The sequence below is a fragment of the Streptomyces sp. S3(2020) genome, from assembly GCF_013044505.1.
Taxonomy (GTDB): domain Bacteria; phylum Actinomycetota; class Actinomycetes; order Streptomycetales; family Streptomycetaceae; genus Streptomyces.
Genome location: NZ_JABERD010000074.1, coordinates 1 through 44,732 on the forward strand (window position 1 = coordinate 1; position 44,732 = coordinate 44,732).

At 70.1% G+C, this 44,732-nt stretch carries 33 protein-coding genes and 2 pseudogenes; 25 read left to right on the forward strand and 10 right to left on the reverse strand.

Annotated elements, in window-relative coordinates:
• From HLK59_RS23460 to HLK59_RS23470, 3 genes and pseudogenes are all read right to left on the reverse strand, one after another.
• Positions 1-868, reverse strand: a pseudogene (locus tag HLK59_RS23460) (hypothetical protein); the annotation flags it as partial.
• Between the two features lie 70 nt (positions 869-938).
• Positions 939-1,625, reverse strand: coding sequence for a response regulator transcription factor (locus HLK59_RS23465; protein ID WP_171143475.1), 687 nt, complete (start codon positions 1,623-1,625; stop codon positions 939-941).
• Positions 1,622-2,899 carry a histidine kinase gene (locus HLK59_RS23470; RefSeq protein ID WP_240982605.1) on the reverse strand — a complete coding sequence of 426 codons (1,278 nt, stop codon included), beginning with the start codon at positions 2,897-2,899 and terminating at the stop codon, positions 1,622-1,624. The genes HLK59_RS23465 and HLK59_RS23470 overlap by 4 nt, the downstream gene beginning before the upstream one ends.
• 241 nt (positions 2,900-3,140) lie before the next feature.
• Here HLK59_RS23470 and HLK59_RS23475 point away from each other — a divergent pair, with 241 nt between their 5' ends.
• Positions 3,141-3,848: an ABC transporter ATP-binding protein gene (locus tag HLK59_RS23475; protein WP_171143477.1), complete on the forward strand. Its 708-nt coding sequence runs from the start codon at positions 3,141-3,143 to the stop codon at positions 3,846-3,848.
• Entirely contained in the window at positions 3,845-6,214 is a 2,370-nt protein-coding gene (locus HLK59_RS23480) for an ABC transporter permease (RefSeq protein ID WP_171143478.1), read from the forward strand. Before HLK59_RS23475 ends, HLK59_RS23480 begins: the two co-directional genes overlap by 4 nt.
• Before the next feature lie 110 nt (positions 6,215-6,324).
• On the opposite strand, the gene HLK59_RS23485 is transcribed toward HLK59_RS23480, so the two are convergent.
• A complete protein-coding gene (locus HLK59_RS23485) occupies positions 6,325-7,542 on the reverse strand; it encodes a GNAT family N-acetyltransferase (protein ID WP_171143479.1) in 1,218 nt (405 codons plus the stop codon).
• A gap of 178 nt (positions 7,543-7,720) precedes the next feature.
• Between HLK59_RS23485 and HLK59_RS23490 the strand changes: the two genes are divergently transcribed.
• Complete coding sequence (locus tag HLK59_RS23490; protein ID WP_171143480.1) at positions 7,721-10,633, forward strand: LuxR family transcriptional regulator; 2,913 nt, start codon at positions 7,721-7,723, stop codon at positions 10,631-10,633.
• 12 nt (positions 10,634-10,645) lie between these two features.
• Here the strand turns inward: HLK59_RS23490 and HLK59_RS23495 are convergent, their stop codons facing one another.
• Both HLK59_RS23495 and HLK59_RS23500 read right to left on the reverse strand, forming a co-directional pair.
• Positions 10,646-12,130, reverse strand: coding sequence for an ankyrin repeat domain-containing protein (locus tag HLK59_RS23495; protein WP_171143481.1), 1,485 nt, complete (start codon positions 12,128-12,130; stop codon positions 10,646-10,648).
• A gap of 178 nt (positions 12,131-12,308) precedes the next feature.
• Complete coding sequence (locus HLK59_RS23500; RefSeq protein WP_171143482.1) at positions 12,309-13,190, reverse strand: phage holin family protein; 882 nt, start codon at positions 13,188-13,190, stop codon at positions 12,309-12,311.
• Positions 13,191-13,652: 462 nt separating this feature from the next.
• On the opposite strand from HLK59_RS23500, the gene HLK59_RS23505 reads away from it, so the two are divergent.
• A complete protein-coding gene (locus HLK59_RS23505; protein ID WP_171143483.1) occupies positions 13,653-14,984 on the forward strand; it encodes a cytochrome P450 in 1,332 nt (443 codons plus the stop codon).
• Positions 14,985-15,450: 466 nt separating this feature from the next.
• On the forward strand, positions 15,451-15,927 hold the full coding sequence (locus tag HLK59_RS23510) for a hypothetical protein (RefSeq protein ID WP_171143484.1): 477 nt from the start codon (positions 15,451-15,453) through the stop codon (positions 15,925-15,927).
• Here the strand turns inward: HLK59_RS23510 and HLK59_RS23515 are convergent.
• The gene (locus tag HLK59_RS23515; protein WP_171143485.1) at positions 15,894-16,583 is read right to left on the reverse strand and encodes a hypothetical protein; all 690 of its coding nucleotides are present in this window, start codon (positions 16,581-16,583) and stop codon (positions 15,894-15,896) included. The two genes, HLK59_RS23510 and HLK59_RS23515, sit on opposite strands and share 34 nt — an antisense overlap.
• 575 nt (positions 16,584-17,158) lie before the next feature.
• Here HLK59_RS23515 and HLK59_RS23520 point away from each other — a divergent pair.
• The 7 genes from HLK59_RS23520 to HLK59_RS23550 all read left to right on the forward strand — a co-directional run bounded on the left by HLK59_RS23520 (position 17,159) and on the right by HLK59_RS23550 (position 28,634).
• Positions 17,159-18,571 (forward strand): extracellular solute-binding protein, encoded by a 1,413-nt coding sequence (locus tag HLK59_RS23520; RefSeq protein WP_171143486.1) that lies wholly within the window; start codon positions 17,159-17,161, stop codon positions 18,569-18,571.
• 101 nt (positions 18,572-18,672) lie between these two features.
• Positions 18,673-19,632 carry a sugar ABC transporter permease gene (locus HLK59_RS23525; protein WP_171143487.1) on the forward strand — a complete coding sequence of 320 codons (960 nt, stop codon included), beginning with the start codon at positions 18,673-18,675 and terminating at the stop codon, positions 19,630-19,632.
• A gap of 16 nt (positions 19,633-19,648) precedes the next feature.
• Positions 19,649-20,524, forward strand: coding sequence for a carbohydrate ABC transporter permease (locus tag HLK59_RS23530; RefSeq protein WP_171143488.1), 876 nt, complete (start codon positions 19,649-19,651; stop codon positions 20,522-20,524).
• Between the two features lie 72 nt (positions 20,525-20,596).
• On the forward strand, positions 20,597-22,204 hold the full coding sequence (locus HLK59_RS23535) for a glycoside hydrolase family 13 protein (protein ID WP_171143489.1): 1,608 nt from the start codon (positions 20,597-20,599) through the stop codon (positions 22,202-22,204).
• A 100-nt stretch (positions 22,205-22,304) separates the two neighbouring features.
• Positions 22,305-23,315 carry a LacI family DNA-binding transcriptional regulator gene (locus HLK59_RS23540; RefSeq protein ID WP_171143490.1) on the forward strand — a complete coding sequence of 337 codons (1,011 nt, stop codon included), beginning with the start codon at positions 22,305-22,307 and terminating at the stop codon, positions 23,313-23,315.
• Positions 23,316-23,734: 419 nt separating this feature from the next.
• The gene (locus HLK59_RS23545; RefSeq protein ID WP_346779807.1) at positions 23,735-27,982 is read left to right on the forward strand and encodes a discoidin domain-containing protein; all 4,248 of its coding nucleotides are present in this window, start codon (positions 23,735-23,737) and stop codon (positions 27,980-27,982) included.
• Between the two features lie 28 nt (positions 27,983-28,010).
• Positions 28,011-28,634, forward strand: coding sequence for a hypothetical protein (locus tag HLK59_RS23550; RefSeq protein ID WP_171143492.1), 624 nt, complete (start codon positions 28,011-28,013; stop codon positions 28,632-28,634).
• Here the strand turns inward: HLK59_RS23550 and HLK59_RS23555 are convergent.
• Positions 28,629-29,576, reverse strand: a complete 948-nt coding sequence (locus HLK59_RS23555) for a LysR family transcriptional regulator (RefSeq protein ID WP_171143493.1) — start codon at positions 29,574-29,576, stop codon at positions 28,629-28,631. The two genes, HLK59_RS23550 and HLK59_RS23555, sit on opposite strands and share 6 nt — an antisense overlap.
• A 72-nt stretch (positions 29,577-29,648) precedes the next feature.
• On the opposite strand from HLK59_RS23555, the gene HLK59_RS23560 reads away from it, so the two are divergent.
• On the forward strand, positions 29,649-30,038 hold the full coding sequence (locus tag HLK59_RS23560) for a RidA family protein (RefSeq protein ID WP_171143494.1): 390 nt from the start codon (positions 29,649-29,651) through the stop codon (positions 30,036-30,038).
• 78 nt (positions 30,039-30,116) lie between these two features.
• A complete protein-coding gene (locus HLK59_RS23565) occupies positions 30,117-30,470 on the forward strand; it encodes an antibiotic biosynthesis monooxygenase (RefSeq protein ID WP_171143495.1) in 354 nt (117 codons plus the stop codon).
• Positions 30,471-30,486: 16 nt separating this feature from the next.
• Here the strand turns inward: HLK59_RS23565 and HLK59_RS23570 are convergent, their stop codons facing one another.
• Complete coding sequence (locus HLK59_RS23570; protein ID WP_171143496.1) at positions 30,487-31,413, reverse strand: DUF1353 domain-containing protein; 927 nt, start codon at positions 31,411-31,413, stop codon at positions 30,487-30,489.
• Positions 31,414-31,875: 462 nt separating this feature from the next.
• On the opposite strand from HLK59_RS23570, the gene HLK59_RS23575 reads away from it, so the two are divergent.
• Positions 31,876-33,126: an MFS transporter gene (locus HLK59_RS23575; protein ID WP_171143497.1), complete on the forward strand. Its 1,251-nt coding sequence runs from the start codon at positions 31,876-31,878 to the stop codon at positions 33,124-33,126.
• A 322-nt stretch (positions 33,127-33,448) separates the two neighbouring features.
• Here HLK59_RS23575 and HLK59_RS23580 read toward each other — a convergent pair whose 3' ends face one another.
• On the reverse strand, positions 33,449-33,919 hold the full coding sequence (locus tag HLK59_RS23580) for a hypothetical protein (RefSeq protein WP_171143498.1): 471 nt from the start codon (positions 33,917-33,919) through the stop codon (positions 33,449-33,451).
• Between the two features lie 396 nt (positions 33,920-34,315).
• On the opposite strand from HLK59_RS23580, the gene HLK59_RS23585 reads away from it, so the two are divergent.
• From HLK59_RS23585 to HLK59_RS23630, 10 genes and pseudogenes are all read left to right on the forward strand, one after another.
• Positions 34,316-35,497, forward strand: a complete 1,182-nt coding sequence (locus HLK59_RS23585) for an ROK family transcriptional regulator (protein ID WP_171143499.1) — start codon at positions 34,316-34,318, stop codon at positions 35,495-35,497.
• Positions 35,498-35,706: 209 nt separating this feature from the next.
• Entirely contained in the window at positions 35,707-37,224 is a 1,518-nt protein-coding gene (locus tag HLK59_RS23590; protein WP_171143500.1) for a sugar ABC transporter ATP-binding protein, read from the forward strand.
• The gene (locus tag HLK59_RS23595) at positions 37,221-38,240 is read left to right on the forward strand and encodes an ABC transporter permease (protein WP_171143501.1); all 1,020 of its coding nucleotides are present in this window, start codon (positions 37,221-37,223) and stop codon (positions 38,238-38,240) included. Before HLK59_RS23590 ends, HLK59_RS23595 begins: the two co-directional genes overlap by 4 nt.
• A 17-nt stretch (positions 38,241-38,257) precedes the next feature.
• A complete protein-coding gene (locus HLK59_RS23600; protein WP_171143502.1) occupies positions 38,258-39,295 on the forward strand; it encodes a substrate-binding domain-containing protein in 1,038 nt (345 codons plus the stop codon).
• 83 nt (positions 39,296-39,378) lie between these two features.
• Positions 39,379-40,581, forward strand: coding sequence for a Gfo/Idh/MocA family oxidoreductase (locus HLK59_RS23605; protein WP_171143503.1), 1,203 nt, complete (start codon positions 39,379-39,381; stop codon positions 40,579-40,581).
• 15 nt (positions 40,582-40,596) lie between these two features.
• On the forward strand, positions 40,597-41,595 hold the full coding sequence (locus tag HLK59_RS23610) for a sugar phosphate isomerase/epimerase family protein (RefSeq protein WP_171143504.1): 999 nt from the start codon (positions 40,597-40,599) through the stop codon (positions 41,593-41,595).
• Positions 41,596-41,645: 50 nt separating this feature from the next.
• Positions 41,646-41,813, forward strand: coding sequence for a hypothetical protein (locus tag HLK59_RS51205; protein WP_240982604.1), 168 nt, complete (start codon positions 41,646-41,648; stop codon positions 41,811-41,813).
• Between the two features lie 13 nt (positions 41,814-41,826).
• Positions 41,827-43,164, forward strand: a complete 1,338-nt coding sequence (locus HLK59_RS23620; protein ID WP_171143506.1) for a ThuA domain-containing protein — start codon at positions 41,827-41,829, stop codon at positions 43,162-43,164.
• A 109-nt stretch (positions 43,165-43,273) separates the two neighbouring features.
• A pseudogene (locus tag HLK59_RS23625) lies at positions 43,274-43,480 on the forward strand (myo-inositol-1-phosphate synthase); the annotation flags it as partial.
• 248 nt (positions 43,481-43,728) lie between these two features.
• Positions 43,729-44,730 (forward strand): sugar phosphate isomerase/epimerase family protein, encoded by a 1,002-nt coding sequence (locus HLK59_RS23630; RefSeq protein ID WP_171143507.1) that lies wholly within the window; start codon positions 43,729-43,731, stop codon positions 44,728-44,730.
• Positions 44,731-44,732 lie beyond the last annotated feature (2 nt).

Here is a 44,732-nt window from a genome sequence, read left to right on the forward strand (position 1 = left end):
GGGGTGGGGGTGGCGTGGGTGCGAGGGAGGTGTGGCGGGCGGGCGGGTCGTCGGAGGGCGGGGAGATCTCCTCCGCAGAGTCGTCCTCCGCTGCCCCTCCGACAGTCATCGTCAGTTGGGGAACGTTGTTGGAACTCGAACCACTGACCGTCACCGGATTCTGTGCCGTCGGTGGCGAACCACCCCAGTCCGACACCTCGTTGCACGGGGAGTTCTCGGTGTTGTCGCACACGTAGGTGAAGTGGACTACCGCGGTGACCGTGTACACACCCGCTGGGGCGTCCGCGGGGAGGACGGCTCCCGTCACGCACTGGTAACCCTCGGTCAGTTTGACCCCGCGGCACGCGGGGTCACCGGTCGGCGAACAATGGGCGGCGTCGTCGGAACGGACCGCCGGGGTGGCCGGGCCGGCGGTCACGGTGAAGGAGACACTGGTGACGGTCCCGGCGGTGGCCGTCTTGTTGATGATGGTCAGGCAGCCGGGTCCGTTGCGGTTGCCGTCGAGATGCACACCGTTGACGTGAATGGATCGTCGACCGCTGTTGCCGGTCTCGCCGCCCGGCGTGCTGTTTCCCCCGGTCGATGTGCCCTGCGAGGTGGACGGGGAGCTGGAGCCTCCGTCAGTCGGGCGACTGGTGCCGGCATCGGGGTCGGTGCTGGTGCCGGCGCCTGTGCCGCGGTCGGCGTTCGGGTCGGCGTTGGGGTCGGTATCGGTGCCGTTCGAGCCGGCCACCGAGCTGACCGGTCCTTCGTCAGCGGCGTTCTGTCCGTCAATGGTGGCGGATCTGACCAGCCAGACGATCCCGAGCACTGCCACGAGGCCGAGGATGATCGCCAAGGCGATGGGCCGGGCACGCGTAGGGTGCATATAAGAAGAATATTCTCATTTCCGGCACTCTTCCTCCTGGGGTGGCAAGGGACGATGTGGCCCCGTCGGCCTACGGCTGCTCGGCGACCCCGCCCGCACCGACGCTGACCAGACCTGTCTCGTAGGCGACGATGACGGCCTGGACGCGGTCACGGAGTCCGAGTTTGGCGAGGATGCGGGCGACGTGTGTCTTGACGGTCGCCTCGGCCAGATGGAGGCGGGTGGCGAGTTCGGCGTTGCTCAGGCCGCGGGCCAGCAGGCCCAGGACTTCGAGTTCGCGTGGGGTGAGCGAGGCCAGGTCGCGGTGGAGGGTGGTGGTGTCGCTGCCCTGATGCGCGAACCGCTGGACGAGACGGCGGGTGATGGTGGGCGCGAGGAGGGCGTCGCCGGTACGGACCGTGCGGACGGCCGCGGTCAACTGCTCGGGGGTGACGTCCTTGAGGAGGAAGCCGCTGGCCCCGGCGGACAGGGCCGCGTAGACGTACCGGTCGAGGTCGAACGTGGTGAGGATGATGACGCGGGGCGTGTCGGCGGCCCCGGTGAGGATGCGGCGGGTGGCCTCCAGGCCGTCCATCTCGGGCATCCGGATGTCCATCAGGACCACGTCGGGCCGGGTACGGCGGACGGCGTCGACGGCTTCGCTCCCGTTGGTGGCCTCGGCGACCACGTCGATGCCGTCGGCGCGGAGGATCAACCGGAAGCCGGTGCGGACCAGGGTCTGGTCGTCGGCGAGGAGGACGCGCAGCGGCTCGGTCACGGTCCCTCCAGGGGGATCAGGGCTTCCACACGGTACCCGCCGGTCAGACGGCGGCCGGTGGTGAGGGTTCCGTCGTGGACGGCGAGGCGCTCGCGCAGCCCGATCAGCCCGCGGCCGCTTCCGACGGCCCCGCTGGAACGCCCACCGGTGTCGGTGACTTCCACCCGGAGCCGGTCCGGGCCGTAGTCGACGGTCACGGCGGCGCTGGCGCCGGACGCGTGCTTCACCGTGTTGGTCAGGGCTTCCTGGACCACGCGATAGGCGGCGAGTTCGAGGCCGGGCGGGAGCGGACGGGACGGCCCTGTCACGGTCAGGTCGACGGGCAGTCCGGTGTCCCGTACCCGCCCCACCAGCGATTCCAGCTGGTCCAGGCCGGGTTGAGGGGTCAGCTCCGCCGCCGCGTCGGCCGGGTCCGCTCCGCTGGACGTCCCCTCGTCCTCGTCGTTCATGGTGAGCAGTCCCATGACGTGGCGCAGTTCGGTCATGGCCGCCCGCCCACCCGCCTCGACGGCGAGCAGCGCCTCACCGGCCTCCTCGGGCGAGATCTTCATGATCTTGCGGGCCGCACCCGCCTGGATGATCATCACGCTCACGTTGTGCGTGACGACGTCGTGCAGTTCGCGGGCGATCCTGGCCCGCTCGTGCTCGACGGCCCGGCGCAACTCCTCGGCCCGTTCGCGTTCCAGGGCGGAGATCCGGGTACGGCCCTCGCCGGTCCGGAGTTTCCATGTACGCAGGCCGATCGCGGCCACGGCCATCGGGACCAGGATCAGCAGGGCGATGTAGTCGTTGGGGACGATCGGCGTCACCGAGTTCCCCGAGGTGCCGACCAGGACGACCGACACCGGCAGCGTCACCAGGGTCGCCACCCGGTACGGGCTGTACACGGCTGCGCTGTAGACGGCGACGATGAACGCGTAGAAGGTCAGCCGCAGCACGCTCTGCGGTGTCGCCAGTGTCGCCGCCGTCACGACACACAGCACGGCCAGCGGACAACGGCGGCGCAGCGCGAGGGCACCCGAGGCGACGACCGCGAGGGTCACCATGAAGGCCAGCCCGCCGGGCCCGGACGGACGCTCCATGGTGTACCCCACGCCGGGTGCGATCTCCCGCACCACCACGACGTCGACGTTGTCGATGGCGTAGTAGACGGTGGAGATTCCGAACACGAGCGCGACCAGCATGTCGAACTGCCAGGCCCGCCACGTGGGCCGCAGCGGCGGACCGCTGGGAACCCAGGCGTCGCGGACCGTACGGCGGGCGGCTCCCCGCATCCGCTCCAGCGTCGTACGTCCGTCCGTCACCGGATCATTTTCGCCGCCGCGCGGACCCGCGGAGTCCGCCCCCGTGGTCATTTCCGCCGTACCGGATACATCACCCGCCTACATCGCAGGGATGACGTTTCCGGGGCTCATCCCAGCTCGGTACGGCAAGGGGTTCGAGCGGGCGACGCGTGCCTGCGGGGCCCGCTCCTAGCGTTCACGCAGCCAACTTCCGTTACCCGAGGAGCCCTTCATGACCATGCCGGTGATCGAACTGCGCGAGGTGAGCCGCCGATACGACGACGGTCCGCCCGCTCTGCACGAGGCATCGCTGACCGTGCGACCCGGCGAGGCCGTCGCGATCCTTGGCCCCTCCGGCAGCGGCAAGTCCACGCTGCTGAACCTGATCGCGGGCCTGGACCGGCCCGACGAGGGGACCGTCACCGTGGACGGAGTGCGGGTGGACCGGCTCGGCGAAGCCGGTGCGGCGCTGTATCGGCGGTCGAAGATCGGCATGGTCTTCCAGTTCTTCAACCTGCTCGACGATCTGACCGTCACCGACAACGTCGTGCTGCCCGCCCGCCTGACCGGTATGTCACGGGGCGAGGCGGGCCGCAGGGCGGCGGAACTCCTGGAACTGCTGGGCATCGACCGGCAGGCCCGCGCCTACCCGGCACGTCTGTCCGGTGGCGAACGGCAACGCGTCGCGGTCGCCCGGGCGTTGATGAACCGGCCCGCGCTGCTCCTGGCCGACGAGCCGACCGGGGCCCTGGACACGGCCGCCGGACAGGACGTCAGCGAACTGCTCACCGGTCTCAACGCCGAGGGCCAGACCCTCGTCGTCGTCACCCACGACCTGGCACTGGCCCGGTCCTGCACCGACCGCACGGTCCGCATCGCCGATGGCCGGATCACGCAGGACACCGGGTCGCGGGCCGTCACCCCGGAGGCCGTCCGATGAGCGCGCTCGCCAAGGTGGTGCGCACGGGGGTCGCACGACGCCGGGTGCAGACGCTGGTGATCGGGCTCGCCACGATGATGGCGGTGGCCGCCTCCGTCCTCGGCGGAACCCTGCTCGCGGTCTCCGGCGCGCCTTTCGAGGACGCGTTCGCGGCACAGCGCGGCGCGCATCTGTCCATGCAGTTCGACGCGGACGGGGTCAGCGCCGGACAGCTGTCGACGTCCAAGGACACCGAAGGGGTGAGCGCCGCCGCCGGGCCGTTCCCCACGGCGACGCTCACCCCGCGGTCGGACGGGTTCGGGGGCCCCGGCTGGCCGATGACCGTGGTCGGCCGGGACGGTCCCGGCGAGGACGTGGACGAACTGACACTGCTCCACGGACGGTGGCCCACGCGCTCCGGCGAGATCGTGCTGTCCGCCGGCTCCGCGCTCTTCGCGACCCTGGGCACGAAGGTCACCTTCCCCGACCTGCCCGGTGACCCGACGCTGACGGTGGTGGGCGAGGCCCGCTCGGTCACGCAGACCGCCGACGCATGGGTACTGCCCTCCCAGATGCCCGCGCTCACCGCGCCCGGCAGCGGCGGCCGGCAGATGCTCTACCGCTTCACCGACGCCGGCACCGCCGCGCAGATCACCGCGGGCGGCAAGGCCGTGACCCGGTCCCTGCCGCCGGGAGCGGCCGTCGGCGAACAGTCCTGGCTCACCGTCAAGAAGACCGTCGAACGCGACACCGCCCTCTACGTTCCCTTCCTCATGGCCTTCGGCGCCCTGGGGCTGGTCATGTCGGTGCTCATCGTCGGCAACGTCGTCGCGTCGGCCGTCGGCACGGGAACGCGCCGTATCGGAGTCCTCAAAGCCGTCGGCTTCACCCCGGCCCAGGTCGTACGGGCTTATGTCGGCCAGGCGCTGATCCCGGCCGCCGTCGGCGCGGTCCTCGGAGTCCTCGCCGGGCACCTGCTCGCCGTGCCCGTGCTGGCCGAGGCCCAGGAGGTGTACAGCAGTTCCTCCCTGACCGTCGCTCCCTGGGTCGACCTGACGGTGATCGCGGGAGTGCTCGGCCTGGTGGCGGCGACCGCGTGGGCAAGTGCCCTGCGGGCCGGGCGCATGAGGACTGTCGACGCGCTCGCCGTAGGGCGTACGGCGTCGGCGGGGCGCGGACGGTGGGCGGCCCGGCTCGCCGGACGGCTGCCGCTGCCGCAACCCGTGGCGCTGGGCCTGGCGCGGCCTTTCGCACGGCCCGCCCGCGCGGTGGCCATGGGTACCGCCGTCCTGTTCGGCGCCATCGCCGTCACGTTCACCGTGGGGATGGGCGCCTCGCTCGGTCAAGTGATGACAGCAAGGGCCCACGACGCGGCTGATGTCGTCATCCCCGCGCCCATGCCGGACTTCGGGCCCCAGGGCCCAGGCTCCGAGAAGCAGCCCGAGGCCGATCCCACCGCGGTCTCCTCGGTCGCCTCGGTCGCCGCGGCCGTCAAGGCCGCCTCCGGAACCGGGAAGTACTACAGGGCTGCCACGGTACGGGCGACCGTGTCCGGCCTGACCGGCACCATCGAAGTGAACACCTTCACCGGCGACGCCTCCTGGGGCGGCTACACCATGGTCTCCGGCCGCTGGATCGAGCGCACCGGCGAGGCCGTGGTCCCCACCCCCCTCCTGGCCGCCACCAGCACCCGCGTCGGCGACACCATCACCCTCAACGGCCTGGCCGAACCGGTCACGGTCCGGATCGTCGGGGAGGTCTTCGACACCCGCAACGACGGCATGCAGGTCTTCACCGACGCCTCGACCCTCACCCCCGCACACCCCGACCTGACACAGACGAGCCATCACATCGCGGTCACCCCGGGCACCGACGTCACCGCCTACGTCGACACGTTGAACAAGAACCTGGCGCCCCTCGGGGTCACCGCCCGGGCCGGCGGGCTCAACTCCGGCAGCGACATGGTCGTCACCCTCAACGCGCTGTCCGCGATCCTCACCCTGATGCTCGTCGCCGTCGCCGCGCTGGGCGTACTGAACGGAGTGCTCCTCGACACCCGCGAGCGCGTCCGGGAGATCGGCGTCCACAAGGCGCTCGGCATGACTCCCCGACAGACCGTCGCCATGGTCCTCACCTCGGTCGTCGTGACCGGACTGGTCGCGGGCGCGCTGGGCGTACCGCTCGGCGTGGCCCTGCACGGCTGGGTCATCCCCGCGATGGGCGACAGCGTGGGGCTTCGCCTCCCCGGATCCGTCACCGCCGTCTACCACGCGGCCGAACTGCTCCCACTCACCCTCGGCGGCCTGCTCATCGCCACGCTGGGTGCGCTCCTGCCCGCCGGCTGGGCCGCACGAGCCCGGACCGCCACGGCGCTGCGTACCGAATAGGAGGGTGAGGTACGGAGGTTGTGGCTCCACCTCCAGATCTCAGACGCGGAGGTTGTGCCTCCGGGCCCCACGGCAGGTCGCGTGGGGCCCGGGCTCGGCGAGCGTGCGGTTCAGAACCAGTGCAGGCAGTGCGGGGAGCGGTCGCCGCGGAAGAGAGCGTCGGCGAGAGCGGCCGCGCCCGGGTGGTGGGCTCGGATGTGTCCGGCACGGACGAGCGTGCTCGGGGCGGTCCCGCCGAGATAGACCGAGCCCAGGTCGCGCACGTCCAGGGACAGGTCGGGCTCGCGGTCCGTGGGGACGCAGTCGGCCTTGCCGTCCCGGACGGTCAGCAGGTAGCGGCCGTGTTCGGCGAGGAACGGGTCGGCGACGTCGAGGACGAGTTCGCCGTCCATGAACCAGCCGCGCGCGGTCAGGGCACCGGGGATGTCCAGGATCCGCACCCAGAGCCAGTCCATCTGGCCGCTCACCTGGCCGGCGCGGAGGTCCGCGAGCTGCCAGCGCAGCGGGTGCTCGGGCGGGACGTGCTTGAACACCACCTCCGAGACCAGGTCATGTCCGAGGACGAACCGGGCCAGGGCCGTGAAGACGGCGTCGTCGGTGGCGATGGTCTCGTCGACCGTCAGGGTGCCGGAGTCGACCGAGTAGCTGGCGTACCCGTCCGGGACGCCGTCGGCGTCCCGGTGAACGGCGATGTGACGCTGCGCCGGCGAGATCGGCGGCTGCCCCGCGCGCAACGCCCACCAGCGGTGCGGCCGGGACAGCGCGCCGGGCTGGGCGCGGCGGTACCGGTCGTAGACCTCTTCCAGGATCTCGCCGCACTCGGCGCGCCGCAGCACCTCCACCGAGCCGGTCGTCTGGGCGTCGGCCGTTCCGGGTGCCCGGGGGAGGGTGAGCGCGGCCCGGTGGCGCTCCACCTTCAGCTGCGCCGTGCCGGTCGCAGGCCCGTAGCCGAACCGGCCGTAGATCGTGGCCTCGGAGGACAGCAGCACGGACAGGAACTCCCCACCGGCCCGCGTCCCGGAGAGCTGATGCCGCATCATCGCGCTGAGTGCGCCCTGGCGTCGGTGCGAAGGCAGGACGCCGACGGCGGTCAGCCCGGACACCGGGACGAGGGTCCCACCGGGCAGCGTGAGTTCGAAGGGGTACGTGCCGGCGGTGCCGACAGGCCGCCCGTCCGGCGTCAGGGCGAGCAGACAGCGGTCCGTCTCCAGCGCCGACCACCAGAGTCCGCCGCCGTCGACCGGGGTTTCCGGGAACATCCCGAACGCGGTATGGAGCGTGTCGACGAAGACGTCGAAGTCGTCGTCAGTCGTGGAACGAATCTCCATCGGCGGCGCTGCCTCCTCGAATACCGGCACCACAACGTGCGGTGTCCGGCGACAGTGCAGCGTCGACTCGTCGCCGGCGCAAGCGAATTACGACCTGTCGCGACGGCGGCCTGCTCGATCCCGCCGGGTACGGCTTACGTAAGATCGTCACAGGAATGTCCCCGAGGGCCGTGGGGCCATGGGGAGGTTAGGTGGCGATGTGACTCCGCTGGTGAGCCGGGCGACAGAGCTGGAACTTCTGGACGCGGTGCTCGACCGGACACTGGAGGGGGACGGCGGTTGTTCCGTCGTGGACCTCGCCGGGACCGCGGGCATCGGCAAGAGCCGGTTGATGACCGAGTTTTGCCGACGGGCGCAGGCCCGGGGGATGACGGTACTGCGCGGCCGGGCCAGCGAGTACGAACAGCACATCCCCTACCAGCCGTTCAGCGACGCACTCGCCGACCACGACATGGAGTTGACGGATCCGGGTGCCGAGAACGCGCGCGGCGACCGGTTCGGGCTGCAACGCTCCATCGCGAAGCTGCTCGTACGGATCGCCCGGAGCGGCACCGGCCCTGGCCCGGGCACCGACCCCGGCCTCGGTTACGGTCGCGGGCTGGTCGTGGCGTTGGACGACCTGCACTGGGCGGACCCCGCGTCCCTGGAACTCCTCGACCACGTCGTCCGCCATCCCCCGAACGCCCCCGTCGTGATCGTCGTGGCCCGCCGCAACCGTCAGACCACGGCCTCCCTGGACGCCGCGCTCACCCGGGGCATCGACATGGGTACGGTGCTGCGGTTGAACCTCGGCCCCCTCGCCGAACAGGCGTGCGTCGAAGTCCTCGCCCCCGGACTGGCACCCGGCATGGAACCCGGCCGGGCCGCCGAACTGTACGCCGCCAGCGACGGCAACCCCCTGTACTTCCTCGCCCTCCTCCAGGCCGGACAGACAGGACGGAACGCCGGGCAGGACACACCGCCGCACTCGACCGGGCTCGGCTCCGTCCTCCTGGACGAACTGACCCCGCTGACCACTGCGCAGCGCCGTACCGCCGAGGCGGTGGCCGTTCTCGGCGACCGTGGCAGCGCTTCCCTGCTGGCCGTGGTGAGCGGCCGGGACGAGGCCGACGTCGACGCGGACCTGGGAGCACTGGCCGAACGTGATCTGCTGCGGCCCGGGGCGGGAGGACGCTGGGCACTGCGCCACCCAGTGCTACGGGCTGTCGTACACGAAAGCATCCAGCCCCTGGAACGCGTGCGTATGCACCGTCTCGCCGCCGCCGCGCTGGCCGCCGCAGGTGCTCCCGCCAGCGAACGCGCCCACCACGTCGAACAGTCACTGACCGGCTGGGACCCGCAGGCCGTCGCCTTACTGTCCGAAGCTGCCGAGCGCTCCGCCGCCACCGCACCCGCGAGCAGCGCCCATTGGCTGGGCGTCGCCCTCTCCCACCTGCCCGACCAGCCGCAGCACGACACGCTGCGCCGCGATCTGATGCTGCGCCGGGCCCGTGCCCTGGGCGTGTGCGGAGGGCTGCGGGAGAGCCGGGACCTGCTGCACGAGGTGATCGCCATGTCACCGCCCGACGAGGCGGGGGCGTCAGGAAGCGTGCGGGCCTCCGCCGTGACACTGTGCGCGGTGATGGAGCGTCACCTGGGGCGGTACGCCGAGGCGGTCGCCCTGCTGCGCCGCGAGCTCTCCCGGTCACCGGGCCCGTCCGACGCCGACACGGTGGAACTCGGCCTCGAACTGAGCTCGTCCGCGCCGCACGACACCGCCTACCCCCAGCTGCGCGCCGACGTGGCCGCCACCCTCGACCTGGCCCGGTCCCTGGGCGACGAGGTCGCCCAGGCGGGCGCCCTCTCGATCGCGGCCCTCGGGGAGACGTACGAAGGCAACATGGGTGCCGCGCGGGAGGCCACCGACCGGGGCGCCGCGCTGGTCGACGCCCTGACCGACCACGACCTCGCGGGTCTGTGCGAGCCCCTGGCCCGGCTCGGCTGGGCCGAGGCCTTCCTGGAGCGGTACGCCGACGCCGAACGGCACGCCGACCGCGGCCTGGCCATCGCCCGGCGCGGCGGCCAGCTCTACGTCCTGCCGCACCTGCTGCTGTGCAAGGCGTACGTCCATATCCAGACCCTGCGCCTGGACTCGGCCATGGAACTCGCGGACGAGGCCGAGACGATCGCCCGTGGCGTCGGCAGCGACGAACTGCTGGCCTTCGTCCTCACCAACAAGGCGTACACGCAGTTGTTCGCCCTCCCGCTCGGCGACCGGGCCGCACTGGTGGTGGCCGAGGAAGCCGTCGCCGCGGCAGGGACGCGTACCAACTGGTGGGCGTCCATCGCCTGGTGCGTGCTCGCCCAGGCGGCGATGCACGCGGGTGATCCGCAGCGCGCCAGGGCCGCGATCCTTCGTGGTGGCGGAGGCGACGATCTGGACGCGCTCCATCCGTCCATGCGCCCGCTCATCCTGGAGATCCTCGTCACCTCCGCCATCCTGACCGGCGACACGGACGCCGCCGCGATCTGGGCGGAGCGGGCCCGTAAGGAGGCCGAACTGCTGGACCTCCCCTCGCAGCAGGCCTCGGCGCTGCGCAGCACCGCCCACTGTCTGTCCGCCGGCGGCGACACGGCAGCGGCCGTCGCACTGTTCGATGAGGCTGTGGACAAGACGGTCCGCGGGGGAGCGGTGCTGTGGGAGGCGTTCAGCCTGCTGCTCGGCGCACCCCTGGCCGCCGCCGGTGATCCGGACCGCGCCCGCGCCATGTGGACCCGTGCACGGCGGCTCGCCGTGACCGGCGGCGCGCGGCAACTGACGGGCCTGGCCGACATGATCCACCCCCTCGTGCACACCGTGCCCCCGGCCCAGCCTCCGCTCCCGGGCCTCTCCGCCCGCGAACGCGAGATCGCCGCGCTGGTCGCCGCGGGCCTGACCACCCCCGCCATCGCCGCCCAGCTCTTCCTCAGCCCCCGCACGGTCGAGTCCCACCTCGGCCGCATCTACCGCAAGACCGGCGTCACTTCGCGGGCCGCCCTCGCCGTCCTCCAGACCAGATCGGAGCTGGGCGACACGACGACCGGGACGACGGGGACCACCGAGGTCACCTGAGCCCATCTGAGCTCACCGATCGTTCGCCGACCCCGTCTCGACGGCCGGTCGGTCCGTGGGACGGAAGACGGCTTCGCCTTCCCACAGGCGGGAGAAGAGTGCGCCCGGGTTCAACTGGGCTTCGTCGTCGCCGTCGCTCTTGGTGAACACCTCGTCCACGAGGAGGGTGCGCAGGTACTCCTGGACACCCTCGCCGTACCCCTGTCGGTAGTCGTCGATGTCGAAGTGGTGCTCGGCTTCCACAGGGGCCTGTACATCGTGGTCGTCCGCGATGACGAGGCGTCCCCGGATGGTGCGTGCCTCAAGGGTGTGGTCGTTGTAGTAGCCGTAGACGATGTCCGCCTCGATGTCGCCGCTGACGTGCATGTCGCCTTCGGTGTACAGCGCCTTGGCCGTCAGGTCCCCGCCGATGACGATGCCCGAGGCCGGGCGCGAGTCCGCCAGGCAGCCCTCGACGGTCAGGGAGCCGGTGACGACGAAGGAGCGCATCACCTGAAGGTTTCCCTCTACGACGAGGTCGCCGTGGTGGAAGAAGGGAGCGCGGAGCTCCTGCTCGCTCACCAGGGTCCTGGTTGTGCCCGTGTCGCCCAGGACTCTCCGGCAGAGCTCCAGGAGCCATACGAAACCGTCAGGGCCGCAGTCGCGCTTCAGCGTGTCGATGAAGTGCTGGTAGCTGTCGTACGTCTCGTCGACGTGCCGCCGCAGGCTGGGGTTGTCCTCGTCGTCGGTACGGAGTTCCGCTGCGGCCCGGCGTACGGCCTGCATGTCGATGGGCCGTGGTCCGCCCTCGGTGAAGGGGTAGCGGACGTGTGCGGGTGCCCCTGCTTTCTCCAGCATGGGCACGATCTGTGATCGGGCGCGTCGTTGATGGTCGTTGCGCTGGTCCAGGCGCAGCGCGATGCCCAGGGGTGTCTGTCCGAGTTGGTTGACGGCGGCGGTGTCGGCGCCGTGCTGGAGCAGGAGTTCCACCAATGGGGGCTGGGCCGAGCTCACGGTGGCGTGCAGGGGTGTGTTGCCGAGGCTGTCGGTGTCGGTCGTCGGAGCGCCATGGTCGAGCAGGAAGGCGTAGACCGGGGTGGCGGTGGTGCTGTGGTGCGCGAACGACCCGCCCATGACATCCCCGCGGGGTCCGTCGAGGCGGGCGCCGTGCTCGACGAGGAGCTCCAGTATCGCGACCGAGCGGTCGACGGCGGCTTGCGGTGCGGTGTTGTTGAGGAGGACGGCCCGGGCGGCGGGCGTGACGCCGGTCCGGTCGCGGGCGTGCACGTCCGCCCCCGACTCCAGCAGAGCGCGCACCATTTCCAGTGAGGGCAGCGGGTCCCTGTCCCGGTAGGGGGCCTGGACCGCCCGGTGCAAGGGGGTGGCGCCCTGCTCGTCGGGCGCCGACACCTCGGCGCCCTCGGCCAGCAGGGCGCGTATCCTCGCGACCTGCTCCAGAGGCCGAGCACCGTGCGCAGGGCTGACCGCGTGAAAGAGGTCGTCGACTGTTCCCGTCATGGCCCGGACCGTAGCCGACGTCCACGGCGATCAGGGGTCCTGATGGCGCCGGGGACGAAGGTTAGGTAGCCGGTTGCGTGGTTTCACGGCATGGCGCGCTTCCCGTCTCGGCGGCTCTTCAGGTATTGGCGGCCGGTACGGGGATCGGCGGGCCTGTCGCGGCCCCGGCCCGTTCACCTCAAGGCGTTGAGCCGGAGCGTACGTGCCGGCGGGTCAGCTTCCTCCATCCCGTCAGCGGCTCCGGAACCGTGGCCGGGGCCGGATGGTCCGGCCGGCGCGCCAACTGCGTGGGGTGCGCTGCCTGGATCTGCCCCCACGTCGTCGCGGGGCACCGGCCCTGGGGACTGACCGTCAGGAACTTCTCGTACGGCACCTCTCGCAGGGGGACGTCGATTTCCATCCAGTGGTCCTTGCCGGAGACCTCGTCCCAGCCGTCGTTGGGGATCCGGATGTGGTCGCGTCGCGCGTCCTTGTTCTGGCTGGTGATCTGGAGGACGCCGGCATGGTCCTCGTGGCAGCTCACCACGACGCAGTAGTGCTGGGACTCCTCCCCGGTCCCTTCACGGTAGGGGACCATGGCCAGCCATATCTCGCCCGGCTCCGGCAGGGTCGGCCGGCTCGGCGGCCGCGGCCGCCTCGGCCTGCCGGGACTGTCTGCGGCCTGCCGGCCCCACCACCGCACGACGAGGAAGAACACCATGGCCGTGAGCCCCGCGGCCGGGATCTCCAGCATCGAGGTGACCATCCACTTCGCATACGGGTCCGCGGGCTCCTCCATCGTGGCGCGCAGCGCCCCCGGCTCCAGCTGGGACCGGGTCAACGCCACCGCCGCCGCGCAGAGACCGAGGAGCACGGCAGCACGGGCGAGCGGCAGCCACCATCGGAAGGACTGGCCGCGGCCGGCCGCCCAGGCCACGACGACCGCGGTCAGCAGGGATATCCCCGCCAGCACCGGTCGCGCAGCTCCGTCGACGTGCTGCGGAGGCGACTGCGCCGCCATGAACCCGGGAACGACGACCGGAACCAGGAGGAGATATCCGACCACGTACCACTTCAACAAGAGCGCAACTGTCAGCAGACATGACTGCTCACGACGGCGCCTCATAGACCCCCCCAACCACACATGACGGCGCGACGGCCTGACACCCGCCGTTCTCGTACTCCGCACACTTCCTCGCCGCTGTTCTCAAGCGCCTTCGGAAGCAGGCATACCTGCCGTCTCCTCGGACATCTGAAGCTCGCTGAGACCCGCATCGACGGGGACGGCGGACTGGGACCGGGCGTCGCTCAGAGCCTTGGCCGTCATCCGGGGCACCCACACAGCCGCCGCAGCGCACCGTACTCGCACCGTTCACCCGCGTTCTCTCCGCTCGGTCACCCCGGAGGCATCCAGGGTCCGGTGGTCACGCTTCCGCATGCTCGGTGCGAGGGCTTCGGTGAAAGTACGCAATCGCCTACCCAACTCCTGAGCTGGGGACTTCTTGGCCAGGCCCCGCATCCACGGACCGTCTAGCCTGGGCCGATGAGCACTCCCACCTCGCTGTTGCGGGCCTTTCGGCCTCAAGTCCAAGAGCGTCTCTACGACTTCTACGATGAGCTGCGGAGCGCCGACGACCTGTTCTGGGACCGCAGTCTGCGCGCGTGGGTCGCGACCGGGCATGCCGTGGTCAGCAAGGCGGCGGGTGACCCGGGGCTGTCCTCGGTGCGCTATCCCGACATCGAGGACGTCTCCGAGGAACTGCGGCCGCTGGCCACGGTCCTGAGTCGGCAGATGCTCTACAACGACGCCCCCGACCACCCCAGGCTGCGGAGCCTGATCAGCAAGGCCTTCACTCCCCGGGCGGTGGAGACGCTCCGCGGCCGGATCGTCGAGGCCGTCGACCGGATCATCGCCGAGGCGGCGCCGACCGGGCGGATGGACATCGTCGCGGACCTCGCCAGGCCCCTGCCCCTCACCATCATCTGCGACCTCCTCGACGTACCGGAGCAGAACCGCCCCGCTCTCGCCGCCTGGTCCGAGCCGGTCGCCGAAGCCATCGGCAACTCCCGGCTGGACGCCGACCGCAACCGCGAGGCCTCACAGAGCATGACCGACATGCTCGCCTACTTCCGCGCACTCCTCACCCACCACGACGCCCCGCCGGCCTCTCACCCCCTGCGCGCCCTGGTGAGCACACAGGCCGAGAACACCGACCAGGACCTCGACGAACTCCTCGCCAACTGCGCCCTGCTCCTGATCGCCGGCCACGAGACCACCACCCACTTCATCGGCAACGCCACCCTCGCCCTGCTCCGCCACCCGCACGCGGCCGATCAACTGCGCGGCCGGCCCGAACTGATGCCCGCCGCGGTCGAGGAACTCCTGCGCTACGACGCCCCGGTACAGCTGATGCTGCGCCGCGCACGCCACGAACTGGACCTGGCGGGGCGCACCATCGCCGAAGGACAGACGGTGCTCCTGGTGGGCGGCGCCGCGAACCGGGATCCGGCCGCGTTTCCCGATCCCCATGTGCTGGACTTCGAACGGCCCGGCGGACGGCACATGGCATTCGGGCACGGTCCGCACTTCTGCCTCGGCGCGGCCCTGGCCCGGCTGGAAGGCGCGATCGTCCTGGAAGCACTCCTGACCCGGCTCCCCGGCCTACGGCTCGACGGCCCCGCCCCGCAGTGGCAGCGCAGCCTCAACTTCCGGGGGCTCACCCGCCTGGACGTCACCTTCACCCCGTCGTCGGGCGATCCCGACAGCGACAACCAGGCCGTGCCGACCACCAGTTACCCGTACGGCGTCGACTCCGCGACACACGTCGGCGCGTGCCCTGTCCGCTCCGTGCCCGACCACATCACCGGCGCCTGACCACGGGTCCGGCGCCCCCGAACCCGAATCTGCCGGCGACAAGTCGGCCGCGTTCCGAGTGAGGAAGAACCGACAAGTACGCCAGCCCGACGCCCGGTTGGAGGACCTCCGAGGGGACCGCCTCACGAGCCGAGCGGAGCTGTCGGGGGTCGCCGGGCGGGGAACGGGGCGGCCGACATGAGCGAGGGGTGTGGATCGTCGTCGGCCGGCTGCTGCGGACCCTGACGAGACAGCCTGGTGGCTCGGTGCCTCCTGGGAGAACGCGCCGGCACAACAGGGGCGGTACGCCGCCGAGATGGCCGTACGCGCGAGGATCGGGCGCCACGGCGAGTCAGCGCCCTGCCTGACCAGAACCCGGCGGCCTGGCGCGGGGGGTGGACATGCACGGCGGCGATTCCGGAGGCGGTTTCGGGGGGGCGGCGCCTGACCCGGCCTGCCTTGTCGGGGTGGATGCGAGGATGCGGGTGTGTACAGGTATCTGGTCGTCCGCTCGGACTGTCTTCACGGCGAGAGCGTTCCGTCATGCGTGCTGCGCGAGTACCTGGACTCCGTGCCCGGCCTGCGGAGGACCGACCTGGCCTTCTACACGGCCGCCGAAGGCTTCGACTGGCTCCACGTGACCATCGCCGCGTGTGACGGCGCCGGCAACTACGCCGCCCATACAGGGCGGGTGCCGCGGCGAGTCAACATGGTGGAGCTGATCTGCTCCTCGGCCGGCGGCCGCTCGGCCTATGACGCCCTCCGGGAACTCGCAGTGAGGATCGCCGACTTGCTCGGCTGGGAGGTGGCCGACTCCGAGAGCGACGAGGTCCTGTACGCCAGGCCGACTGTGACCGCTCCGTCAAGGTGCGTCGCCGAATGTCGGACGTGCGCGACGCCGGAGGGCACGTGCAGGGCTCGAATCGGCGATCAGCAGGACACCAGGCTGATGGGCGGGACGTAGAGCGCGGACAGCACCCCGTCCCCGGGAACGTCGACGGGGACGGGGGCGGTCGTGTCGGTCAGCTCCAAGTCGGACGGCAGGTATCGCAGCGAGATGTCTTCGCTGACGTAGAGCACCGAGAGGGAGCCCTGGCAGTCGGAGCCCCCGGGCGGGGCGGTGTCGGGGACTCTGCCGTCCTTCGGGCCGGCCTTGAGGGAGGTGACGCTGATCGGCGTGTACCGGTACTCGTAGGAGGCAGGGCTGACGGCGGTCTCCTCCCTCGTCTTCTCGAACTCGACCCAGTAGCGGGCGAGCTTCACCTTGACTGCCTTGCACGGCCGTTGGATCGCCTCCGGGGTGAAGTTGATGCCGGAGGAGTCCAGGGTCAAGCCCTGGGACTGGTACGCGCCGCTGCTGTTGGGCAGTTCCTTGAGATAGGTCGTCAGCTCTTCGACGCTCATGCCGGTGGTCTTCACGCACTCCGTGGGCGCGGCCGTCGTCGGGCTCTGCGTCGGTGTGGTCGGGTCGGGGGCAGCGGTGTAGTGAGCGAGCTCGGACGGGGAAGCCTTCTCGGACGGGGAGGACCGGGCGGTCGGCTCGTCCTCGGAACACCCTGAGACGGTGAGCAGCGCTGCCACGGCAGCGGCCGGAATGAAGAACGTACGTGCACTTCCCATGACTTCCCCCGCCTGCTTCGAGACCGCTCACCGGCAATCGACCTTGCTGCCCGCCACAGAGTCACACAGGCCACCGACACTCCGCGCGCACCGCGGGCCCCTGCGGCGAAAGTCCGTAGCGGATTGCGTAGTTCTACGGAAACGCCTCGTCTGAGGTGCGGACGGGCCTCACCACTACCGTCTTCCGCTTCCTCGTCGGATCCTTGCGGAGACTCTCACGGAGTTTGCGGTAGCGGATCGGTCTCCCGGCGTCGTGAAGGCAACGTGACGGGCCCCCTCCCCGCACTCAAAGTGACCCAGCCGTCCCACCTCCGGTTTGCCCCCGCTATCGATGGCGTACCGGTCAAGCTCGGACTCCTCTTGCCGTCCGCTGTCGCGGCCACGCTCCTGGCGCCTCCGCAGCTGGTCCTCTACGTATCTCTGACGCTCAGACGACACTCGATTGTCGAGCAATTACAATATCGACGCATAATCTTGCGTTCAGATATCGGTGGTGGTTGAGTGTGGCCCGCCCCACAGCGCACCCGCACAGTCGGTGGGGCCTCCTGCACGTCATGCCTGGAGGGGACCCACCCATGAGAGTTGCCCGGTTCCGTCGTTCGTGCCGCGCCGGCGCGGTCGCCGTTGTCTCCGCGCTCACCCTGACCGCCCTGGCCGCCTGCGGCACCAGCAGCAGCGACAACGGCGACGGTTCCGAGGGGAGCGGATCGAGCGACCCCTCCGCCCCGCTGGATCCCAAGACGAAGGTGACCATCACCATCGACTGCATGCCCCCGAAGGCGAAGGCGGCCGAGCTGAAGGAGTGGAAGGAGGACGTCGCCGAGTTCAACAAGACGTACCCGAACGTCACCATCGAGGGCCGCTCCACGCCGGGGCAGTGTCTGGAGCCGGCGCGGTTCACGGCCATGCTCAAGGCCAAGTCGCAACCGGACGTCTTCTACACCTACTTCACCGACCTGGACCAGGTGCTCTCCGAGGACGGCGGCGCCGACATCAGCGCGTACGTCAATGACAAGACGGTTCCGGCGCTCAAGGACATCGACCCCAACGTGCTCGGCCAGCTCAAGAAGGACGGCAAGCTCTACGGTCTGCCCACCAGCAACTACACGATGGGCCTGCTCATCAACCGCAAGCTGTTCGAGCAGGCCGGGCTCGACCCCGACAGCCCGCCGCGCACCTGGGACGAGGTCCGCGCCGCCGCCAAGAAGATCGCCGAGCTCGGTGAGGGCATCGCCGGCTTCGGCGAGTACAGCGCCGGCAACACCGGCGGCTGGCACTTCACCGCCCAGCTGTACAGCCGGGGCGGGAACATGGTCGACGCGAGCGGCGAGAAGGCCGCCTTCAACGACGACCTCGGCAAGCAGGTCGCCGAGAACCTCCACGCCATGCGCTGGGCGGACGACAGCATGGGCAGGACCCAGCTGCTGAAGTGGGGCGACCTCCAGAAGCAGATCGCCACCGACAAGCTCGGCATGTACCTCGCCGCCCCGGACGACATCGCGTACATGGTCCAGCAACTCGGCGCCCAGTACGAGAACTTCGGAATGGGCCCGATCCCGGGCGAGCAGAGCACCCTCGCCGGCGGCAACAACTACATGATCAAGAAGGGCATCTCCGGCGACAAGATCAAGGCCGCGATCGCCTGGCTCGACTTCAAGAACCTCAGCGTCGGCAAGGGCCAGTTCGACTGGGAGCGGAGCAAGGCCGACAAGCTCCCCGTCGGTGTGCCGCAGCCCAACTTCTGGCTGAACGAGTCCAAGACCAAGGACGACGCCGCGCGCCAGGCCAACGCGACCATGCCGGTCGCCAACTTCAAGGCGTTCATGGACAACCCGGTTCCGGGCAAGGCCGAGCCGCCGAAGGCCCAGGAGATCTACAAGGTCCTCGACAACGTGATGTCCGGCATCCTCACCAACAAGAACGCCGACATCGACAAGCTGCTGTCCACCGCTGAGTCGCAGGTCAACCAGGTCCTGGCCAACCAGTGACCGGCCCGGGCGGGGCGGCCCACCCCGGGCGGCCCCGCCCGACAGCGGATACGGCAGCGGATACGCCAGCACATACGGCAGCCCAGTACCGAGGAGCGACGATGTCGGCCCCGAGCCTGACCCCGAGCAAGGCGGGACCTCCCCGCCCTCCCGAGCCGCGCGCGCCGGGTCCGTCGGCCCCCGGCGCCTCCTTCGCCACCAGCCTCAGGCGCAACCTGACAGCCCACGGCTTCCTCATCGGAGCCGTGCTCTGCTTCCTGGTGTTCTCCTGGTACCCGATGATCCGGGAGTTCTTCCTCGCCTTCCAGAAGACCGAGAGCGGACAGACGACCTGGGTCGGCTTCGACAACCTCGTCACCGTCTTCAACGACCCGGCCTTCTGGCAGGCTTGGCGCAACACGCTCCTGTTCACCGTCCTCGCCCTGGTCTTCGGCTTCGCGGTGCCGTTCGTCGTCGCCGTCGTCATCAACGAGTTCCGGCACGGACAGGGCTATCTGCGGCTGCTCGTCTACCTGCCCGTCATGCTCCCGCCCGTCGCCTCGGTCCTGCTCTTCAAGTACCTCTACGACCCCGGATACGGACTCCTCAACGAGGTGTTCGGCTTCTTCGGCCTGCCCGAACAGCAGTGGCTCCAGGACCCCGATCTGTCCATGCTCTCCGTCGTCATCGCCGCGACCTGGATGAACATGGGCGGCGCCACCCTGATCTACCTCGCCGCGCTCCAGGGTGTCCCCGGCGAACTGTACGAGGCGGCGGAACTCGACGGGGCGGGCCTGCTCCGCAAGATCTGGCACGTCACCATCCCGCAGACCCGGCTCGTCCTGTCGCTGATGCTGCTCATGCAGATCATCGCGACGATGCAGGTCTTCGTCGAACCCTTCCTCCTCACCGGCGGCGCCGGCCCCGAAGGCTCCACGACCACCGTCGTCCACCTGATCTACCAGTACGCCTTCAACTTCAACAACTACGGTGCCGCGGCGGCGCTCGGCCTGTTGCTCCTCGTACTCCTCGCCGGATTCTCGGCGCTGTACGTCAAGCTCAGCCGCGCCGAGGACAAGTAGGCCAGGGGAGTCCACCATGTCGACACGCACACTCGTCTCGCCGGCCGCCCTCGCCAGGCCGAAAGGCAAGGCGCTGTACTGGACCGTCTTCGCCGTGGTCGTCGCAGGCTTCACCCTGACGTTCCTCGGACCGCTCTACTGGCTGGTCTCCAGCGGGTTCAAGGACACCCAGGAGGTGATCCGAACCCCGCCCACCCTGGTGCCCGAAAGCTTCACGCCGGACAACTACAGCCGGGCCTGGGACGTCATGGATCTCTCCTCGCTCCTCTTCAACACCCTGTACTACGCGTTCGGCGCCCTCGCCTTCCAACTCGTCCTGGACGTGGCGGCCGCGTACTCGCTGTCCAAGCTGCGCCCCGTGCTGGGCAAGGCGATCCTGGGCATGATGCTCGCCACCCTGATGATCCCGGCGACCGTGCTCGTCGTCCCGCAGTACCTGACGGTGCTCGACGTACCGCTCGTGGAGCGCAATCTGCTGAACTCGCCCTGGGTGATCTGGCTGCCGTCCGTCACCAACGCCTTCAACATCTTCCTGCTGAAGCGCTTCTTCGACTCCATTCCGCAAGAACTGCTCGACGCCGCCTCCATGGACGGCGCCGGCCCACTGCGGACCCTGCGGTCCATCGTGCTGCCGATCTCCCGCCCCATCCTCGGCGTGGTGTCGATCTTCGCGGTCGTCGGAGTCTGGAAGGACTTCCTGTGGCCGATGCTCACCCTGCCCGACCCCACCAAGCAGACCCTCAACGTCGGTATCTACTCACTGTCCAACGGCGTCCCCGTCAACGTACTGATCGCGGCGCTCACCGTCGCCTCGATACCGACCCTGCTCATCTTCCTGGTCTTCCAGCGCAACATCATGAGCGGCCTGACCGCCGGAGGCCTCAAGGGCTGACGACCACGACGCGAACGCGGCTCCGCCCATCCCCTCGAAGCAGCACCTCTTCCTGCCCGAAAGGAACACTCTGTGGCAGCCCCTCGTACGCCCCGCACCGACCACTGGTGGCGCGACGCCGTCATCTACCAGGTGTACCCACGCAGCTTCGCCGACGGCGACGGCGACGGCACCGGTGACCTCGCGGGCGTCCGGGCGAGACTGCCCTACCTCGCCGAACTCGGCGTCGACGCCGTGTGGTTCACCCCGTGGTACGCCTCACCCCTCGTCGACGGCGGCTACGACGTCGCCGACTACCGCACCATCGACCCCGCCTTCGGCACCCTCGCCGAGGCCGAGAAGCTGATCGCCGAGGCCGCCGCACTCGACATCCGCGTCATCGTCGACATCGTCCCCAACCATGTCTCCGACCAGCACGCCTGGTTCCAGGCAGCCCTGGCCGCCGGGCCCGGCAGCCCCGAGCGAGAGCGCTTCCACTTCCGCCCCGGACGCGGCGTTCAAGGCGAACTGCCCCCGAACAACTGGCCCTCCCAGTTCTCCGGGCGCACCTGGACCCGCGTCCCGGACGGCGAGTGGTACCTGCACCTCTTCACCCCCGAGCAGCCCGACCTCAACTGGTCCCACCCCGAGGTCCGCCAGGAACACGAGGACGTCCTGCGCTTCTGGTTCGAGCGCGGTGTCGCCGGCGTCCGCGTCGACTCCGCGGCGCTGCTCGCCAAGCACCCCGCACTCGCCGACTTCGAGGAGGGCGTGGACCCCCACCCCTACATCGACCAGGACGAACTCCACGACATCTACCGGTCCTGGCGTGCCGTCGCCGACGCATACGGCGGCGTCTTCGTCGGCGAGGTGTGGCTGCCCGACACCGAGCGCTTCGCGCGCTACCTGCGCCCCGACGAACTCCACACCGCGTTCAACTTCACCTTCCTCGCCTGCCCCTGGGAGCCCGGCCGCCTGCGCCGCGCCATCGACGACACCCTCGCCGAGCACGCCCCGGTCGGCGCCCCCGCCACCTGGGTGCTGTGCAATCACGACGTGACCCGCACGGTCACCCGCTACGGCCGCGAGGACACCGGGTTCGACTTCGCGGCCAAACGCTTCGGCACCCCCACCGACCTCGCCCTGGGCACCCGCCGGGCCCGGGCCGCCGCACTGCTGACCCTCGCCCTGCCCGGATCCGTCTACCTCTACCAGGGTGAGGAACTGGGTCTGCCCGAGGCCGACATCCCCGTCGACCGCATCCAGGACCCCATGCACTTCCGCTCCGGCGGCACCGACCCCGGCCGCGACGGCTGCCGAGTGCCCCTGCCGTGGGAGGCACAGGCCCCCGCCTACGGCTTCGGCGCGGGGGCCGCACCCTGGCTGCCCCAGCCCGAGGACTGGGCTCAGCACGCGGTCGACCGCCAGAGCGCCGACCCGCACTCGATGCTCACGCTCTACCGCGAGGCGCTGCGCATCCGCCGGTCCGAGCCCGCCTTCGGCGACGGGCCGATGCGGTGGCTGCCCGCCGAAGAGGGGGTGCTGGCCTTCGCCCGCCCCGGAGGACCGATCTGCGTGGCCAACCTGTCAGCGACCCCCGTGGACCTGCCGGCGCACGGCGAAGTCCTGCTGGCCAGCGGGCCGTTGGGTGCCGACGGGAGACTGCCGTCGGACGCGGCGGTGTGGCTGCGGGCCGACTGACGCGCCGATCTCCGCGTGCCCGGCCGGTCGAACGTCGGCCGGGCAGGCGGGCACCCTCTAGCCGCAATTCGCTTGCGTGTTTTGCGTTAGGCTTGCGTTCATGACACGACGACTTGCTCAGGTGGCTAAGAAGGTTGGGGTCAGCGAGGCAACGGTCAGCCGTGTCCTCAACGGAAAGCCCGGCGTCTCCGATGCGACCCGGCAGTCGGTTCTCACCGCCCTGGACGTCCTCGGGTACGAGCGGCCGACCCAGTTGCGCGGGGAGCGGGCCCGGCTCGTCGGTCTGGTGCTCCCCGAGTTGCAGAACCCGATCTTTCCCGCGTTCGCCGAGGTCATCGGGGGAGGGCTGGCCCAGCAGGGGCTGACTCCGGTGCTGTGTACGCAGACCCGGGGCGGGGTGTCGGAAGCCGACTACGTGGACCTGCTGCTCCAGCAGCAGGTCTCCGGCGTCATCTTCGCCGGCGGGCTGTTCGCGCAGGCCGACGCTCCGCACGAGCACTACCACCAGTTGGCGGAGCGGAAGATCCCTGTCGTGCTGGTCAACGCCGCCATCGAGGGGCTCGACTTTCCTTGCGTGGCGTGCGACGACGCGGTCGCGGTCGAGCAGGCGTGGCGCCACCTCGCCTCGCTGGGGCACGAGAGGATCGGGCTGGTCCTCGGCCCCCCGGACCACATGCCGTCGCGCCGCAAACTGGCGGCCGCCCGGGTGGCCGCCGAGGTGGCGGGCACGGTCTGGGAGGACGCTCTCGTGCAGCGGTCGATCTTCTCCCTGGAGGGCGGCCAGGCGGCGACCGCACGGCTGCTGGACGCGGGGGTCACCGGCATCGTGTGCGCGAGCGACCCGCTCGCGCTCGGCGCCATCAGGGCCGCGCGCCGGCGGGGGCTGTCCGTTCCCTCGCAGGTGTCGGTCGTCGGCTTCGACGACTCGGCGTTCATGACGTGCACGGAACCGCCGTTGACCACGGTGCGCCAGCCCATCGAGGCCATGGGCCGCGCCGCCGTCGATCTGCTCTGCACCCAGATCCAGGGCACCGCCGCGCACCCCGGCGAGCTCCTCTTCGAGCCGGAGCTGGTGGTGCGCGGCTCGACGGCTCCGCCGCCCGCCGCGTGATCCTCACCGTCTGACGCCGCGTCGCCCCACGGCGCCGGTGTCGTTGTCGTTTCCGCGACAGTGTTCTGTCGTGAACCTGACGGAACCGTTGACAAAGTCTTGACGTCGGAGAAACCTATCGACTCAGCGTTGCAAGTGAGTCACAAAAATGCTCAATAGATCGACTCAATGGCGCCATCCCTCAACCAAGTCATGCTGGGCTTTCGGCATGCCGCCCCGTCGCCCCGAGCTGTGGCGACGAGTCCCGCGCCGTGCCGTGCCCGGAGTGCGGAGAGGCCACCATGAGACGCACACATCCGAGCAGACGCCTGGGTATCGGTCGGCCGGCGGCGGGTCCGACGGCCGTCGGACCGCTCCCCGTCCCGGCGCACGCCGCGGCCGAGAGAGCCCCCTCCTGGAGAGCACGATGGCTGAGCGCCGTGCTCGTGACGTGCCTGCTGGCCCTGGGCGGCCCCCTGATGACCGCCCAGGCCGCGGGCGGACCCGACATCGCACTGGGCGACGCCGCTTCGGCGAGCAGTGCCAACAGCGGGTACGCCGCCGCCAACATCACGGACGGCGACCAGGGTTCGTACTGGGAGAGCGCGGGCGCCGGCCTGCCCCAGTGGGTCCAGGCCGACCTCGGCGGCAGCGAGCGCATCGACGAGGTCGTCCTGAGACTGCCCGCCGGCTGGGAGAGCCGCACCCAGACGCTCGCCGTCCAGGGCAGCGCCGACGGCACCACCTTCGCCACCCTGAAGGCCTCCGCCGGCTATTCCTTCAGCCCCGCTGCCGCGAACACCGTCACCATCGACTTCGCGGCCACCCAAGCCCGTTACGTCCGTGTCGCCGTCAGCGCCAACACCGGCTGGCAGGCGGCCCAGCTCTCCGAACTCGAAGTCCACGCCGCCGGTGAGTCCTCCGCCGACCTCGCGGCAGGCAAGACCCTCAAGGCCAGCAGCCACACCGAGGGGTACACCGCCCCCAACGCCAACGACGGCAACCGGGCCAGCTACTGGGAGAGCGCCAACAACGCCTTCCCGCAGTGGCTGGAGGCCGACCTCGGCGCCTCCCTCGCGGTCGACCGTGTCGTCCTGAAGCTGCCCGCCGGCTGGAGCGCCCGCAGCCAGACCCTCAAGATCCAGGGCAGCACCAACGGCACCGACTACACCGACCTCTCGGCCTCCCGGGCCTACGCCTTCACCGCGGCCGCCGACAACACCGCGACGATCACCTTCGACTCCACCACCACCCGCCACGTCCGCGTCCTGGTGACCGCCAACACCGTGCAACCCGCCGCCCAGATCTCCGAGTTGGAGATCTACGGCCCGAGCAGCGGCGACACCCGGGCCCCGACCGCCCCCACCGGCCTGGCGTACACCCAGCCCGCCACCGGCCAGATCAAGCTCACCTGGACCGCCGCCACCGACAACGTCGGCGTCACCGGCTACGACATCTACGCCAACGGCACCCTGCTCACCGGCGTCGCGGCCGATGTCACCACGTTCACCGACAGCCGTCCGCCCGACCAGACCGTCTCCTACCGCGTCCGCGCCCGTGACGCCGCCGGCAACCAGTCCGGCGACAGCAATACCGTCACCCGCATCGGCGACGCAGGCGACACCCAGGCACCCACCGCCCCCGCGAACCTGGCGTTCACCGAGCCCGCCGGCGGCCGGATCAAGCTGACCTGGACCGCGTCGAGCGACAATGCCGGCGTCACCGCCTACGACATCTACGCCAACAACACCCTCAGGGACAGCGTCGCCGGCACCGCCACGACATTCACCGACACCCAGCCCGCGACCAGCACCGTCACCTACTACGTCCGTGCCAAGGACGCGGTCGGCAACCAGTCCGGCAACAGCAACACCGTCACCCGCAACGGCACCGGCGGCACCGGCTCCAACCTCGCCGTCGGCAAGCCGATCGACGCCTCCTCCACAGTGCACACCTACGTCGCCACGAACGCCAACGACAACAGCACGGCCACCTACTGGGAGGGCGCCGGCGGCAGCTACCCGAACACCCTCACCGTCAAACTCGGTGCCAACGCCGAGGTCGACCGCCTCGTCCTGAAACTGAACCCCGACGACGCCTGGTCGGCCCGCACCCAGACCATCGAGATCCTCGGCCGGGAGCAGAGCGCCTCCGCGTACACCGGCCTCGTCGCCGCGAAGAGCTACTCCTTCGACCCGGCGAGCGGCAACACGATCACGATCCCCGTCAACGCCCGCACCGCCGACGTCAGGCTCCGGTTCACCGCCAACTCCGGTGCCCCGGCAGGCCAGCTCGCCGAGTTCCAGGTGATCGGCGTCGCCGCCCCCAACCCCGACCTGCTCGTGACCGACCTGACCACCGCACCCGCCGCGCCGGTCGAGTCCGACTCCATCACGGTGACGGCCACCGTCCGCAACGCCGGCCCCGTCGCGGCCGGGGCGAGCAAGCTGGCGGTGCGCCTGGGAGACACCAAGGTCGCCTCCGCCGACGTCGGCGCCCTCGCGGCCGGCGCGCAGACCACGGTCAGCGCCTCCATCGGCCGCCGGGACGCGGGCTCCTACGAGCTCAGCGCCGTCGCGGACGACACGGACGTGGTGATCGAACAGAACGAGACCGACAACACCTACACCCGCCCCACCGCACTCGTGGTGAAGCCGGTCGCCGGCTCCGACCTGATCACCACCGCGGTCGCCACGACCCCGTCCAGCCCCTCGGCAGGAGACACCGTCTCCTTCAAGGCGACCGTGAAGAACCAGGGCACCGAGCCCACCACCACGGGCAGCCACGGCGTGACCCTCACCCTCCTCGACAAGCAGGGGAGCACGGTCAGGACCCTGACCGGCGCCCACGACGGGATCCTCGCCCCCGGCGACTCCGCCGTCGTGACCCTGGGCCCCTGGACCGCGGCCAACGGCACCTACACCGTCAAGACCGTCCTCGCCGCCGACAGCAACGAACTGCCGGTCAAGCGCGAGAACAACACCGCCACCCAGTCCCTGTTCGTCGGACGCGGCGCCAACATGCCCTACGACATGTACGAGGCGGAGGACGGCACGACCGGCGGCGGCGCCACCGTCCTCGGCCCCAACCGCACCGTGGGCGACCCCGCGGGCGAGGCCTCCGGACGCAAGGCCGTCCGCCTGGACGCCACCGGCGAATACATCGAGTTCACCACCCGCGCCACCACCAACACCCTGGTGACCCGCTTCTCCCTCCCGGACGCACCGGGCGGCGGCGGAACCGACTCCACCCTCGACCTCTACATCGACGGCACCTTCAAGAAGGCCGTCCCGCTCACCTCCAAGTACGCCTGGCTGTACGGCGCCGAGGCATCCCCCGGCAACTCACCCTCGGCAGGAGCCCCCCGGCACATCTACGACGAGGCACACCTCCTGCTCGGCGAGACCGTGCCCGCGGGCAGCAAGATCCGGCTCCAGAAGGACACCGCCAACACCAGCACCTACACCATCGACTTCATCAACCTGGAACAGGTCGCACCGGTCGCCAACCCCGACCCCGCGACGTACACCGTGCCCACCGGCTTCACCCACCAGGACGTGCAGAACGCCCTCGACAAGGTGCGCATGGACACCACCGGCACCCTCGTCGGCGTCTACCTCCCGCCCGGCGACTACGCGACATCGAGCAAGTTCCAGGTCTACGGCAAGGCCGTCAAGGTCGTCGGCGCCGGCCCCTGGTACACGCAGTTCCACGCCCCGACCACCCAGGACAACACCGACATCGGCTTCCGCGCCGACGCGACCGCCAAGGGCTCGCTCTTCAAGGGCTTCACCTACTTCGGCAACTACACCTCGCGCATCGACGGACCCGGAAAGGTCTTCGACTTCGCGAGCGTCACCGACATCACCATCGACGACGTCTGGAACGAGCACATGGTGTGCCTCTACTGGGGCGCCAACACCGACCGCGTCACCATCAAGAACTCGCGGATCCGCGACATGTTCGCCGACGGCATCAACATGACCAACGGATCCACCGACAACCTCGTCACCAACAACGACGCCCGCGCCACCGGCGACGACAGCTTCGCGCTGTTCTCCGCCATCGACGCCGGCGGCGCCGACATGAAGAACAACGTCTACGAGAACCTCACCTCCACCCTGACCTGGCGGGCCGCGGGCATCGCCGTCTACGGCGGCTACGACAACACCTTCCGCAACATCCACATCGCGGACACGCTCGTCTACTCCGGCATCACGATCTCCTCGCTCGACTTCGGCTACCCGATGAACGGCTTCGGAACCGGGCCGACGACCTTCGAGAACGTCTCGGTCGTCAGAGCGGGCGGTCACTTCTGGGGCGACCAGACCTTCCCCGCCATCTGGCTCTTCTCGGCCTCGAAGGTCTTCCAGGGCATCCGCGTCAACCACGTGGACATCGTCGATCCCACCTACAGCGGCATCATGTTCCAGACCAAGTACACCGGCGGCCAACCCGAGAACCCGGTGAAGGACACCGTCTTCAACGACATCTCCATCAGCGGCGCCCGCAAGAGCGGCGACACCTGGGACGCCAAGTCCGGCTTCGGTATCTGGGCCAACGAACTCCCCGAACCGGGCCAGGGCCCGGCCGTGGGGGAGGCCACCATCAACTGCCTGCGCATGCGCGACAACGCCCAGGACATCCGCAACACGACAGCCTTCAAACTCACCGTCAACCCCTGCTGAGGCGGGTGCCCTGGTAGAACAGTGCGCCGTGGGCACCCAGGAGCGCGGCCGAAAGGTGTACCGGCCGCTGCGGCGGGCCGGACTCGAGGTGATCCCGGACGCCGTTCCGGACGGCACGATCCCGTTCGTCGTCGGTTACCGTGCCGAGGACGTGGCCGGCGGCTTCTCCCACCGGTACGACACCCCACGGCTCGTCGAGCGGCTCAACGAGGACTGGTACGACCTCGCCGTCTCCACGGGTCTTCTCGACGACCGGCGCGAGTTCCTCGTCCAGCTTCCGCAGGGCACCCGCACCCACCGGGCCGCCCTGCGGAACCTGCACGGCGACAGTGCCTCACCGGCGCTCTGGACCCGGGTCCGGCTCCTGGACCCCTGGGACATCATGGGCCGGGGCGCGGCATCGGCGTTCCTCGGCATACACGCGGGCCATCCGGGCTTCGCCATGATGGCTCTCGACAGCAGCGTGTACATCACCGCCTCGACGGGCGAGACCGGCGTCGACGTGTTCGCGGTGCGCCACCCGGACCGCTCGGAGAACATCGTCCAGCACCTGGAGGGGATCGTTCTGCGCGACAGTCCCGATGTCTATCGCGAGTTCAAGGAGCGGATCGCGGTCTGGCTCGCGGGCAGAACCGAGCGCCCGCCGTCATGAGAGCGGCCGCGCCCGACGCTCCCGTGACATGGGTCCGGACCCTTGAGGGGGATCTTGGTCGAGGGCGGTAAGAAGGCGTGGGACCAGGGGGTTTGAGTCGGTCTTCCGCCAGGCGACGGCGACTCGGGTGCGGGTGGTGTGGGGATCGAGCCTGCGGAAGGCAACGCCTTTGAGGCGGATACGGCGGATGCACTCCGGGGCCAGTGACACACCCAGCCCGGTCTCCACCAGGGCGCAGACGGTCTGCCATTCCACGGCATGCTGCGCCACCCGGGGCGTGAAGCCCGCCGTGACGCACAGGCTGGTGATCTGGTCGTACAGCGACGGGCCGGCCGCGCGCGGCAGAAGCACGAAGGGCCAGTGCGCCAACTGGTCGATGCGGACGGTGCGTTGCGCTGCCAAGGGGTGCGCGGACGGCAGTACGGCCACGAAGGGCTCGGTCAGCACGGTGGCGAACGCGAGTTCCGTGTCGTCGGCGGGCGGTTCGCGCAACAGGCCGATGTCGATCGACTTGTCGCGCAGAGCGGCGAGTTGCGGGGCGGTGGTCATTTCCTGGATGTCCAGTTCCGCGGCGGGGAACCCTTCCCGGAAGGTTCGCAGCAGGCCGGGCAGGACGGTCAGGGCGAGGGAGGCGGCGAAGCCGATCCGCAGCCTGCCGACCCTGCCGCTGCCGACGTCTCGGGCCGCCGCGAGACCGTCCGCGAGGCCGGTGAGGGCGTGCCGGGCGGCAGGAAGGAGTTCCCTGCCTGCCGGGGTGAGGGCGACAGGTCCCGGTCCGCGGCTGAACAACGGGTGACCGACCGTGCGTTCCAGACGCCGGATCTGCTGGCTCAGCGGAGGCTGGGCGATGCCCAGGCGCATGGCGGCGCGGCCGAAGTGGAGTTCTTCGGCGAGCACGACGAAGGCGTGCAGTTGCTGAAGAGGAAGTTCAGGGCGTTCCATACGCTCAGGGATATCACCTCATACCTGAGGCTGTATTAGACGTATCGGTGCTGCTCACCTAGCGTTCGGCGCATGACGGAGCGACGTTCCATCCTCAGCGGTTCGACGTTCGAAGAGCGCATCGGCTATGCCCGTGCCGTCGTCGACGGCGACTGGGTCCATGTGTCCGGGACGACCGGGTTCGACTACGCGACCATGACGATCTCCGACGACGTGGTGGAGCAGGCCGAGCAGTGCCTGCGCAACATCGAGGCCGCGCTGGCCGAGGCGGAGTGTGCCTTCGCCGACGTGGTGCGCGTGCGTTATCTGCTGCCTGACCGGGCCGACTTCGAGCCCTGCTGGCCCGTACTGCGACGGGCCTTCGGCCAGGTCCGCCCGGCCGCCACGATGCTCATGTGCGGTCTCTCCGATCCCCGTATGAGGATCGAGATCGAGGTGTACGCGCGACGGGCCACGGCGTGACCTGTATCCCTCGACCGATGCGTCCCCGCCACGAAAGGACACCGGATCGTCGTGCCCACCCTTCCTCACAGTGACGCCGTGACCGGTCACCCCGAAGCACTTGCCACGCCCGTCGAAGCCTTTGAACCCCCCTACTACGTGGCTGTCTTCACCACGGTGCGAACCGAGGACCAGAGCGACTTCAGCGAGACGAATGCACGCCTGGAAGACCTGGTCAAGGACCTCCCCGGATACCTGGGGATGGACCACGCGCAGACCCCCGGCGGCCTGGGCATCACCGTCAGCTACTTCCGTGACGCCGACGCCCTCACACAGTGGCGGACCAACGCCGAGCACCGCGCGGCGCAGAAGCGCGGGCGGGCCGACTGGTACCAGAGCTACACGCTGCATGTCGCGAGGGTGGAGCGGAGCCACGGGTTCACGCGAGCGTAGGCCCGGCGGCCCTGCCTCATGCGGTGGCCAGCACCGCGATGAACCCGGCCAGTGCCGCCAGCAGCCCGAGCCATGCCAGCGCATGTACTGTCCGCGGAGCCTTCTTCGTGAGGCGCTCCATCACCTGGTACATCGCGGAGACGATGAGCAGCGCCGCCGTGACATGCAGCAGCACCGCCAGGCTCACCCCCACGACCGCGCCGGCTCTCCAGAAGCGACCCCAGGTCACCGACCAGACCACCGAGAACACGATCGCCGCCGTCAGACCGCCGACGAGTTCCACCCACCAGGGCCGGTCGCCCATCCACCACAGGCCGCCGAGCCAGGAGACCTCGACGTCGAAGAGGTCGAGGGTCGCCCAGGTACCGAGGACCAGGATTCCCAGACCCGTCACTCCCACGATCAGGCGGTAGCGCCACTTGAGCCACGTCGACCAGTTCGTTCCCTCACCGCGCAGCATGGTCGCCATCGCTACCGCCGACCAGATCAGCCACCGCCGGATCAGCGCGGTGCCGGCGTCCGCCAGCGCATCGCGCAGTACACGGTCGGCTTCCGCACGCCACACGACCTCCCCGTCGGTCGAGGTGTACTCCGGAGTGCCCTCCGGGTGGCTCAGTCCGTCGTGCAGCAACGTGGCCGGGAGATGCTCGCCGGTCTTCGGCACGAGCCAGGTGAGGAACGTGGGCACCGAGGTCAGGTCGGTGTGGAACGTACCGGTCTCCCGGGGTACCAGGAGCTCGCCCAAGTGCCGGTCGCGGTAGGCGATACGGCGCTGCATCATGAAGCACTCGCGGCCGTCCTCGACGATCCGCTCGAGTTCGATGCGGGCATCGGAGCCGGGGTCGGGCAGGACTTCCGGCTGTCCCGGTGAAGCGTCGATCCCCCCGTCGTAGAACCGGCGCGGTTCCTGCGCGATCGGGTTACTGCCGTCAGGTACAGCCATGGAGGCCTCCCTCTTGCCAGACGGGTTCCCCGTCCATATTCCCGCCGCCCACCTGCCCCTACTCACCCTCGTCACGGTCAGTCACCCGGATGCCCTCACCGCCGGACCCGCCGTACTCCTCCTCGGCCTCCACGCCACCCTCGCGGCGCATCACCGTCTACGGCACCACCTACCGATGGAGACTTCGCGGACGGCCGACCTACGACCAGGCAATGGTGTGGGCGCCCCTGACCTATGCGGTCGAGTACGCCGAGACTCCCGGCGCGGCACTGGTGGTCACCACCGACCAGCCGCACCCGAGCAACTGGTTCGAGACCTACGCCGGCCCCGTCCTGCCCTCTGACGTCGCCGACAGCATTCGCATCGCGCGCGCCCAGGGCCGGACACCCGAAAGGGCCGGCAGCGGCCCCCGTTCCTGTAATCCGTTGACGGGCACACCGCCCAGCTTCGACGATCAGGCGCATGTCCGCCGCCTTGGCGCCTCTGCGCCACCGCCCGTTCCGTCACCTCTTCATCGGTACGACGGCCAACCTGCTCGGCAACGGGGTGGCGCCGATCGCCCTGGCCTTCGCCGTGCTCGACGCCACCGGCTCGGTCGGCTCGCTCGGACTGGTGGTCGGCGCCCACTCCCTCACCGGGATCGTCTTCCTGCTGTACGGCGGGGTACTGGCGGACCGGCTGCCGCGCGGCCCGCTGCTGGTCGGCAGCAGCGTGGTCAGTGCCGTGAGCCAGGCGGTGATCGCCGCCCTGGTCCTCACGCATAACGCCGCCATTCCCCTGCTCATGGCGCTCGCCGCGGTCAACGGGGCGTCCAGCTCCTGCTACCAGCCCGCCGCCCAGGCCCTGCTCCCGCAGACCGTGCCGCCCGAATCGCGCCGCGGAGCCCTCGCGCTCTCCCGGATCGCGGGCAGCAGCGCGACGATCGTGGGCGCCTCGCTGGGCGGCGTACTGGTCGCCGCGGTCGGCCCGGGCTGGGGCCTGGCCGTCGACGCGCTCAGCTTTGCGCTCGCCGCCGTGTTCTTCGCGCTGGTCCGTGTCCAGGTCGCGCCACCCGCGCCCAGCGCCGGTCTGGTGTACGAACTGCGCGTCGGCTGGCAGGAGTTCACGTCCCGCAGCTGGGTGTGGGTGATCGTGGTGGCCTTCTGCTTCCTCAACGCCGGTGTCACCGCCTCGTACACCGTCCTCGGCCCGGCCGTCGCCGACACCACCGGAATCGGCCGCACAGGCTGGGGACTGGCCGTCGCCGCGGGCTCGCTCGGCGCGGTCGCCGGCGGCGTACTGTCGCTGAGATGGCGGCCCCGGCGTGCCATCCTCGTCGGCTGCGCGCTGATGAGCCTGACGGCGACGATCCCGTTGCTGCTCGCACTCGCCCCGTACACCTGGGTGCTGGTCGTGGCCAACTTCGCAGCGGGTGTAGGCGTCGAACAGGCCGGCGTCGCCTGGTACTCGACCCTCAACGAGCAGATCCCCGAAGACCGCCTTGCCCGCGTCTACGCCTACGACGACCTCGGCTCCTACCTCGCACTCCCGCTCGCCCAATTCTCTGCCGGGCCCGCCGTACTCCTCCTCGGCCTCCACACCACCCTCTACGCCGCTGCCACGCTCATCCTCCTCGCCACCCTCGTCATGGTCGCCACCCCCTCCATCCGAGCACTGGCCCCGACGACTGAAAAACCGCTACCCGCCGCCTCCGAGGAACCAGTGCCTCGATGAACTCGCCCCGCTTGCGCGGCCTGGTTCGTCAGGGCTCGACACCTTGCTGCTGACAGGTCCGTTCAGGGGCCGAGGACGAGGTCGGTGGACGAAGGCGGTGTCGTCGCTGGTGCTGCCGTTGCCGAACAAGCGCACCAGCGTGTAGTGAGAGAAGGGGGGCCTCGGTGCGGTTGACGAGGTAGAGCTTGGCCATCGGAGTGAAAGGCAGGGCCCGGAAGGCGATGTCGATGCCGTGGGTGTCGCGCAGCGAGACCAGTGCGGAACGCAGGCCCTGTCCGTAGGCATTGCGTTGAGCGAGCCAGCGTTGATTGAGAAGATCTCCCTAGCCATCGGTGTACGAGACGGGGATGGGGAAGGCCAGGTGGATGTCCCGGCTGGGCAGCAGGACGCGCACGGTGACGCTCCGTGGCCGCACCTCGCCGGTGTGCACGGCGTGGATCGGACGGCCCATGGCGATGGACAGGGCCTGCCCGCTCAGGCACACGGCATCGAGGGTCACCTCGTCCGCGGTGAACGCCGCGGTGAGCAGCTCACCCAGCGCGGCGATGGCCGACCCGGACGCCGACGGCGGCACGGGCCGCGCGGCCGGGCCGGTGTCGCGACGGGAGGCGGCTTCGAGCAGCCCTCTCCAGTGTGCGGCGGAGGGCGGCGCCTTGGCGGCCCACTCGGACAGCTGCCGGACCACCTTCAGCAACTCTGAGGCCTCACGCGGGAGATGGTTGCCCCGTAGCCAGTCGCTGAGAGTGGCCACGGGGACGCCGGTCGCGGCCGTGCGGATCTGAGCCTGCTGCAACAGGCTGCCCAACTTCGTCCGGAGATCAGGTCGGGGCCGCCGAGCAGAGTTTCGGGCATGGGCTCCAACTGCCCTTCTTGATGACGTTCGTTCGGAACTTCCGACCCGGAAGAGCAGTCCAGGTCGCAGTATGCCGACTTTGCCGACCTCCTCCGACGTCCCTGCAGTTGGCCGGCCGCGAGCGCGTGAATGTCAGATACAGCCGTGCTGTTCGCTACCGTCCGTCGCTATGTCCGCGCACGTGCGCCGCGCGTCCCCCCATCCGGACTTTGTCCTGTGTGTGGAAAAAGAAGCGCCGTACTCATGCCTAAGTACTTCCCAGTCTGGAAAATCGTTGTTACGTTCCTCTTCAACAGCCTGACGGTGCAGTCGGGGAGAGGAGGGTTCGTGCGACGGATGACTGCTCGACCTGAGAACGCGCATCAGGCGCGGCTGCTTCGGCTACTGCGTGACAACGGATCCAACTCCCGTGCTCAGCTGGGTGATCTGGTGGATCTGTCCCGTTCGAAGCTGGCGGTTGAAGTGGACCGCCTGCTGGAGACGGGGCTGGTTGTCGCGGACGGGCTGGCCCCGTCCAGGGGCGGCCGGCGGTCGCACAACATCCGGCTCGCGCCGACGCTGCGGTTCCTCGGTGTCGACATCGGTGCCACATCCATCGATGTCGCCGTGACGAACGCGGAGTTGGAGGTCCTGGGGCATCTCAACCAGCCCATGGACGTCCGGGAGGGTCCGGTCGCGGTCTTCGAGCAAGTGCTGTCGATGGCGGCGAAGTTGAGGGCGACGGGGTTGGCGGAGGGGTTCGACGGGGCCGGTATCGGTGTCCCCGGGCCGGTGCGTTTCCCCGAGGGTGTTCCGGTGGCTCCGCCGATCATGCCGGGCTGGGACGGTTTCCCGGTCCGGGAGGCGCTCAGTCAGGAGCTGGGCTGTCCGGTCATGGTCGACAACGACGTGAACCTGATGGCCATGGGGGAGCAGCACGCGGGTGTCGCGCGTTCGGTGGGTGACTTCCTGTGCGTCAAGATCGGTACGGGTATCGGTTGCGGCATCGTCGTGGGCGGTGAGGTCTATCGCGGTACGACGGGCAGTGCGGGGGACATCGGGCACATCCAGGCCGTGCCCGACGGCCGTCCCTGTGCCTGTGGCAACCGGGGTTGCCTGGAAGCCCACTTCAGCGGTGCGGCCCTCGCCCGGGACGCCGTCGACGCGGCCCAGCAGGGACGCTCCGCCGAACTCGCCGCCCGGCTGGAGGCCAACGGCACCCTGACCGCCATCGACGTCGCCGCCGCGGCCGCCGCCGGCGACGCCACCGCCCTCGACCTCATCCGTGAGGGCGGCAACCGCACCGGCCAGGTCATCGCAGGCCTGGTCAGCTTCTTCAACCCCGGCCTGGTGGTGATCGGCGGCGGTGTCACCGGGCTCGGGCACACCCTGCTCGCCGCGATCCGCACCCAGGTCTACCGCCAGTCGCTGCCTCTCGCGACCGGCAACCTGCCCATCGTTCTGGGGGAGTTGGGCCCCACCGCCGGAGTCATCGGCGCGGCCCGACTGATCAGCGACCACCTGTTCTCACCCGCGTAAACCCGACCCGGCCTCAGCACTCGAACCGGCCTCAGCACCCGAACTGGCCTCAGCACTCGACCCGGCCCGCGTAAGCCCGCAGAGGCCTGCCCAGTCCACAGCGGCCCACCAAGTCCTCGCAAGCCACTGGTCCGACGCACTTCACCGGCACAACTCGCTGCCTCGCCCTGCCCTGAAACGGCCCGCACGCCAGCCGAGGGGAACCACACATGGCACCAGAAGCTCCGCTGCTCACCATGTCCGGCATCACCAAGTCGTTCCCCGGAGTCCGGGCTCTCGACGGCGTCGACCTCGACGTCCAGGCCGGTGAAGTGCACTGTCTGCTCGGCCAGAACGGGGCCGGCAAGTCGACCCTCATTAAGGTCCTGGCCGGCGCCCACCAGCCCGACGAGGGCACCATCACCTGGCGCGGCGAGCCGGTCACCCTGCGCTCGCCGATCGCCGCCATGCGCCTCGGCATCGCCACCATCTACCAGGAACTCGACCTGGTGGAGCACCTGTCGGTCGCCGAGAACGTCCACCTCGGCCATGAACCGACGGCGGTCGGCTTCGTCGTACGGGGCAAGGCGGCCCGTGCGTCGACCGCCTCGCTGCTCAAGCGACTCGGGCATCCGGAGATCGACCCGGCCCGCCTGGTGGGCGAGTTGTCGGCGGCCCAGCAGCAGATCGTCTCCATGGCGAGGGCGCTCTCCCACGACGTACGGCTCATCGTGATGGACGAACCGTCCGCCGCCCTCGACCCGGACGAGGTCGACAACCTCTTCCGGATCGTCGGCGACCTCACCGCGGACGGCGTCGCCGTCGTCTACATCTCCCACCGCCTCGAGGAGATCCGGCGGATCGGCGACCGGGTCACCGTGCTCAAGGACGGACGGGCCGTCGCGGGCGGGCTGCCCGCCGAGTCGACCCCGACCCGTGAGGTCGTGGCGCTGATGACGGGACGGAACGTGGAGTACGTGTTCCCGGACCGGCCCGCCTCGCCCCCCACCGGCACACCGGTTCTGGAGGTCCGCGGCCTCGGCCGGGAGGGCGAGTTCGCACCCTTCGACCTCACCCTGCACCCCGGCGAGATCGTCGGACTGGCCGGTCTCGTCGGATCCGGCCGATCCGAAATACTGGAGACTGTATACGGTGCACGGAAGCCGACCTCCGGGCAGGTCCTGGTCGACGGCCGACCGCTCAGGCCCGGCAGCGTCCGCGCCGCCGTCAACGCCGGACTCGGCCTCGCCCCCGAGGAACGCAAGGCGCAGGCCCTGCTGATGCTGGAGTCCGTCACCCGCAACGTCTCGGTCTCCTCCATGTCCCGCTTCTCACGCGGCGGCTGGATCGACCGCGGCGCCGAACTCGGTGCGGCAAGGGCGGCGACCCGCGAGCTGTCGCTGCGGCCCGACAACCCGTCCGCCCCGGTCCGCACCCTGTCCGGCGGCAACCAGCAGAAGGCCGTCCTCGCCCGCTGGCTCCTGCGCGGCTGCCGGGTGCTGCTCCTCGACGAGCCGACCCGCGGCGTCGACGTCGGTGCCCGCAGTGAACTGTATGCAGTCGTCCGTCGACTGGCCGACGAAGGCCTGGCCGTCCTGCTCGTCTCCAGCGAGGTGCCCGAAGTCCTCGGCCTCGCCGACCGCGTCCTCGTACTGCGCGAGGGCCGTGTCGTGCACACAGCCCCCGCCCGCGAGCTCGACGAACACCGCGTACTCGACCTCGTCATGGAAGGAAGCCCGGCGTCATGACGCAGCACGTCTCCCCGCCCCGGGACGGCACCGGAAAGACGGCCCCCGTGGACCGATCCGCCGCCTGGCGCGGCCTGCTGGCCCGAGCCGATGTCCGCACCCTCTCCCTGCTCGGGGTCCTCGCCGCCCTGATCGTGGTCGGCGGGATCACCAAGCCGGACGAGTTCCTCGACACCCGCAACCTCCAACTCGTCCTCACCCAGGGCTCGGTCATCGGCGTCGTCACGGTCGGCATGACCTTCGTGATCATGTCGGGCGGCATCGACCTGTCCGTCGGCGCGATCGTCGCCCTCGCCTCCGTGTGGGCGACCACCGTCGCCACCCAGGAGTACGGCTTCGGCGGCATCCTCCTCACCGCGGTCCTCGTCGGCCTCGGCTGCGGCCTGGTCAACGGACTGCTCATCGCCTACGGCGGGATGGTCCCCTTCATCGCGACGCTCGCCATGCTCGCCTCGGCGCGCGGTCTCGCCCTCCAGATCACCGACGGCAAGACACAGATCGTCACCGTCGACAGCGTCCTCGACCTCGGGCTGCGCGACGCGTACGTCCTCGGGATCCCGCCGCTCGTCATGGTCTTCGCCGTCGTCACGATCATCGGCTGGCTGGTGCTCAACCGCACCACCTTCGGCCGCCGCACCGTCGCGGTCGGCGGCAACGCGGAGGCCGCCCGGCTCGCCGGTATCGACGTTCGCCGCCAACGCCTGTACCTGTACCTGCTGTCCGGGCTGTGCTGCGGTATCGCCGCGTTCATGCTGATCGTGCTCGCCGGCTCGGGCCAGAACACCAACGGCAACCTCTACGAGCTGGACGCCATCGCCGCGGCGATCATCGGCGGCACCCTGCTCAGCGGCGGCCGCGGCACCATCACCGGCTCCGTGCTCGGGGTCCTGATCTTCACCACGATCACCAACATCTTCGCCCTCAACAACCTGCAGAGCGACGTCCAGCAGATCGCCAAGGGCGCGATCATCGTCGCCGCCGTGCTGGTCCAGCGCCGTACCGCAAGCACGACCTGAGGAAAGGGTTCACCGCCATGACACAGCTCCCCACACGCAGAGGACTGCTCTTCGGGGCCGCCGCCGTATCCGCGGGTGCCGTCCTCGCGGGTTGCACGAGTAACGAGTCGGACGACGAGCCCGCCGCGAACGACCAGCCGGCCGCCGACGACAAGCCGGGCAAGGCCGTCACCATCGGCTTCGCCGGACCGCAGGCCGACCACGGCTGGCTCAACGCCATCAACGACAACGCCAAGTCCCGCGCCAAGAAGTACTCCGACGTCACCCTGGAGATCACCGAGGGCTCCAACGACACGGCCGCGCAGATCGGTCAGATCGAGACCCTGATCAACAAGAAGGTCGACGTCCTGGTGGTGCTGCCCGCCGACGGCAAGGCCCTCACCCAGGTCGGACTCCAGGCGATGCGCGCGGGCATCCCGGTCGTCAACCTCGACCGGATCTTCAACACCCCGCAGGCGTACCGCTGCTGGATCGGCGGCGACAACTACGGCATGGGCCTCAACGCCGGGCACTACATCGGCGAGAAGCTCAAGGGGAAGTCGGACGCCCGCGTCATCGAACTGGCCGGCCTCGACAACCTGGAGCTGACGCAGCAGCGCACCAAGGGCTTCGACGACGCGCTGAAGAACTACCCCAACATCAAGAAGGTGGCCCGCCAGGCGGCCGAGTTCACGGTGGAGTCGGGTCAGGCCAAGATGGCCCAACTCCTCCAGGCCCAGTCGAAGTTCGACGCGCTGTGGAACCACGACGACGACCAGGGCGTGGGTGCGTTGCGCGCCATCGAGCAGGCCGGGCGCGACGACTTCCTGATGGTCGGCGGCGCGGGCGCGCTCTCCGCGTTCCAGGCCATCAAGAAGGACGACGGCGTCCTCAAGGCGACCGTCCTCTACCCGCCGACCATGGCCGCGTCCGCGATCGACCTCGCCCGCGCCCTGGGCCAGGGCAAGGGCGTCGGCGGCCTCGCCGAGTTCGAGATCCCGGCGTCGCTCACGCTCTACTCGGCCGTCGTCGACAAGACCAACATCGACCAGTACATGTCCACCGGCTTCAAGTGAGGCGTTCCGCCCGACAGGCCGGTCAGGCCCGTCGGGCGGGAGGCACCCCCCACCGCGCCACGACGACGAGGAGGACATTCCGCATGGCACAGCCGCAGCAGTCAGATGAGGCCGGGAAGCCGCCACTCAGGGTGGGCATGGTCGGCTACGCCTTCATGGGCGCCGCCCACTCCCAGGGCTGGCGCACCGTGGGCCGCGTCTTCGACCTGCCCAGGCAGCCGGTGCTGTCCGCGATCTGCGGGCGCGATCCGGCAGCCGTGCGGGCCGCGGCCGACCGGCACGGCTGGGCGGCGGCCGAGACCGACTGGCGTGCGCTGATCGCCCGGGACGACGTCGATCTCGTCGACATCTGCACACCCGGCGACAGCCACGCCGAGATCGCCGTCGCCGCGCTCGCCGCGGGCAAGCACGTGCTGTGCGAGAAGCCCCTCGCCAACACGGTCGAGGAAGCCTCGGCGATGGCCGAGGCGGCCGAAGAGGCGTATGGGCGCGGGCAGTTGTCGATGGTCGGCTTCAACTACCGTCGGCTGCCCGCCACCGCGCTCGCCCGGAGCATGGTCGCCGAGGACCGTCTCGGGCAGTTGCGGCATGTGCGGGTGACGTACCTTCAGGACTGGCTGGTGGACCCGGAGTTCCCGCTCACCTGGCGGCTGCGCAAGGAACACGCCGGCTCGGGCTCGCTCGGCGATCTCGGGGCGCACATCATCGACCTCGCCCAGTACCTGGTGGGGGAGCGGCTCGCGGGGGTGTCCGCCCTCACGGAGACCTTCGTCCGGGAACGGCCCCTGCCGGTGGGCGCCACCAGCGGGCTGTCCGCCGTGTCCGCCGCCGGCACCGGCCAGGTCACCGTCGACGACGCCGCCCTGTTCACCGGCCGCTTCACCTCCGGCGCCCTCGCCTCCTTCGAGGCGACCCGGTACGCCACCGGCCGCAAGAACGCCCTGCGCATCGAACTCAACGGGGAGCGCGGCTCGTTGGCCTTCGACCTGGAGCGCCTCAACGAACTCTCGTACCACGACGGCACCGAGCCCGCCGCGCACGCCGGCTTCCGCCGCATCCTCGTCACCGAACCCGACCACCCCTACCTGGACGCCTGGTGGCCGCCGGGCCACGGCCTCGGCTACGAGCACAGCTTCGTCCACCAGGCCCGCGACCTCGTCCACGCCGTCGCCGAGGGCCGCCGCCCCGAACCGTCCTTCACCGACGGCCTCCAGGTCCAGCGTGTCCTCGCGGCCGTCGAGGAGAGCGCCGAGAAGAACTCCGTCTACACACCCATAGCAGTCTGAGGAGGCGGAACCGACATGCCGCGCACATTCACGCTCTTCACCGGCCAGTGGGCCGACCTTCCCCTCGAAGAGGTCTGCCGTCTGGCCCGCGACTTCGGCTATGACGGCCTCGAACTCGCCTGTTGGGGCGACCACTTCGAGGTCGACAAGGCCCTCGCCGACCCGAAGTACATCGCCTCGCGCCACCAACTCCTGGAGAAGTACGGCCTGAAGTGCTGGGCCATCTCCAACCACCTCGTCGGCCAGGCCGTCTGCGACGCCATCATCGACGAACGCCACCAGGCCATCCTGCCGAGCGAGGTATGGGGCGACGGCGACCCGGAAGGGGTCCGGCGGCGCGCGGCGGAGCGGATCAAGGACACCGCGCGGGCCGCGGCCGCCTTCGGTGTCGACACCGTCATCGGCTTCACCGGATCGTCGATCTGGCACCTGGTCGCCATGTTCCCGCCCGCCCCCGAGTCGATGATCGAGCGCGGCTACGAGGACTTCGCGACCCGCTGGAACCCCATCCTCGACGTCTTCGACGAGCAGGGTGTGCGGTTCGCGCACGAGGTCCACCCCAGCGAGATCGCCTACGACTACTGGACGACCGTCCGCACCCTGGACGCGGTCGACCATCGACGGGCGTTCGGCCTCAACTTCGACCCCAGCCACTTCGTCTGGCAGGACCTCGACCCCGTCGGCTTCCTCTGGGACTTCCGCGACCGCATCTACCACGTGGACTGCAAGGAGGCCCGCAAGCGCCTCGACGGACGCAACGGCCGCCTCGGCTCCCACCTGCCCTGGGGCGACCCGCGCCGCGGCTGGGACTTCGTGTCCGCCGGACACGGCGACGTCCCCTGGGAGGACGTGTTCCGGATGCTGCGCTCCATCGACTACCAGGGCCCCATCTCGGTCGAGTGGGAGGACGCCGGCATGGACCGGCTCCAGGGCGCCCCCGAGGCACTGAAGAGCCTCAAGGCCTACGACTTCGAGCCGCCGTCGGCCTCCTTCGACGCGGCGTTCGGCAACTGACGATCTGTCAACTCCCCGGCCTGACAGCGCACCCCGTCCTGGAGGCATTCGTGCACGGGCAAGACAGCATCACCGGTACCGACAGAAGCGAGACCCACAGACGACGCCCGTCCTTGCGCGTCCGCGCAATCAAGGTCCGCGCAATCAAGGTCCGCACATTCAAGGTCTGCACGTTCGGCGTCGGCACGTTCGAGGTCGGCACCTTCGCCACCGGCTGACAGGAGGTACGCCATGCGCGCAACCAGCCGACTCACCACGGCAGTTGTCGGAGCCGCCGTGCTCCTGGGCTGCGTCTCAGGGCCCGCCGCCTCACAGGGCGGGCACGACAAAGAACGGGTGCTGGTCTTATCCAAGACGGCCGGCTTCCGGCACGACTCCATCCCCGACGGCGTCGCCGCCCTGAAGCAGCTCGGCGGGACGAGCGGCTTCACCGTCGATGCCACCGAGGACGCCGGCGCCTTCACCGCCGGCAACCTCCGGCGCTACGACGCGGTCGTCTTCCTGTCGACGACCGGCGACGTCCTGGACGCCGCCCAGCAGAAGGCCTTCGAGGGCTACATCCGCAAGGGTGGTGGCTACGTCGGCATCCACGCCGCCGCCGACACCGAGTACGACTGGGCGTTCTACGGCGGCCTCGCCGGCGCCTACTTCCAGTCGCACCCGGCGATCCAGCCCGCGACGGTCGTCGTCGAGGACCGCTCCCACCCGGCCACCTCGGCACTGGGGCAGACCTGGAACCGGACCGACGAGTGGTACAACTACCGCTCCAACCCCCGGGAACGGGCCCATGTCCTCGCCTCGCTCGACGAGTCGTCGTACACCGGCGGCACGATGAGCGGGGACCACCCGATCGCCTGGTGCCAGAACTACCAGGGCGGCCGTGCCTTCTACACGGGCGGCGGCCACACGAAGGAGTCGTACGCGGATCCCGCCTTCCGGCAGCATCTGGTCGGCGGCATCCTGTATGCGATCGGCGAGGCGCAGGCCGACTGTCGACCGGAGAACGGATACCGTCCGCTGTTCGACGGCACCGCCCAGTCGCTGGACGGCTGGCGGCAGGCCGGCCCGGGCTCCTTCACCCTGGACGACGACGGCACGATCACGTCGACCGGCGGCATGGGGATGCTCTGGTACGCCGCGTCGGACTTCGGCGCCTACTCGCTGAAGCTCGACTGGAAGACGGCCGGCGACGACAACTCCGGTGTGTTCGTGGGCTTCCCGCCCTCGGACGACCCGTGGTCGGCCGTGAACAACGGGTACGAGATCCAGATCGATGCCACGGACGTGCCCGAGAAGACGACCGGGTCCGTCTACGGCTTCCGCTCGGCCGACCTCAAGAAGCGCGACCGCGCTCTGAACCCGGCGGGGGAGTGGAACACGTACGAGATCCGCGTGGAGGGCGAACGGCTGCGCGTCCGGCTCAACGGCGTGCAGATCAACGATTTCACCAACACCGACCCCGCCCGCAGCCTCATCGACGGGCACTTCGGCATCCAGAACCACGGAGCCGACGACCAGGTGTCCTTCCGGAACGTCCGGATCAAGGAACTGCCCGTCAAGGGCGGCTGAGCGGCGGCGGGCGGGGGACGCCGGATCTCCGCCCGCCGTCTCTTCCACCCCTCGACAGGGGTTCCCCTCGGGGGGTTCACACACGACGCGTTCGAGAAGGAGGCTGCCCATGTCCGCGTCCGTTTCCTCGGCACGCGTCGACGTCCGGCTGATCGGGGCGCGCGGCTCCGCCGCCACGACCGTCGTCACCGGCCGCGCGGCCCTGCCGGCTCTGCCAGCCCTGTCGTCCCTCGTCTTCGGCGGCCACGACACGATGGACTGTCCTCTGCCCGAACGGGCCGAAGCACCGGCCGCCGACGACGTGCTGCCCCTGGGCCCGCTCGCCGAACCGGGCTTCTCCTCCCAGGATCCGGTGGGGAGCGCGCCGACGGCGCTGGGGGAGCAGCACGGGGCCCTCGTCGGTCTCGCGCGGCGGTCGGGGACGAGGGACACCGGATCCCCGACCGGTTCCCCGACTGGTGAGGCGGCCGGAGGCGGGCCCGGGACCCGGACCCGGACCGACGAGCGGAGCGTGGCGAGGCCTCCGGACGGTGTCGTCCGCGCCCGGCATCGTGGGGAACAGCGGTGAGCCGCGGGAGGCGCCCGGTCTCGCCGAGGCCGGATGACACCGTCCGCGAGGAGGCTGGGCCTCGCACCGGCCGGGAATCCGCCGCCCCCGCCCGATCCCGCAGTGTCACCCCCCTCCGCTTCGGCTACGGAACCAACGGCCTCACCGACCTCCGCCTCGACGACGCCCTCGCTCTCCTCGCCGACCTCGGCTACGACGGCCTCGGCCTGACCCTCGACCACATGCATCTGGACCCGCTCGCCCCGGACCTGGCCGCCCGCACCGGTCGCGTCGCCCGACGGCTGGACGCGCTGGGCCTGGGCGTCACCGTGGAGACGGGCGCCCGCTATGTCCTCGACCCGCGCCGCAAACATGGCCCCTCCCTCCTGGACCCGGACCCCGACGACCGGGCCCGCCGCGTCGACCTCCTGATCCGTGCCGTCAAGGTCGCCGCCGACCTCGGCGCGCACGCCCTGCACTGCTTCAGCGGGATCACCCCGACCGGCACCGACCAGGACACGGCCTGGAAACGCCTCGCCGAAAGCCTCACCCCGGTCCTCGACGCCGCCGCCACCGCGGGTGTGCCCCTCGCCGTCGAGCCCGAACCCGGCCACCTCCTCGCCACCCTCGCCGACTTCCACCGGCTGCGCGGGGAACTCGGCGACCCCGAACCCCTCGGCCTGACCCTCGACATCGGCCACTGCCAGTGCCTCGAACCGCTCCCGCCCGCGGCCTGCGTCCGTGCCGCCGCCCCCTGGCTTCGGCACGTCCAGATCGAGGACATGCGCCGCGGCGTCCACGAACACCTCCCGCTCGGCGACGGGGAGATCGACTTCCCTCCCGTTCTCGCCGCCCTCGCCGACACCGGCTACCAGGGACTCACGGTCGTCGAACTGCCCCGCCACTCCCACGCGGGCCCGCACTTCGCCGAACAGTCCCTCCCCTTCCTGCGCCGAGCGGCGGCCACCCACGCACCCCCTGGCGATCCCTCCGCCACCCCCGAAGGGAGCACCGTATGACC

Excerpts from the sequence above, each read along its gene's own strand:
- HLK59_RS23560 (WP_171143494.1), top strand. The coding sequence starts at position 29,649 with ATGACGGAGCGACGTTCCATCCTCAGCGGTTCGACGTTCGAAGAGCGC.
- HLK59_RS23575 (WP_171143497.1), top strand. The coding sequence starts at position 31,876 with ATGTCCGCCGCCTTGGCGCCTCTGCGCCACCGCCCGTTCCGTCACCTC.
- HLK59_RS23520 (WP_171143486.1), top strand. The coding sequence starts at position 17,159 with ATGAGAGTTGCCCGGTTCCGTCGTTCGTGCCGCGCCGGCGCGGTCGCC.
- HLK59_RS23610 (WP_171143504.1), top strand. The coding sequence starts at position 40,597 with ATGCCGCGCACATTCACGCTCTTCACCGGCCAGTGGGCCGACCTTCCC.
- HLK59_RS23475 (WP_171143477.1), top strand. The coding sequence starts at position 3,141 with ATGACCATGCCGGTGATCGAACTGCGCGAGGTGAGCCGCCGATACGAC.
- HLK59_RS23600 (WP_171143502.1), top strand. The coding sequence starts at position 38,258 with ATGACACAGCTCCCCACACGCAGAGGACTGCTCTTCGGGGCCGCCGCC.
- HLK59_RS23505 (WP_171143483.1), top strand. The coding sequence starts at position 13,653 with ATGAGCACTCCCACCTCGCTGTTGCGGGCCTTTCGGCCTCAAGTCCAA.
- HLK59_RS23570 (WP_171143496.1), bottom strand. The coding sequence starts at position 31,413 with ATGGCTGTACCTGACGGCAGTAACCCGATCGCGCAGGAACCGCGCCGG.
- HLK59_RS23555 (WP_171143493.1), bottom strand. The coding sequence starts at position 29,576 with ATGGAACGCCCTGAACTTCCTCTTCAGCAACTGCACGCCTTCGTCGTG.
- HLK59_RS23470 (WP_240982605.1), bottom strand. The coding sequence starts at position 2,899 with ATGCGGGGAGCCGCCCGCCGTACGGTCCGCGACGCCTGGGTTCCCAGC.
- HLK59_RS23495 (WP_171143481.1), bottom strand. The coding sequence starts at position 12,130 with ATGACGGGAACAGTCGACGACCTCTTTCACGCGGTCAGCCCTGCGCAC.
- HLK59_RS23485 (WP_171143479.1), bottom strand. The coding sequence starts at position 7,542 with ATGGAGATTCGTTCCACGACTGACGACGACTTCGACGTCTTCGTCGAC.
- HLK59_RS23595 (WP_171143501.1), top strand. The coding sequence starts at position 37,221 with ATGACGCAGCACGTCTCCCCGCCCCGGGACGGCACCGGAAAGACGGCC.
- HLK59_RS23480 (WP_171143478.1), top strand. The coding sequence starts at position 3,845 with ATGAGCGCGCTCGCCAAGGTGGTGCGCACGGGGGTCGCACGACGCCGG.
- HLK59_RS23525 (WP_171143487.1), top strand. The coding sequence starts at position 18,673 with ATGTCGGCCCCGAGCCTGACCCCGAGCAAGGCGGGACCTCCCCGCCCT.
- HLK59_RS23620 (WP_171143506.1), top strand. The coding sequence starts at position 41,827 with ATGCGCGCAACCAGCCGACTCACCACGGCAGTTGTCGGAGCCGCCGTG.
- HLK59_RS23490 (WP_171143480.1), top strand. The coding sequence starts at position 7,721 with ATGGGGAGGTTAGGTGGCGATGTGACTCCGCTGGTGAGCCGGGCGACA.
- HLK59_RS23515 (WP_171143485.1), bottom strand. The coding sequence starts at position 16,583 with ATGGGAAGTGCACGTACGTTCTTCATTCCGGCCGCTGCCGTGGCAGCG.
- HLK59_RS23530 (WP_171143488.1), top strand. The coding sequence starts at position 19,649 with ATGTCGACACGCACACTCGTCTCGCCGGCCGCCCTCGCCAGGCCGAAA.
- HLK59_RS23585 (WP_171143499.1), top strand. The coding sequence starts at position 34,316 with ATGACTGCTCGACCTGAGAACGCGCATCAGGCGCGGCTGCTTCGGCTA.
- HLK59_RS23540 (WP_171143490.1), top strand. The coding sequence starts at position 22,305 with ATGACACGACGACTTGCTCAGGTGGCTAAGAAGGTTGGGGTCAGCGAG.
- HLK59_RS23590 (WP_171143500.1), top strand. The coding sequence starts at position 35,707 with ATGGCACCAGAAGCTCCGCTGCTCACCATGTCCGGCATCACCAAGTCG.
- HLK59_RS23605 (WP_171143503.1), top strand. The coding sequence starts at position 39,379 with ATGGCACAGCCGCAGCAGTCAGATGAGGCCGGGAAGCCGCCACTCAGG.